Below are 48,698 nucleotides of genomic sequence, written 5' to 3'. Positions count from 1 at the left end.
TGATGGTGATCTCGGACGTGACCGAGGTTGTCGACGCCGACACGTTCAAACGTCCGGTCTATGCGGGCAACGCGGTGCAGACCGTGAAATCCGCGGATGCGACGAAAGTCATCTCCTTCCGCACCTCGACCTTTGACGCGGCTGGTACCTCCGGGTCGGCCTCCGTCGAAACCGTGTCGGGCGCAGGCGACAAAGGCTTGTCGGCCTTCGTCGAGGACAAGGTGGTCGAAAGCGACCGTCCGGAACTGACCTCCGCCAAAGTCATCGTGTCGGGTGGCCGTGGCGTCGGCTCCGAGGAAAGCTTTGCGATCATCGAAGCGCTCGCTGACAAACTCGGTGCCGCCGTCGGCGCGTCGCGTGCGGCTGTGGATTCGGGCTACGCGCCCAACGACATGCAGGTCGGCCAGACCGGCAAGGTCGTGGCGCCTGAGCTCTACATCGCCTGCGGCATCTCCGGCGCGATCCAGCACCTCGCCGGCATGAAGGACTCGAAAGTGATCGTCGCGATCAACAAGGACGAAGAAGCCCCGATCTTCCAGGTCGCCGACTTCGGCCTCGTCGCAGACCTCTTCGACGCAGTCCCAGAATTGACTGAAAAGCTTTGAGCTTTCAAAGTCACGAAACACGAAAGGCCCGCCAGTTTGGCGGGCCTTTTGATGTCCGGCTTGCTTTTATAGATAAGGCGCAAGGGCATCCTGAAGAGCTCTGGCGGCTTTCGCATGGGCAATCGGCCCCAGCATTTCCCGCGCCGCGGGGGCATCGAGATCGGAATAAATCATCTTCTCATAACCCGCCTCGATCTCATCCTGACTCACGACCACCTCGACAACGTCTTTGACCAGCGGGCGGATTGCTTCAATCATCTCACGGTTTACAAAAAGCGGGTCCCCCTCAATCGCATCACAAGCGGCCACGCCATCCGGGGAATGCCCGGAGAGCCACAGCAGCACCAAGTTTCCCTGCAACTTGCTTGCTATCGTCCGCATCCGGGCCACCCAGGCGTCACGCAGTTCTTGCCGGACCATGGCGAATTTTTCCCCCGACGTGACTTCCAACGTTTGCAAAAGATGCCGAGTAAAGTTGAAATCGGTAAAGTCTATCTCGCGGTAAATCGTTCGCAACAGGGTCGAGGCGCGCAGGAAACGGTCATTGCGGCGCGGGTGCACCGCGTAGAACCGGTTCGACATGTTTTGCGCGCCGGGCATCTGCAGCACCGTCACCTTGGCCTTTTTGCAGATGTCCGCCACGGTTTCATCATTCAGAAACACGTCCACGCCGCCATTCACACAGCCGAGATTGAGCGTCGTTGCGCCAAGCCCCGCCTCCGCGAGCGTCGGAAACGGTACGTCGACGAATTTCCCGTATGTCTCGGTTCCTCCGAGAAAGGCCACATAAGGCTCGTCTAATTTTTTCTTCGGCCCCCGGAACAGAAGTTTCGATTTGCCGTACCGGCACGGCGTATAGTTTAAAGAGCCTTCGCTCATATTTTGGTAAGCCATGTGTCCACCCACTGGTTTAATTTCACCCAGAGCAGAGAGTCGCAGACACAGGTTTCGAAATCTCTAAATGGCCAATTCGTTAAAAATTTTATAGGTCAGCGCCCCTGTCTTGCCCCTTGAACCCGGCGCGATGTGGGGCGTAAACTTACTGCAAATTTGCCCAAGGAGAGTGCGAGATGGAGATCAAGAAAGTCGGTATCGTCGGCGCCGGTCAGATGGGCAACGGCATCGCGCATGTCTTCGCTTTGGCGGGCTATAACGTGGTGGTGAACGACATCTCGCAAGAGGCGCTCGACAATGCGGTTGTTACGGTCACGCGCAATCTCGACCGTCAGGTGTCGCGCGAAAAAATCTCCGAAAATGAACGAGATGCAGCGCTTGCCCGGATCTCCACCACACTGAACCTTGAGGAACTCGGCCAGACCGATCTGGTGATTGAGGCGGCGACCGAGCGTGAAGACGTCAAGAACGCGATTTTCGAACGCCTTCTGCCACATCTGAAACCTGAGACGATCCTGACCTCGAACACCTCGTCCATCTCGATCACACGGCTTGCCTCGCGCACGGATCGCCCGGAGAAATTCATGGGCTTTCACTTCATGAATCCGGTGCCCGTGATGAAGCTCGTCGAACTCATTCGCGGCATCGCCACCGATGAAGAGACCTACAGAACGCTTTTAGGGGTGGTCGAATCACTGGATAAGACCGCCGCCAGCGCCGAGGATTTTCCCGCTTTCATCGTGAACCGTATCCTGATGCCGATGATCAACGAAGCTGTCTATACGCTTTATGAGGGCGTAGGCTCCGTAAAATCCATCGACGAGTCGATGAAGCTGGGTGCGAACCATCCGATGGGGCCGCTGGAACTGGCCGATTTCATCGGCCTCGACACCTGCCTCGCGATCATGAACGTGTTGCACGACGGTTTGGCCGACACGAAATACCGCCCCTGCCCGCTTTTGACAAAATATGTCGAGGCCGGCTGGCTCGGCCGCAAGACCCAGCGGGGCTTTTACGATTACCGTGGCGAAACGCCTGTGCCGACGCGCTAAACTGGGGCGCTTATCAGAGACAAAGAAGGGGCCGCGCTGGCCCCTTTTTCATGTCTGATCTCAGCGATTACTTTTTAGTCCGTGCGCCCGCCCAAAGCGAGCGTATGAGAGCGCATCCAGTCCATGAATTCGCGCGTCTTCGTCTGCCAATCCTTGAGATCGTCTGGCGTCAACGGATCGCCGATGATCGGCGCCTGCGGCTTGTCCAGCGCATGCGCGATCTCATGCAGCAACAGCCCCTGACGGAAGCTCGCCGCGATCTTGTCCGCGATCTGATAGAGCCGCGTGTTGCGCCCTGGGAAGTAAATCGGCAGCACAGTGGCGCCGGACTTCAGCACCATCTTGGCAGTGAACGGGTTCCACGGCTTTTCCTTCACCGGGCCCCACCAATCCTCAGACGAAGCCACGGCGCCTGCCGGGAAGAGAATGATCACCCCACCCGCTTTCAATGTCTCCATCGCCTCGTTGCGCATCTTGATCGAGGCACGGTGGCTGTCGGGCTCATGCGGGAAAGGCACCGGCAACATGAAGGGGTCGATCTCGCGAATGCCGGTCAACAGCGAGCGCGTCAGGATTTTGTAATCCGTGCGCACCTTGCCGATCAGTTCCGCCATCACCAGACCGTCAACGAGGCCGTGCGGGTGGTTCGCGACCACAACCAGCGGACCTGTGGCGGGAATCTTGGCGATCTGCTCTTCCGGGGTCTGCACCTTGATGCCCATGACCTCAAGCGCCTGGCTAAAGAACGGCTGCCCCATCGGCGTGCCCATCTTCTCGAACCGACGGATGCGGCGCAGAAGCGGCAGCTTGCCGGTTACCCATTCAATGGAGCGGATGATCAGAACTTTCGAGGGATCGGAAAACGTCCCGGCATAGGACAGGCGGCGTGCGTCGTATTTGACGAAATCCTCGTCGCCAGGTTTCGGAGCGTGGATGTCCGTCACGTCGTCTTGCCCATCTTTTGGGGGATGAGACACTTTACATATCCTCGCCAAATCTGTCCTTGATCAGGGCCTCGATGGCATCCGCCAGCGCGTTCGCCTCCGGCCCGTTCGTCGTGACGTCAATAGTCGTTCCTTTGGAGGCTGCCAACATCAAAAGCCCCATAATGCTGTCGCCAGATGTGCTCAGCCCATCCTTGGCGACTTCGGCATTCGCGTCGAATTCCTCGACCACTTCAACGAGTTTCGCCGAGGCGCGTGCATGCAGCCCTTTGACATTCACGATTTCATGTGTGCGCGTAACCGACGCCATCTCCCCACCTCGACTTTATTCTTGTCCGACCCGTTTAACGCCCGTGGACGTCGAAACTGTCGATATATTTTCGTCCGGCATCAAGCGCATTGCCCACCGCTTCCGCAACCGTTTTATGCCGCGATTTCGCCAGCTTGATCAGCATCGGCAGGTTCGCGCCGTAAATGATCCGGCGGTCGTTGTGGTGACAAGCCAAAAGCGACAGGTTCGACGGGCTGCCACCAAACATATCGGTCACCACGACCACGCCATCGCCACTGTCGACATCATCGGCGGCGGCGCAAATCTCGCGCTGTTTGGCCGAGCGGTCATGATCCGGCTCGATCGAAATCGCTTCGATACCCACCTGTTTGCCAACGACATGTTCAACCGCCGCGAGATACTCGCGGGCCAGTCCCCCATGTGCGACGATCACAATTCCGATCACGTAAGCATTCCCGGTCAGAGGCCGCTCTGGCGGCGTTCAAGTTCCCTGTGTCTTATTGACACTTGCCAATTATGTTCTGCAAGGGCTTTGGATAGAATTTCAGCAAGCGTCACCGATCTGTGTTGCCCTCCGGTACACCCAAAGGCGATTGAAAGGTGCTTTTTACCCTCATCGCGATAGGCAGGCAGCAACAACAGCGTCAACTCCAGGATTTTCTGAAAGAAGGAGTCAAAGCGCGGGTCGTTTTTCACATAGTCCTGAACCCGCGGATCCGTGCCATTAAGCCCCCTGAGGCTTTCGTCCCAATAAGGATTGGACAGAAAGCGCACATCGAAGACCATATCAACTCCCCGCGGCATACCGCGCTTGTAGGAAAAGCTATGGACCGAAAGCGCCATATCCGCCTCGCTCCCTTCGGCGAACCAGCGCTCGATCTCGTCGCGGAGTTGATGGGGCGTCATCTCGGTGGTGTCGATCAAAATGTCGGCCCGCGCTCGGATCGGCACCAAAAGATCGATCTCCCGCGCCACCCCGTCCTGCGCGGTTTCAGCGGGCGCCAGTGGATGGCGACGGCGGGTCTCGGAATAGCGCCGGATCAGCACCTCGGGTGCACAATCGAGGTAGAGCACTTCCGCCTCATGGTTCGGGTCGCGCGTCAGATCGTCGATCACTTCGATCAGACCGTTAACGGAGAAATCGCGGTTGCGCACATCGAGCCCCAGCGCCAAAGGTTTGGTCAGCCCGCCGCCTTCCAAAAGCCGTGGCAGGATCGAAATCGGCAGGTTGTCGATGACCTCATAGCCAAGATCTTCGAGCGTGTTGATCGCAGTGGAACGCCCCGCGCCCGACGGACCGGTCACAAGCACAACACGATGGGGGGATTTCGATTGCGGGATCGGCATCCCTGCGGGCGAGCTCACGCGCATCGGCCTCCTTTGAGCCATTGGATCAGGGCGGGGGCAAAATGCGGCCCATCGACCCGGTAAAACAGGGGAATCGAGACCCCGATGAGAGCCTTTTCACGCCGGGGTGGCAAGCGCTCTGTTTCGACCTGTGCCATGTCGACAACACCCCGCAAACGGACTTGGGAAAGGCACTCAGATTTGAGCAATCCGAAGCCGCGCGCCTCGATCATGCCCGCGATCGTCTCAGGCGCTTCGGCGGTGAGGTAATTCGCGTCAGGATCGCGCTTTAGAAGTGTGCGGTCGTCGGACACAAGCCGCGCCCCCAAGGCCATCAGCGTCAGACAAAGCGCAGATTTCCCGCTGCCCGACGGCCCCACGATCAAAAGCCCGTTCTCAGCACCAAGTGCGACACAGGAGGCATGAAGATTTACCTCCTCCCGCAAAGCATCTTCACTCACACCGGCAAGCCTACAACGAAACGCGCGCCCAGTGGGTCGGAGGTGATATCGGCATCGGTCGGGCGGATGTTTTCGGCCCAGATCACGCCGCCATGGGCCTCGACGATCTGTTTCGAGATTGCCAGACCAAGGCCGGAATTGTTGCCGAACTGACCCTCGGGACGTTCCGAATAGAAACGTTTGAAAATTTTCGTCAGCGCCTCTTCCGGAATGCCCGGACCGGTGTCTTCGACAACGATCAGCACTCGATGATCCCGCTTGCGGACCCAGACGCGAATGGCATCCCCGTTTTCACAAAAGGAAATCGCGTTGGTGATCAGATTGACGAAGACCTGCGCCAGACGCGCTTCGAGGCCCGAAATCATGATAGGCTTGTCAGGCATATCCGCGATGAATTCGACACCTTTCTCCTGCGATTCCTGCGACAGATAGTCGATCAGGTTCGTCAGCATGTGGATCAGGTTGAACTCTTCTTCCTCTTCCTTGACCAGTTCACTGTCTAGGCGCGAGGCGTTGGAGATGTCAGACACGAGACGATCAAGGCGGCGCACATCATGTTCGATCACATCGAGAAGCTTTATGCGATGCTCCTCTTTCTTGATCATCCGAAGCGAACCGACCGCCGAACGCAAAGACGCCAGCGGGTTCTTGATCTCATGAGCCACATCGGCGGCAAACTGTTCGTTGGCGTCGATCCGGTCGTAAAGTGCGGAGACCATGCCACGAAGCGCCGAGGACAGACGACCAATCTCATCCGGGCGACCGGAGAGATCGGGAATGCGCACACGACCCGGCGCAACTTTGCGGCTGTTCTTGTCACGCCCGATTTCGGCGGCAGCGGCCAGATCAGCCAGCGGGTTGGCTATGGTCGAGGCCAGCACAAGGCTCAGACCAATCGACACCAGAATGGCGATGACAAAGACTTGAAGGATTTGCTCGCGCTCGACGCGCACCAGATCGTCGATCTCGCCCTTGGCGGAGACAAGCCCGATCACGCCAATCGTTTCACCCGTTGCATCCAAAGTGATCGGCGCAGCGACGGTAAAGACCGTGGAGCCTTCGGCATTCACGCTGGTGTTGACGTGAATCTCATCGTTAAGCGCCAGTGAGGCAAGTCCTGCGACATGTTCCCCGTAATCTTGAAAACCCTCAGGGGCGCTGCCTTTGGCAAAGGTAATGGCCGACCAGATTTTGTTCAGGAAATCGGAGATGACGGTCGAACGGCCTTCTTCGCGCAGTCCGGCCACATTGGTCGGCGCGACCCGCGGCATGCCCTCGGTCGAGGCAATCAGCGACCCGGTTCGATCAAAGATGTAGACATTATCCCGGAGCGGAAGTTCCAGAACCTGAAGCACGTTCGCAACATCGTCGGACCCCTCACTGACACTGAGTTGCCCATCCACCCCGGCCGTGACCTCAAGCATATCGGCAAGAAGCGCCGCCTCCGTAACCATGGCCGTTTCGCGTTGCAGGACGAGGCTGTCGCGGAAAGGGTTGAGATAGAGGATGCCGGAGACCATGAGAATGATCGCGACGAGATTGAAGGTGATGATCTTCTGCGCCAAAGGCGAACGGTTCACCGCAATGAAATTGCGACGACGGCGCTTTTCCCGAAGCTCCGCATCAGAGGTGCGCGGCGCAACCCAATCGTCCCCGAGAACGACATCTGCGTTCTCGGACCTGTACTTGCCCGAACGATCCATGCTGGAAGCCAGGGTCATTACTCCTCGTTATACCTGTATCCGATGCCGTAAAGCGTTTCGATTGCCGAGAAATCTCCGTCCACGGAGCGCATTTTCTTGCGCAGACGTTTGATATGGCTGTCGATGGTGCGGTCGTCGACATAGACCTGATCGTCATAGGCGACATCCATCAACTGATCGCGCGACTTCACGAAGCCCGGACGCTGTGCCAGCGCCTGCAACAGCAAAAATTCGGTCACGGTCAGTGTGACGTCGAGGCCTTTCCACTTCACCGCGTGACGCAGCGGGTCCATTTCCAATTCGCCACGCACCAACACTTTGGTCTCTTCGGTCTCAACGACATCAACGCCGGCGATGGCCTCCTGACGGCGCAAAAGCGCGCGGATGCGTTCGACCAGAAGACGTTGGGAGAACGGTTTTTTCACATAGTCGTCTGCGCCCATACGCAAACCCAGCACCTCGTCAATCTCATCATCTTTCGAAGTGAGGAAGATCACCGGCATGTTGGTTTTCTGGCGCACGCGCTGCAACAAATCCATGCCATCCATCCGCGGCATCTTGATGTCGAAGACGGCCATATCCGGCAAGCGTTTGTTAAACGCATCCAAAGCCGACTGGCCGTCATTGTAAGTTTCAACCTCAAACCCTTCAGCCTCAAGCGTCATGGATACGGAGGTGAGGATATTCCGGTCGTCGTCTACCAAGGCGATACGGGACATGGTCGGCTTCCTTCAACTGCTCAACGGGTTCATTTTTTATGCTACTTTCCGTGTTTCGACGGCTCAAATCAAGCAAAACCACGAATCAGGGTCCGGGGTTAAAGCCATAGAAAGCCAAAAGTTTCAAGGAATGGCTAATTTGTCTCACCTTCGCGCTTATCCCTTACGCATATTGGCTCTGAAGTCCGCCACCCGCCGAGTGTTTGCGCTACCCCTTAAGTGGTTGCGCTAACTCTTGATCTGCCTCCTGTTTACGCGCGGCGCAAGCGTGATATAGCAACTCCGTTGGCACATGTGTTGCCCATCCGCGAATGGCCCTTTCGCGGTACAGAATTCTATATCCAAAGACGCCGGCAAGGACACGGCGAGGGAGTTTGCATATGACAACCGGACGCGTGAACCCGGCTTTCACCCTTGAAGACCAAGGCATTACCGGACTTGGCAATGTCTATTACAACCTTCTCGAGCCGGCCCTCATCGAAGAAGCCATCAAGCGCGGCGAAGGCTCGCTGGGCCAAGGCGGCTCTTTCCTCGTCAGCACTGGCGAACACACCGGCCGGTCCCCGAAAGACAAATTCGTCGTCCGCACCCCGGATGTGGAAGACACCATCTGGTGGGAAAACAACCAGCCCATGGATCCGGCAAAATTCGACGTGCTCTACGCCGACATGCTCGAGCACATGAAGGGCAAGGACTATTACGTTCAGGATTTGTACGGCGGCGCCGACCCGGCCAACCAGCTTGACGTGCGCGTCGTATCCGAATTGGCTTGGCACAACCTGTTCATCCGCACCATGCTGCGCCGCCCCGAGCTCAGCGATCTGGATGATTTCACTGCCGATTTCACCATCATCAACTGCCCGTCTTTCAAAGCGAACCCGGAAAAGCACGGTTGCCGCTCCGAGACGATCATCGCGCTGAACTTCGAGAAAAAGCTGATCCTGATCGGCAACACCGAATATGCGGGCGAGAACAAGAAGGGCGTGTTCACCCTGTTGAACTACATCCTTCCGGGCAAAGGCATCATGGCGATGCACTGTTCCGCCAACCACGCGCCGGGCAACCCGGTCGACACCGCGATCTTCTTTGGTCTCTCCGGCACCGGCAAAACGACGCTCTCCGCCGACCCGGCCCGTGTGCTGATCGGCGACGACGAACATGGCTGGTCCGACAAAGGCACCTTCAACTTCGAAGGCGGCTGCTACGCCAAGACCATCAACCTCTCCGCCGAGGCAGAGCCGGAAATCTATGCGACCTGCTCGATGTTCGGCACCGTGATCGAGAACATGGTCTATGACGAGCACACCAAAGAGCTCGACTTCCAAGACAGCTCGCTGACCGAAAACATGCGCTGCGCCTACCCGCTGCACTATATCTCCAACGCGTCTGAAACGGCGATGGGCGGTCACCCGAAGAACATCATCCTTCTGACCTGTGACGCGTATGGCGTTCTGCCTCCGATCGCGCGCCTGACACCTGCTCAGGCCATGTATCACTTCCTCTCCGGCTTCACCTCGAAGACCCCGGGCACCGAAGTGGGCGTGACCGAGCCGATCCCGACCTTCTCCACCTGCTTCGGCGCGCCGTTCATGCCGCGTCGTCCGGAAGCCTACGGCAACCTGCTGCGTGAGAAGATCGCGAAACATGGCGCGACCTGCTGGCTCGTCAACACCGGCTGGACCGGTGGCGCGTTCGGTGTTGGCTCGCGGATGCCGATCAAGGCAACCCGCAACCTGCTGCACGCCGCTCTTGAAGGCACGCTGGCCGAGGTCGAATTCCGCAAGGACGACAACTTCGGCTTCGACGTTCCGGTCTCCGTGCCGGGTGTGGCCGATGTTCTTCTCGACCCGCGCCGCACCTGGGCCGACAAAGAGGCCTTCGATGCGCAGGCTGAGAAACTGGTCCATATGTTCAAAGAGAACTTCGAACAGTACCTGCCCTATATCGATGAGGACGTGAAAGCCGCCGCCATCGGCTAAGGCCTTTCCTCACCTGATGAATTGACGCCCCGGCCCGCATGGTCCGGGGCGTTTTCTTTTGCGCGTCATTCAGATGTCACGCCGCTCTGGCAGTCTGTTGCCATGAAATATGCTCTGATTTTCACGCTGCTCACGACCCCGGCTCTCGCGCAGGAGGTCGATTTTTCCGACCCCGCGCTGATCGGTTTTGGCGAAGAGGTCTTCACCGATTTCTGCATGGCCTGTCACGGCGAAGAGGCCTTGGGCGGCAATGGTCCGGACATTCAGGGTTCGATCCTAAGTGACGTCACACAAGCGATCCGAGGCACCGATCAAATGGAGTCCGTCGACCTTTCCGAGGGCGAACCGGAATCCGTGACTGCCTATCTCATGTCGCTGGCGCCCAAAGTGGCCGAGACCAAATTGCGTCTTGAGGCCACGCGAAGACAACGATCAGAATAACCCACGCCGGACCAGATTGGCGCCCGCCACCAAAAGCACAAACAGCGTCGCACGTTTAAATTTCTTCTGATCCAAACGATCCTGCACCCGCTGCCCCAGAGCCATCCCCAGAAGCGCAGGAACCAGAAGTGCCGCAGACAGCGGAATGGTCTGGTTATTCAACACGCCAGAACGCAAATGCGCCAACAAAAGCGTCAGAGCGCCGGTGCCAAAGATCACGCCTGTGATCTTGATCTGCAATTTCTTCGGCGTATCCACGGCGGTCAGATAGGCCACGGTCAGAGGCCCCCAAATGCCTGCCACCCCACCGATCATGCCGGAAATCGCGCCGAGGCCCAGATCATAAAAGCCGCGATGATGCTCCGGAATATGCAGAGCAGGCCCGATCAGGAGATAGCTCGCCAGCACGATCACAATGAGACCGAGGCTCAGAAATACCACCGATTGCGGTAGGATCACCACAAGCTGAGCGGAGAGCACGATCAGCACCAAAAGCGCGCCAATGTAGAGCTTGTACTGTTTCGCCGCCGCAACGGCCTCCGCTGCGCCGCCACGCAGCGCCTGCCAGACATTGGAGACCACAGTCGAAAAAATCAGCCCCGCAAGCGCCACCTCCGGCGCCAGAAAAGAACCCAGCCCCGAGATCATGATCATCGGCATGGCAAACCCCGTCGCGCCTTTGACGAAACCCGCCAAAAGCGTGATTGCGAGCGCGGCAAAAATCTGCGGTAGGGTGAGAAGGGTCAGGAGGCTTTCAAACATCATAGCCCCTGATAGAACGCCGCCCTCTTGAGGTATAGGACAAAGGGCAAGTCGCATGGTGCCAGCGCTTTTCTTTCTCTGGGCCAAGCCAAACAAACTCATCCCTTGCGACACTTTACGTCATTTTTAAAGTTCATTGGAAAATATTATTGCGCTGCGACTGCGAAAGGATTAGATAAGTGCAAGTCCCCAAGGAGGAGAGAATCTCATGGCCCTTGACCAACAGGAGATGACCATGTCGAACCCTATTTTGCCTGATCTTATGGCTTTGACCGGCGCGGCTGTGGCCCCGGCGGAGGCCATTCTGGACCGGGCGCGTGCCGCCTTGCGTTCCGAGTTTCTCGACGGCGACCGCATATCCAGCAAAAAGATCGAGGCCAATCAAACCGCTGCCCATGGGCTTGCCTGGCTTGCCACCTATGTCGAAAGCCTGCGCCAGATGCAAAAATGGGCCGAGGCACTGTCGGGCGAGAGCAAGTTCGGCGAGATGGAGCAGCTGATTCACCAGATCGCGTTCGGCGAATACCTGAGTCAGATTTACGGCGGCATCCCGATGAATCAGGGCGAGATCTGCCGACTTTCAGATCTTGGTCTGGGCCTCGTGCAGCCGAGCCACTGCGAAGTGGTCAAGCTTATGCTCGAAGGCAATTCGACAGGCGCTCGCACGCGGCTTGTCGAACTGATGCGCACCAATTCCGGCCATGCGACGTTTGGGGCGTCGGGCCTCGACGACGAATTGGAAATGATCCGCGATCAATTCCGCCGCTTCGCCGACGAAAAAGTCGCGCCCTTCTGTCACGAATGGCACCTGAAAGACGATTTCATCCCGATGGAGATCATCGAGGAACTGGCAGAACTGGGCGTCTTCGGCCTCACGATCCCCGAGGAATACGGTGGCTTTGGCTTTCCGAAGGCGGCGATGGTCGTGGTCTCTGAAGAGCTTTCCCGCGGCTACATCGGTGTCGGTTCTCTGGGCACGCGGTCCGAAATCGCCGCCGAGTTGATCCTCGGCGGCGGCACCGAGGCGCAAAAGGAACAGTGGTTGCCAAAACTGTCCTCCGCCGAAATTCTGCCCACTGCGGTCTTCACCGAACCGAACACCGGCTCCGATCTCGGATCCTTGCGCACCAGAGCGGTGAAAGAGGGTGAGACCTACACGGTGACCGGCAACAAAACCTGGATCACCCACGCCGCGCGCACCCATGTGATGACGCTCTTGGCCCGCACCGATCCAGACACCACGGATTACAAAGGCCTGTCGATGTTCCTGGCCGAAAAGACGCCGGGCGATGACGAAAACCCCTTCCCCACTCCGGGCATGAGTGGCGGCGAGATCGAAGTGCTGGGCTATCGCGGCATGAAGGAATACGAGTTGGGCTTTGACGGGTTCAAGGTGAAGGCAGAAAACCTTCTGGGCGGCGAAGAAGGTAAGGGCTTTAAACAGCTCATGGAGACCTTCGAGAGCGCCCGCATCCAGACCGCCGCGCGCGCCATCGGCGTCGCGCAAAACGCGCTCGAGGTCGGGATGCAATATGCCGAGGACCGTAAGCAGTTCGGCAAATCTCTGATCGAATTCCCGCGCGTCTCCGGCAAGCTGGCTATGATGGCGGTCGAGATCATGGTGGCGCGTCAGCTCACCTATTTCTCCGCTTGGGAAAAAGATCACGGCCACCGCTGTGACCTTGAGGCCGGTATGGCGAAACTCTTGGGCGCGCGCGTCGCTTGGGCCGCCGCCGACAATGCGCTTCAAATCCATGGCGGCAACGGCTTTGCGCTCGAATATCAGATTTCCCGCATCCTCTGCGACGCGCGGATTCTGAACATCTTCGAAGGTGCTGGGGAAATTCAGGCGCAGGTGATTGCGCGGCGTCTGCTGGGCTGAGCGAAGTCTCAAAGAACCTCAAAAAGGCGGTGCCTCCTGCGCCGCCTTTTTTGCGAGCCGGTCCACGAACCGATCCCGCGCGGCGGGCAGGCCCCGATCCGACAACTCCGCCGTGATCTTCGCCAGAAAATGTCCCGTCGTCCTGAGCCCCTGCCCGATCTCGGCAAAATCCAGAGACGATTGCCCCAACAGACATTGCGGCAGGGGCAAAAGCCGATCCGCCCATTCCCCCGCGCCTTTTCGGGACACGGCACGGCCCGTCTTGGGCGAGACATAAATCAGATCGTCTGGCGATCCGGTCACCGCGCAAGAGGACAGATCGAGGCCAAAGCCCAGCTCCTCCAACAAAGATACCTCCCAATGCAGATAGGCCAGCGGCCACATCGGGTCTGTGCCGATCCGATCGAACAGCGTCAGACTGTCGACATAGAGATAGCCATGCGCCTCGCGCTCCGGCAGAAGATGTGAGAGCATCGCGGTCATCGCCGTCATTCCGGCCAACGCCATGGGATCATTCAGCACATGAGCGCGGCTTTTCACCGGCTCGAACGTAAAGCTCCCTAGATGATCCTCGATCCGCGCTTTCCAAGTGACGGCAACCTGCCCACCCGGCTGCAAATGCGGAGTCATCTTGCGAGAAATGCCGCCCCGCACGACGCCCGCATGCCGCCCGTGCTCGGGGGTAAACACCTCGACAATCACCGAGGTCTCGCCATGTTTTCGGACGGAGAGGACCACCCCTTCATCGCGCCACTCGATCATGCGCCTGCTTCTTTTTGGTCGAAATACTCACATGACCCTGACCCGCGACAGACGCGGGGTCAATCCGATAAGCCAGGCTCATCCAAAAGCGTGCGCCCCAGACGGTCCTCGACTTCGATGATCCAGAGATCGGGGTCAAAGCTGCGTTGTTTGGCTAGAGAGGCATCCACATCACGCTCCTCGCCTTCGGCCAAAACCATCCAGTCGCGGCGATCTTCCATCAGGTTAAACTCGCGTTGAAACGCCTTGGCCTGACCGTCCAGCGTGTTGAGTTTGACCATCACGGCGCCGGCTGTGGCATCGCCTTTCTTCACGACAAAGGCCGGAATATCGGCAAGCCGCAGCCGCGTCAGATAGGCCGAGACCCAGACATCCGCCGTCAGCCGCGCCATCAGTTGCCGTCTTTGAAATCGAGCCCCATTTCGCCGTAGCGCTCGGCCTCTTCCAACCAGTTCGGGCGCACTTTCACCTGCAGGAACAAGTGTACCTTGCGGCCCAGAAACTCTGACAATTCCTCACGCGCGGCGCGAGAAATGCGTTTGATCGTCTCGCCACGTTTGCCGAGGATGATGCCTTTATGCCCGTCACGCGAAACATAGATCACCTGATCGACCTTGGCAGAACCGTCTTTGCGCTCTTCCCAATTCTCGGTCTCGACGGTGAGCTGGTAGGGCAATTCCTGGTGCAGATTAAGCGTCAGTTTCTCGCGCGTGATTTCAGCGGCAATCATCCGCATCGGCAGATCGGCGATCTGGTCCTCCGGATAGAGCCACGGTCCTTCCGGCAGTTCGCGGGCGAGCCATTTGCGCAGATCGTCAACGCCTTTGCCCTTTTCAGCGGAGATCATGAAGGTCTCCACAAAGTCTCGGCGTTCGTTCATGTCCTTGGTGATCGCGAGAAGTTTCTCAACGTCCACCATGTCGATCTTGTTGATCGCCAGCGCGACTTTCTGTTTCGGGTTCGAATGCTCGTCCAAAGCCGCCAAAATGGCCTCGACGCCCTCGGTCACGCCCTTATGCGCCTCGATCAAAAGCACCACGACATCGGCATCCGCAGCGCCACCCCAAGCGGCTGACACCATGGCGCGATCCAACCGACGTTTGGGTTTGAAAATGCCGGGGGTGTCGACGAAAACGATCTGGCTGTCCCCCTCCATCGCAACACCGCGAATGCGGGCACGGGTGGTTTGCACCTTATGCGTCACGATCGACACTTTCGCGCCAACCATGCGGTTCAACAGCGTGGATTTGCCGGCGTTGGGTTCGCCGATCAAAGCCACAAAACCTGCGCGTGTCGTTTCAGCCATTTTTGGCCTCCAGTTTTTGCAAAAGCGCCTTGGCGGCGGCTTGTTCGGCCTGACGTTTGGAATTCGCCTCGGAGCGTTCCGCCTCGCCACTTTCCAGCGTCACTTCGATGGTGAAGATCGGCGCGTGATCGGGGCCTTTGCGGGCCACTTCGGAATATTTCGGCGGCTTCTGCCCGCGGGCCTGCGCCCATTCCTGAAGCGCGGTTTTCGCATCACGGGCGTCATCTTCGACCCGGTCGATACGTTTACCCCAGAGCTTGCGCACCAGCGCTTTGGCAACCTCGAAACCGGCATCGCGATAGACGGCGGCAATCACCGCTTCCATCGCATCGGCAAGCAACGCCTCTTTGCGGCGTCCGCCTGACATCATCTCCGAGCGGCCCAGCTTCAACACGGCGCCAAGGTCGATCTGACGCGCCACATCAGCACAGGTTTCTTTGCGCACCAAGGCGTTGAAGCGGGGCGCCAACTGACCCTCTGAGGCGGATTTATCTTTTTCGAACAGCGCCTCGGCCATGGTCAGGCCCAGAACCCGGTCGCCCAGAAATTCGAGGCGCTGGTTGTCGGGGCGGGTCGCGGACGAGATCGAACTGTGGGTAAGCGCGCGCAGGAGCAATTCGGGCTGAGAAAACTCATGCCCGAGCCGCGTCTGGAACGCCTGGATATCTGCGGAAATCTTCACTGCACCGCCTTAAAGAAACGGTCTTTGCGCCAGGTCCAGAAATAGACGAGACGTTTGCCGGCTGCGGAGAAAATCACGTTGCTGACCTTCCCGACGAGATATTCCTCGGGGACAAAACCCACGCCGCCCATGGTGGTCGGCACGCGGCTGTCGGCGGAGTTGTCGCGGTTGTCACCCATGAAGAAATAGTTGTTCGCAGGCACGGTGTAGACCTGTGTGTTGTCAACGCCGGTGGTGCGGATGTTCAGAACCGAATGCTGACGCCCGCCCGGCAGGGTCTCGATGAATTTCTCTTTGACGCACTCGCCGCCTTCGCCCGGCGTGTTGCTACAAGCCGGATAGCGTGCAGCCGCGCCTTGTTTTTCGAAGGTCTCGACAAAGGCACCATCGGGCGTCTGCGTCACCTCTTCGCCGTTGAGGAAAATCACACCATCGCGAATCTGCACCCGATCCCCCGGCATCCCGATCAGACGTTTGACGAAGGTGCGGTGCTCGGTGGGGTGTTCGAACACCACGATGTCACCACGCTCAGGTTCAGAGCCAAGGATACGGCCAGAGATCGGGCAAAGGAAATTCACCACCTTCGGGCAAGACCACTGCGAATAGCCGTAGCTCATCTTGTTGACGAAGAGGAAGTCGCCAATCAGCAGCGTATCTTTCATCGAGGACGACGGAATAAAGAACGGCTGGAAGAACAGCGTGCGGAAAATCCCGGCGATCAGCAGGGCATAGACCACTGTTTTGATGGTTTCGGTCAGGCTGTCCTTGGCACTGCTCATCTTCTCGTCCTTTGGGGAAACGGTTTTACGCTTTAGCGGGATATGAAAGGCGCGCGGCGGGGAGTCAAGGCAAACGCCCGTGAAGGCGGGGTTTTACACCGCCTAGACTGTGCAAACTCGCCTCATTTGCCCTTCGGGCGGGCTTCGATCACCACAAAGGCCTGCGCCCAGGGGTGATCGTCGGTCAGTGTCACATGGATGATCGCCTCATGCCCCGGCGGAGTCATCTCGTCGAGCCGTTCTTTGGCCCAGCCCGTGACCTCCATCACCGGCTGCCCGGTGTGGAGGTTCTTGACCGCCATATCCTTCCACGAAATCCCCATCGCGAGCCCCGTGCCCAAAGCCTTGGAACAGGCTTCTTTTGCGGCCCAGCGTTTCGCATAAGTGCCCGCGACATCACGGCGTCGCTCGGCCTTCACCTGTTCGACGTCCGTGAAAACACGGTTTTTGAAGCGCTCGCCAAAGCGCTCGAGCGTCCCGGTGATCCGGTCGATATTCGCGAGATCTGTGCCGATGCCGAGGATCATACCAAGCTCCTGAACGCGTTAACCTCGCGCCTCATCCATCAATCGGCGCATCTCCTGAATGGCCGGGATGATGCCGCGGAAAATCGCTTCGCCGATCAGGAAATGCCCGATGTTCAACTCGACGATTTCCGGCAAAGCCGCGATGGGTTGCACAGTTTCATAAGTCAGCCCGTGGCCGGCATGGACCTCAAGCCCCAGAGAGTGCGCGAAAGCCGCCATCTCGGTCAGGCGTTTCAACTCCTCGTCGCGCTCGGCAAATTTGCCTTCCGCATGCAGGTCGCAATAGGCCCCCGTGTGCAACTCGACAACAGCGGCCCCAATGCGATGCGCGGCCTCGATCTGAGGCTGGTCGGCTGCGATGAAGATCGACACGCGCGATCCCGCCTCGCGCAAGGGAGCGATGAAATGCGCCAGACGGTTTTCCTCCCGCGCGACCTCAAGCCCGCCTTCGGTGGTCCGCTCTTCGCGTTTCTCGGGAACGATGCAAACCGCGTGGGGTTTGTGCCGCAAAGCAATCGCCTGCATCTCGTCGGTGGCGGCCATCTCGAAATTCAAAGGCACGGAAAGGTTCGCGACCAAGGCCTCAATGTCCGCATCGGTGATGTGGCGGCGATCTTCGCGCAGGTGCGCCGTGATCCCGTCGGCCCCCGCCTCTTCGGCGAGTTTCGCGGCCCGCACCGGGTCCGGGTAGGCCGAGCCACGCGCATTGCGCACGGTGGCGACGTGATCAATGTTCATACCGAGGCGAAGTTTCTGGGTCATGATGTCGTTCCCAAGCAAGAGGTGTTTCCGCGGACAATACCGTGCGGATCACGAAAGAAAACCGACAAATCCTAATCAAGGCGATCAAGACCTGTGCGACCTGCTCCGGATTACGGTTTATGCCCGGCTTTCTGGGCCTGCTTCTTGCGGCGCAACTCTTCGAGCTTGGCCTTGAGCTTGCCGCGACGGCGGTTTTGATAGGCGGTCACCATCGGCAGGGTGATGTAATAGGCCACGGTCCCAGCCACGATCCCCGGAATGATCCCCCCCACCAGATAGGGCAGGAAAATCTCATGCCAGAACCGGATCAGCGCATCCCAATTCGTGACGTCATCCGTGAACAGCGCCAGGAAATTGCGCCAAAAATCATCCGCCGCATCGAAGAACTTGCCAACCAAACTGCGTTCGTGATGGTGGTCGAATTCCGTGCCGAGCAGGAAGTGACCCATTTTCATCGAGATCACACCGATCGGCACATAGGTCAGCGGGTTGCCGACGAAAGTCGACAGCAATGCCGCGATGGCATTGCCGCGCATCAGCTTGGCCAACAGAAAGGCGATGACGAAGTGCAGGCCGTAAAAGGGTGTAAAGACGGAGAACACCCCCGCGAAAACACCGCGCGCGATTTTATGTGGGGTGTCCGGCAAGCGATGGAGGCGATGTTTGAGATATCGAACCGCCCGCCCCCAGCCGCGCTTCGGCCAGAGGGATTGCGCAAGCCATTGAAGTGGCTTTAGCTTTTCCCGGCGTTTGAAGACCACATCATCCCCTTAGCCCCCTCAAGGGCGTCTGTCCAAATTCCTGTATCTGCGCACCCGCGCCACTTCGCTTTCGGCCTCAAGCGCCAGCATGACAGCGTGCAGATGTTCCACATCTCGCAGATCCACATCGACGATCAACCGATAGAAATCGGGTTTGCGATCCACGAAATTCAGGTCCGAGATATTGGCCTTTTGTTCCGCGATCAGTGTGCAGATACGGCCCAAAACCCCCGGATCGTTGGAGATCGTCAGATCCAAAGACACGGTATATTGGGGCGCATGCGGCCCGGCATGCCATTGCAGATCGACCCAGCGATTGGTTTCCGCCTCAAGCTCTTCGAGCGCGGGACAGTCGATGGCATGGATCACCACGCCCTTGCCGCGATATGTGATGCCGACGATACGTTCGCCCGGCACCGGCTGACAGCACTTGGCACGATTATAGGTCTCACCTTCGGAAAGACCAAGCACCGCACGCTTCGCGTCGATCGCGCCACTTTCGCGCACCAGCTCCGGATAGACCGCTTTGACCACCTCGGAAGCCGTGAGTTCCGCGGACCCAAGACGCGCCAAAAGTGCCTCGCTATCGGCCAGGGACATCTGTTTCGCCGCCGTCGCCAACGCCTTTTCAGAGGCCTTCTTGCCCACGTGCTCAAAGGCCACACGGGCCAATTCCCGACCCAATTTGACAAAGCGTTCGCGGTTCTCTTCGCGCAAGGACTTGCGGATCGCCGCCTTGGCGCGGCCAGTGACCACGATATCGAGCCAGGTTGCCTGCGGCCGCTGGCCCTCAGCCGTCAAAATTTCGACGCTCTGACCGTTTTTCAACCGGGTCCAAAGCGGCACGCGGATGCCGTCGACCTTGGCGCCGACACAACTATCACCGATGCGCGTATGGATCGCATAGGCGTAATCCAACGGCGTGCCACCTTTTGGAAGCGACACCACCTCGCCTTTGGGCGTGAAGGTGAAAACCTTGTCGGAGTACATCTCCAACTTGACGTGTTCGAGAAACTCAGAGTGATCCTCGGCATTCTCGAACCGCTCGGTGAGACTCGCCAGCCATTTCGTCGGGTCGACGGCAAAGGGGTTCTGCGCGCGCACGCCGTCACGATAGGACCAATGTGCCGCAACGCCGGATTCCGCGACTTCATGCATTTGACGGGTGCGGATTTGCACTTCGACGCGCTTGCCATCCCGCCCGGAGACTGTGGTGTGAATCGAGCGATAGCCGTTAGATTTCGGCTGGCTGATGTAGTCCTTGAACCGTGTCGGCACCGCACGCCATCGCTGGTGGATCACACCGAGGACACGGTAGCAATCCATCTCAGAACGGGTGATGACGCGGAATCCGTAAATATCTGACAGACGGGAGAAACTTTGCTGTTTCTCCTCCATCTTACGCCAAATTGAATAGGGCTTCTTGGCCCGCCCAAGCACGTCTGCCTCAATCCCCTCGCGCTCCAACTCGGCGCTGATGTCATTGCTGATCTTATGGATCACATCGCCCGTTTCGCGTTGCAGCAAAATAAAACGGCGGATGATCGAGTTGCGGGCCTCGGGGTTGATGACGCGGAAGGACAAATCCTCCAACTCCTCGCGCATCCATTGCATCCCCATGCGGCCCGCCAGAGGCGCATAGATGTCCATGGTCTCGCGCGCTTTCTGGAGTTGCTTCTCCGGGCGCATCGACTTGATGGTCCGCATGTTGTGCAGACGGTCGGCGAGTTTCACGAGGATCACCCGCAGGTCTTTCGACATTGCCATGAACAGCTTGCGGAAGTTCTCCGCCTGTTTGGTCTCTGTCGACGACAGTTGCAGGTTGGTGAGTTTCGTCACCCCATCCACAAGCTCCGCGATCTCTTCGCCGAACTTGCGCGCGACCTCTTGATAGGAGGCTCGCGTGTCCTCGATCGTATCGTGGAGCAAAGCTGTGATGATCGTCGCATCGTCCAGAGACTGTTCGGTCAGGATGGCGGCGACGGCAACGGGATGGGTGAAATAGGGTTCGCCGGAGCGGCGGAACTGCCCCTCATGCATTTCACGTCCGTAGGCATAAGCCTCACGGATCAGATCGGCATTTGTCTTGGGGTTGTAGTTGCGGACCAGTGCGATCAGGTCTTCGACGTCGATCATTTTGGTCCGCGAACTCCGTGGATTGGGGCCATCTGGCCCCGCATCTTAGTTTTGCCCCTGCGCTTCCATCAGCGCGCGCAGCAGTTTCTCTTCGGACATGTCGTCCTCGGCCGGTTTGTCGGCCTCTTGACCCATCAGCAGAGCCATTTGATCGTCTTCCGGCTCATCGACCTCGATCTGGGTCTGATGGCTTTCGATCATCCGCTCGCGCAGCGCGTCGGCGGATTGGGTCTCTTCGGCGATCTCACGCAGAGCAACAACCGGGTTCTTGTCGTTGTCCCGATCCACGGTCAGCGGAGAGCCAGACGCAACTTCGCGCGCACGGTGGGCGGCGAGCATCACGAGCTCGAAGCGGTTCGGAACCTTGTCGACGCAATCTTCAACGGTCACGCGGGCCATGGGATCTCCAATCTTTAGGATTGACGGGGCATTTGTTCAAAGGCTCTATTTAGGGGCTCGGCCCTGCCTTGACAAGCGCCCTTTCCCCTTAATCGGTGCCGATTGCAACCCCGGACATGGGTTTTACCTCGGTTTTCTCATCCTCAGGCCGCGCCGCAAGCATCTCCGCAATGGTTTTATCCAAAAGCGGGTGCCTCCACTCCGGCGCCAAGTCGGCAAAGGGAATCAGCATAAAGGCGCGATCCTGAATGCGTGGATGTGGCAGAATAAGCCGATCCGGCGCACGCACTGTTTGCTCCGTCAGCGGCAGTTCGATCCACTGTCGAAGCGTCGCCTCATCCGGCCGCACCACATCTTCATAGGCCATCAAATCAAGGTCAATCGGACGTCCGGCCCAACGGGTTTTCCGCACCCGACCCAGCCTGGCCTCTACCTCGTGCAGAACCAACAACAACGCCTCGGGAGGACCATCATAGGAAACCTCAGCCGCGAAATTGATATAATCCGGGCCAGCCCCCGCCGGGAAACAAGGCGTCTCATAAATCTGACTGAGCGCCGCAACTTCGACGCCTTTCACCCTCAACGCCCGCAAGGCCTCTTTCAGCGTCTCCAAAGGAGTGCCGGTTTCAGACGGTAAATTGGCCCCGAATGCGATCCATGCGCGCATTTTTGCCGTGCTCAAACTTGCCTCTCGTCCCACGTTTTTTAAGCCCTATCCTTTTCGGCAAGTTCAGCTTTGACGCATTTCATACTATTCCAAAGGACAGAAAGCCAAGAACAACTGACTGTCCCGGAAGATATTGCTTTTGGGGCTGTCCAAAAAACAAAATATAAAGGACCTTTATATGTTTTATAAAGATGAGCGGCTTGCCTTGTTCATCGATGGGTCGAATCTTTACGCAGCGGCCAAATCGCTTGGGTTCGATATCGATTACAAACTGCTCCGACAGGAATTCATGCGCCGTGGTAAATTGCTGCGCGCGTTCTACTACACCGCCCTGCTTGAAAACGATGACTATTCGCCGATCCGTCCGCTGGTCGACTGGCTGAATTACAACGGTTTCACCATGGTCACCAAGCCCGCCAAGGAGTTCACCGACTCCATGGGCCGACGCAAAATCAAGGGCAACATGGACATCGAGCTTGCCGTCGATGCGATGGAACTGGCACCCCATGTGGATCATATCGTGCTCTTCTCCGGCGACGGCGATTTCCGTCCGCTGGTCGAAAGCCTGCAGCGTCAGGGCGTGCGCGTCTCTGTCGTCTCCTCGATCCGCACTCAGCCGCCGATGATCGCCGACGAACTGCGTCGCCAAGCCGATAATTTCATCGAGTTGAACGACCTCAAAGACGTGCTCGGGCGCCCTCCGCGCGAGCCGCGTGACGACGACAGCGACAACAACTGAATTTCAAAGCCCTCGCCCTCGGCGGGGGCTTTTCACTTTCGGGTCTTTTCAGGTGCCGGTCGTTGCACTCCGACCCTTTCGCCGCTACCTCTGAAAAAGATCAGGAGTGCCGCATGACCGAAACGACCCCCAAGCCCCCACTTATGCTCTATCTTGCCGCCCCGCGCGGGTTCTGCGCCGGTGTCGACCGCGCGATCAAGATCGTCGAAATGGCGATCGAGAAATGGGGGCCGCCCGTCTATGTCCGCCATGAGATCGTGCACAACAAATTCGTGGTCGATGGGCTGAAAGAGAAAGGTGCTGTGTTTGTCGAGGAGTTGGAAGACTGCCCCGATGACCGCCCGGTGATTTTTTCCGCCCATGGCGTCCCGAAAGCCGTGCCCGCCGAGGCCGCCAAGCGCGAGATGGTCTATGTCGACGCCACCTGTCCGCTGGTGTCCAAGGTCCACATCGAGGCGGAGCGGCATCACGCCGACGGGCTTCAGATGATCATGATCGGCCACGCCGGTCACCCGGAAACCATCGGCACGATGGGGCAACTGCCCGAGGGCGAAGTCCTGTTGGTCGAAACGCCCGAAGATGTGCCGGGGCTTGAAGTGCGCGACCCGGAGCGTCTCGCCTTTATCACCCAGACCACCCTGTCGGTCGATGACACGGTTGATGTGATCGCCGCTCTGCGCGCGCGGTTCCCGAACATCGTCGGTCCGCATAAGGAAGACATCTGTTACGCCACCACCAACCGGCAAGCGGCCGTGAAAGCCATTTCATCAAATATTAACGCTCTTTTGGTAATTGGCGCCCCAAATAGTTCAAATAGCAAACGTTTGGTCGAAGTCGGCAAAGCCAATGGCTGCGCCTATTCCCAGCTTGTGCAACGCGCTCCCGACATCGACTGGCGCGCACTCGAAGGCATCAAGTCTGTCGGCATCACGGCGGGCGCCTCCGCCCCCGAAGTGTTGGTCAATGAGGTGATCGACGCCTTCCGCGATCGCTATGACGTGACCGTCGAGCTGGTGGAAACCGCGCAGGAGAACGTCGAGTTCAAAGTGCCAAGAGTTTTGAGAGAGACCGCATGATCTCAATCCCCCTTGACGGCGTGACAAAGCACGATATCACCCGCTCCCATCATGGCTGAATTCTACGCATATACCGACGGAGCCTGCTCTGGAAATCCCGGCCCGGGCGGCTGGGGCGCCTTGTTGCAGGCGAAGGACGGCGACACGGTCGTCAAGGAACGCGAGCTTAAAGGCGGCGAGGCGGAGACCACAAACAACCGTATGGAGTTGCTTGCGGCGATCTCGGCACTTGAGACCCTCGGACGCCCCACGGCGATCACCATCGTCACCGACAGCGCCTATGTGAAAAACGGTGTAACCGGCTGGATTCACGGCTGGAAACGCAACGGCTGGAAGACCGCCGCGAAGAAACCCGTGAAGAATGTCGATCTGTGGCAACGCATCGACGAGGCGCAAAAGCGCCACGATGTAACATGGGAATGGGTTAAGGGCCACGCCGGTCACCCGGAAAACGAACGCGCCGACGAATTGGCCCGTGCAGGCATGGCGCCGTTCAAGAAAGGTGCCGCATGACACCTTTGGCGGCCCTCGATTATGCCTCGGTCATCGTCTTCGCGATCTCCGGCGCTTTGGCCGCCTCCCGTGCTCAGCTTGATCTTGTCGGCTTCGCCTTTGTCGCCTGCCTGACCGCCGTGGGTGGTGGGACGCTCCGAGACCTGTTGCTCAACCGCGAAGCCGTATTCTGGGTCGCCGACCCGACCTATATCGTCATCGCCTGTCTGGTCGCAGCGGTGGTGTTTTTCACCGCGCATCTGTTCGAAAGCCGTCAGAAAGCCCTCTTATGGGCCGATGCGATCGCACTGTCCGTCGCCGTCGCAGCGGGCGCAGGTGTGGCGCTCAACCTCGGGCAACCACCGGTAATTGTGGCCCTCATGGGGGTCGCGACCGGGTGCTTTGGCGGCATGATGCGCGATGTGGTCTGCAACGAAGTGCCGCTGATCCTGAAGCATGGCGAGCTTTATGCCTCCGCTGCCCTGGCCGGACCTCTGGCACTCCTTTTAGCATCTCAATTTGAGATTCCGGGGATTTTAGAGTTTATTATATGCGCAATCGTGACATTCATTTTGCGCGCTGGCAGTCTCGCTTGGGGCTGGTCTCTGCCGGTGTACAAGTCGCGGCCACCTAAGAACTAAGCCGTCACGCCTTGATGTACCAAGTCGCCGCCACCGCAAGGCAGCAGGCAACGAACCACCCTCCAGGGCGGAACATTAGCCAGAGACCGAGGCCGAAGAGGATTCGCGCGAGCATCCCCGGGATGGACAGAAGCCAAATCATTTCCGCCCCCTGATCGCTTTCCACGCCCAGATCAACAGCATCGCTCCTAGGACAGCCCCGACAAAGCCTGCCGCCACGCCGGCAAGCATCAAGAGAAAGCGCAGCACTAATCCACCGATCAAGGCACCCAACATTCCGATCACAACGGTGGTGATCAGGTCGGTTTTCAAATCCATCACACGGGTCGCGATGAACCCCGCGGCGGCTCCGACGATAATGAGGAACAAGACCGGCATAAATCAGCGCCTCCGCCAATGGGTCGGCACGATGATCAGTGCCCCCAGAGAAGAGACGATGGCGTTAAGCCCCGGAGAGCCGAAGCCGACGCCGAACATCAGCTTGACGAAATAGGCCAGAAACGCGCCACCGACACAGATGATGATCGACGGCAGGATACCATTGCGGGTGAACCCTGTCTTTTCACAGAGGTAACCGACGATGCCCGCGATAACGACCGTGCCGATCAGGATTGGAAACATGACGCGCCCCTAGTCGAACCGGCTGCCCTTTGGCAGATCCAGCCCTTTCAAAATCTCTGAGACAGGCATAGCACGTTTGCCCTCGCGCTGCGCTGTGAGAATTTCGACCGCGCCCTCCCCGCAAGCGATTGTAAAGTCGCCAATCACCTCACCGGGGGTGCCGGTGGTTTCGACCACTTTGGACATGTGAAACTTGATCCGCTCGCCGTTCAAGGTGGCCCAAGCACCGGGAAAAGGCGAAAGGCCGCGGATTTGACGGTCAATCTCTCGCGCGGGGCGGGTCCAGTCGATCCTCGCCTCGGCTTTGTCGATCTTCTTGGCGTAGGTCACGCCGTCTTCCGGCTGCAGCTCCGGGACGAGTTGATCCAGCGTGTCGAGCGCCACGGTGATGGCGTCGGCGCCCATGTCGGACAGACGATCATGCAGGAGGGCCGTGGTGTCTTCTGCCGTGATCTCAGTTTCTTGGCGCAAGAGCACCGGGCCGGTGTCGAGGCCTGCCTCCATCTGCATGATGCAGACGCCGGTTTCATTGTCGCCTTCGAGGATCGCGCGATGGATCGGCGCAGCCCCCCGCCAGCGCGGCAAAAGCGAGGCGTGGATGTTGAGGCACCCGCGCTTGGGCGCGTCGAGAATGCTCTGTGGCAGCAAAAGCCCGTAAGCCACAACCACGGCGATCTCGGCATTCAGGTCCTGAAACGCCGCCACATCCGCCGGGTCTTTGAAATTCACCGGATGGCGCACCGGCAGACCAAGCTCTTCGGCGCGGGCCTGCACCGGCGTCGGGCGGTCTTTCTTTCCCCGCCCCGCCGGACGTGGCGGCTGGCAATAGACGCAGGCGATCTCATGCCCGGCCTCGACCAGCGCGTCGAGCACAGGCACGGAAAAGTCGGGGCTGCCCATGAAAACGATCTTCATTTCATGGCTCCCGTTTTCTTGGCCTTTTTCAAGAACATCTGACGCTTCACCGGCTTCAGATTGTCGAAATACATCTTGCCGTTCAGGTGGTCGATCTGATGCTGGACCGAGGTCGCCCAGAGCCCGACGAAATCACGCTCTTCGATCTCGCCCGCCTCATTGAGAAACCGCACAGTCACAGCTCGCGGACGGGAGATCACGGCAGACATGCCCGGCAGGTTGGGCGAGGCCTCTTCGTGTTCGCGCAACTGCACGGAGTCGTGGAGTACTTCGGGATTGGCCAGCTTGATCGCTTTGCCGCGCTCGTCGGAGCAATCGACCACCGCGAGCTGCTGCATCACACCGATCTGCGGCCCGGCCAAGCCATAGCCCGGCATGGCATCCATGGTCTCGACCATATCGGCCCAGATGTTGCGAATCTCCTCGGTGATCTCGGTGACCGGCGGCACAGCGGTTTTCAGGCGCTTGTCCGGGTAGGCCACAAAAGGGCGTTCTGTCGGCGTATGTGTCATGCGTAAATCTCCTCGAGACGGGCGCGGGTTTTCGCGTCGAGCCGGTCGAAATGCACCAACCCGTCGAGATGGTCATATTCATGCTGAGCGATGCGGGCCTCGGCGCCCGTCATCTCGCGTGCGTGGCGATACCCCTCGAGATCGGTCCACGCGAGCGTGATACGCTCGGGCCGCGTCACAGTGGCTGTGATGCCGGGGATAGAGAGACAGCCCTCGTCCATCTCGCAGGTCTCATCTGAGAAGGCCACAATCTCGGGATTGATCGCGACAAGCGGCGATTTTTCACCCTCTTTCCACGTCGCATCCATCACGAAGAGCCTTAGCATCGCGCCCACTTGCGGTCCGGCAAGCCCTCTACCGGGTGCGTCATACATTGTGTCGAACATATCGGTGACCAACGCGCGGATGTCGTCGGTGATCTCATCCACGGGCGCGCAAGAGATGCTCAGCCGCACGTCCGGCCAGAGCAGGATCTCGCGCCGCGCCATTAGGGACGAGCCCTCTCGCGCTTGAGCTTTTGCATCTTGCGGGTGATCATCTGACGCTTGAGCGGCTTGAGGTAGTCGATGAACAGCACGCCGTCCAAATGGTCGATCTCATGCTGAACACAGGTCGCCCAGAGCTCGTCGAACTCCTGCTCATGCGCCTTGCCGTCGACATCCTGCCAGCTCACGCGCACCATCTTCGGACGCTCGACCTCGGCATATTGGCCGGGGATCGACAGACAGCCCTCTTCATAGACGTTGCGCTCGTCGCTTTTCCACGTCACCTCGGGGTTGATCAGAACCATCGGCTCCGGACTACCGTCCGCCTCCTTGGCACAATCCATCACCAGCATACGCTGGATCACACCGATCTGTGGCGCGGCAAGCCCGATGCCCGGCGCGTCATACATGGTTTCCAACATGTCGTCGGCCAGCTTGGCGAGCTCCTTGTCAAACTCGGTGACAGGATCGCAATGCTTTTTGAGGCGCGGATCGGGGTGAATGAGGATCGGTTTGAGTGTCATGCCCTGCATTTAGTCAATGCGCATGCATCATGCAACTGGAGCACGCGTGCTTGCAAGGCGGTTGCGCAAGAAAATCAACTTTACCCTCCGTTTCCAACCGATAGGGTGACCTTTGAAAAGAGGACCTCCATGACCCAATATGATTTCGACGCGATCTACGACCGCATCCGCACCCAATCCAGCAAATGGACCATCACAGAAAAAGCCCTTGGCATTCCTGCCTCGAACGATCTTTTGCCGATGTGGGTGGCGGATATGGATTTCGTGGCGCCCAGCTTTATCACCTCTGCCGTGCATGACGTGGCCGACAAGGGTGATTTCGGCTATTTCGCCCATGTCGACAGCATGTTCGATGCGGTCCAGTGGTGGATGAAAACCCGCCACGGCTGGGAGATCGAAACCGACTGGATCACGCCGACGGCCAGCCTCGGCAATGCCATTGCCTTTTCGATTCAGACCTGGACCGAACCGGGCGATGCCGTTGCGATCTTTACCCCGGTGTATCATGAATTCGCCTCGAAGGTCGCGCGCAACGGCCGCACGGTGACTGAACTGCCGCTGACGCTCACAGAAACCGGCTTCCTCCCAGACTTCGAGACCTTCGACGGGTTGATGACCGGGCGCGAAAAGATGCTCTTGCTATCCTCGCCGCACAATCCCGGCGGGCATGTCTGGACTCCGGAAGAACTGCGCCAGATCGTCGCCTTCTGTGAACGCCACGACCTTTTGCTGGTTTCCGACGAAGTGCATCACGACCTGATCCTTTCGGGCCACAACCATGTGCCAACTGCCGTCATCGCGCCAGAGTATCTGTCGCGGATGGTGATCATGACCTCGGCGTCCAAGACCTTTTCCATCGCTGGCACCCGTCTCGGCTGCGTCACGATCCCGGACCAGAAACTGCGCAAGGAATTCAGACGCACCGTGTATTGTGCAGACCTTGCCCCGAACCTGTTCGGCACGGTGTTGACGCGCGCCTGCTACACACCAGAAGGAGCGCAATGGGTCGACGCGCTCAACCGCTACTTGTCCAACAATGCCGATATCTTCGCGAAGGGTATAACGGAGGTGCCCGGCCTGTCGCATGTGCCGCTTCAAGGCACTTACTTGGCTTGGGTCGATTTTTCCGGAACCGGGATGAACGCACCAGAGATCTGGAAACGTGTCACCGAAGATGCACGTCTGGTGCCAAGCCCCGGCGCCCCCTTCGGCACCGGCGGTGAACTCGGTCTCCGGTTCAACCTTGGGACTCAGGTCTCACATGTTGAAGACGCCGTGGCACGGCTGCAAGACGCCTTTGGCGATCTGCAATAGAGCCATTCAGCGCGGCAACAAAGCGATCGGCGCGTCATCGGGCCGGTCGTAATCCAGTGGCGGCTTGTCACTGGCCACGGTCGAGCGCTTGAACTCAAAGCTCATCTCATGACCATCGTCTTTCGTCGCCACGATCAGCGCCTGATAGAGGTGCCGCGTGCCGTCGAAGACATCGACCAGCCCGCGCAGGTGTTCCGTATTTTCACGATCGAGCGCAAAGCCAGTGTCCCATGTCCGGAGGATCGGATAGGTCTCCTCCCCCACTTTCACCCGCAAACGCGAACGGCGCTTGAGATCGCGTTTGCGGGCCATCTCAAGACCTTCAAGCACCTCTTTGGGCAAAAAATCAGTCATCGGGCGTCTCCCTAGCGCTCTTGAGTCACCGCGCATGTCACATCTTGGCATCGCACATGCGCTCCCTTCAAAGGTTGGAGCAAACTTGGTTTCGGTCAAGTTAACCGTTTCGTCCTGCGCCAAGATCGGCCGCAAGAGTCACCGGATTGCCGCAATGCGCATTGGCATCTCGGGTCTCACATCTGGCCGCCTTTCCCCTTTGTGCACTAGCGCACCATATATGCGCCCTGACGCCTGTTTGCGCGCGCATGCAAAGCGGTTACCTCCATGTTACCACAAGCGGAGGATGAGAGGATACTATGGGCTACTTGCAAGACGGGACATGGCACGACGGCTGGTATGACACCACCAAGTCCGGCGGAAAATTCGAACGCACCACTGCGGGATTCCGCAACTGGGTGACCCCCGACGGGCAACCCGGCCCAAGCGGCACAGGTGGCTTTGCGGCCGAAAGCGGACGCTATCACCTCTTTGTCTCCTACGCCTGTCCTTGGGCGCATCGGACGTTGATTTTCCGGGCTTTGAAAGGGCTTGAGGATCACATCACCATTTCTGTCGTGCATCCCGACATGCTCAAAGACGGCTGGACCTTCGACACCAATTTCGACGGCGCGACGGGGGACACGCTTTTGGGAAAACGCTACCTGCGCGAGGTCTATCTGGAGGCCGACCCCCATGTCTCTGGCCGCGTCACCGTGCCGATCCTCTGGGACAAAAAAACCGCGACCATTGTCTCCAACGAATCGTCCGAAATCATCCGTATGTTCAACTCGGCCTTTGACGCGATCACTGGCAACACGCTCGATTTCTGGCCCGAAGAGATGCGTGACGAGATCGAAGAGATGAACAAGCGTGTCTACGAGCCAATCAACAATGGCGTGTACAAGGCGGGCTTCGCCACCACCCAATCCGCCTACGATGAGGCCATCCATCCGCTGTTCGACGGTCTCAATGCTCTCGAAGAACTGTTGTCAGAGCGCCGTTACCTCTTGGGTGACCGTCTGACCGAGGCCGACTGGCGCCTGTTCACCACGCTCGTGCGGTTCGACAAGGTCTATCACACGCATTTCAAGTGCAACAAACACATGCTCAAGGACTACCCCAACCTCTGGGCCTACACGCGCGAACTGTACCAAGTGCCCGGCGTGCGCGAGACCACGCATTTCGATCACATCGTGCGCCACTATTTCTACAGCCACGAAACGATCAACCCGCATCGCATCGTGCCGGTCACCCCGTCGATTGATTTCGACGCGCCGCACGAGCGAGGCTAACACATCAGAAAATGCCGATGCCCGTCAGGGCGTCGGCTTCCCATAATGCGCAACCATGGCGCTGAGATCATCGGGATCGACCTGCTTCTGGACAAAGGCGCAGGCATTTGCCGCATGCTGAAAAATCGACCCGTCAGAGAAAAAGCTTGTGTTCGTTGTGAAAATCACGCGGGTCTCAGGGTGGCGATAATTGGCATAATCGGCGACCGCGAAAGCAGAGCCCTCTTGAAGCACGAGATCCAGAACGATCAACTCCGGAGCACTCTGTTGCAAGGCGGCAATCGCCTCCTCCTGATCTTGCACGAGAGACACGTCCATCCCCTGGCGTTCCAGGTGACGCTTCCAGATCCGCCCAAGGTCCGGGCTGCTCTCTACGATCAATACCTGCATGCACTCTCCGATCATGGTTTTAACCATGATACGTTAAAATTTCTCTGCCAAGGAAAATGGATTCGATAGGTCAAAGTAACGGACCCTTAACTTCGCGGTCAATCGCGTCGGCGCCATGCCTCTCTCAAGAAAAGCTAAGATTTTAGCTTGCACTCCCATCAAAGCCCGCCGAAACACATGCGACGGGGGCCATTAAAATCGCCCCGAGCGGAGGGCCTATGAGCAAACATCGCGATCATGGTGGCGGTCTGGATGCCGCTGTCGCCCGATACGGCGGCGAGAAATCGGAGTGGATCGACATCTCGACCGGCATCAATCCGACGCCCTATCCCATAGGCGACATCGCCCCAGACGCTTGGTCCCAGCTTCCGGATGCCGCCGCACAGGACGCGTTGATCCAATCTGCGCGCAGCTTTTGGAACGTGCCGCGCGGCGCCGCCATCCTTGCCGCGCCCGGCGCCTCAAGTCTGATTGCACGCTTGCCTGCGCTCTGGCCCGTCGGAAAGGTCGAGATCCAAACCCCGACCTACAATGAACACGCCGGCGCCTTTGATGCACACGGCTGGCTGGTTTTGAACAAACCGGACCAAGCCGCAGATGTGCAGGTCGTCGTGCACCCGAACAATCCCGATGGACGGCTTTGGCAACACGGAGAGTTGACCGCCCCCTATGTGATCATCGATGAGAGCTTTTGCGATGTGACGCCGGAAGAGAGCCTGATTGAACGCGTAACGGACGGACGCACAATCGTGCTCAAGAGCTTTGGCAAATTTTGGGGGCTTGCGGGATTGCGTCTTGGATTCGCGATCGGCGCCCCCGAGTTGATTGATCGCTTGTCCGCGCTGATTGGCCCTTGGGCGGTGTCCGGCCCAGCGTTGTCGATTGGCTCTGCGGCACTTAATGATGCGACATGGGGTGCAGCGACAAATATCAAATTAAACAAATTATCTGAAAAATTGGATCTTCTTTTAAAAAATAAAGATGCAAAATGTCTCGGCGGAACCTCTCTCTTTCGCCTTTACGAGGTACCAAATGCCCGCGCCTTTCAGGACAAGCTGGCCAAGGGTCGCGTCTGGTCGCGCATTTTCCCCTATTCGGACACGTGGGTGCGTCTCGGCCTTCCGCCCGAGGACAAATGGGATCAATTGGAGGCTGCGCTGTGAGCACTGCTTTGGCGCTCACAGTGGCTCTTGTTCTCGATGCGGTTTTCGGCGAACCGAAGTGGCTTTGGGACCGCGTGCCGCATCCGGCCGTCATGATGGGCCGCCTGATTGGGTGGGCCGACCGACGTTTCAATCGCGACATGGAAAAAGGCACTGCACGCAAGGCCAAGGGCATTCTCTTGATGCTCACTTTGGTCATAGGTGCCGCAGCGCTCGGGCTTGTGCTGCGGCACATCCCTCTGCTCGAAATCCTTCTAGGCGCGGTACTTCTGGCGCAAAAATCACTGGTCGATCATGTCAAAGCGGTCGCGCGCGGGCTTGAGACCTCACTTGAAGCGGGGCGCCATGCGGTATCAATGATCGTCGGGCGAGACACCTCCGCGATGGATGCACCCGCCGTAGCACGCGGCGCCATCGAATCCGCCGCTGAGAATTTCTCCGATGGGGTGATTGCCCCCGCCTTCTGGTTTCTGCTGTTCGGCCTACCCGGCATTCTGGTCTATAAAATCACCAACACGGCCGACAGCATGATTGGCTATCGCACCGAGCGGCATCGCGACTTTGGCTGGGCTGCCGCGCGGCTTGATGATGTGCTGAACCTGATCCCAGCACGGCTCACGGCACTCCTTCTCTTTCCTTGGGGCAAGAAGCTGTCGCTTTGGCGGGAGATCTTCGCCGAAGCCCGCCGCCATCGCTCCCCCAATGCAGGATGGCCCGAAGCGGCACTTTCACGCAGCCTTGGTGTCGCTCTTTCGGGTCCCCGCGCCTATCACGGCGAAATGCGCGACTATCCTTGGGTCAACCCCCACGGACAAGAGGCCAATCCTTGCGACATTGACGCCGCCTGCCATCGGCTTTGGAGCGCCTGGGCGCTCGTCTTTGTCTGCGTCGCTATTCTGTCATTTGCGTGACATCGCACAGCCCGTTATCCTGTCTCAAATTATGACTTTAAAAGGTAAATCCATGCGTTCCCTCGTCGGCTCTCTCGGCCTCACACTCGCGGTCACCCTCGCCTCTCCTGCCGCTGCCAATGTCTCCTGTGGCGGGAACTTCTCAAGCTTTGTCAGCAAGATGAAGCAATCCGCCGTGCAACAAGGTCACGCGCAGGCCAACGTCGATCGGTTCTTTTCCTCAGTGCGTCACGACCCCTCAGTGATCCGCGCCGACCGCGCGCAGGGCGTGTTTCAAAAAACATTCATCGACTTTTCACGCGCGTTGATCAGCCAGAACCGGATCCAGAACGGCGCAGCGAATGCGTCGCGTTATAAAAGCGTCTTCGACCGGATCGAGCGCGACTATGGCGTCTCGCGCGGCGTGCTTTTGGCCTTCTGGGCGCTGGAGACCGACTACGGTCAGGTGCAGGGCAATTTCAACACGCTGAACGCGCTGATGACCCTGAGCCACGATTGCCGCCGCCCGGAATTGTTCCAGCCGCAGGTCTTCGCCGCACTCACCCTGTTCGAGCATGGCGATTTCGACCCGGCGACCACGCAGGGCGCCTGGGCCGGTGAGATTGGTATGGTTCAGATGCTGCCGAAAGACATCCTTGAAAACGGTGTCGATGGGGATGGCGACGGCCATGTCCGGCTCAAGTCCTCCGCCCCCGATGCGCTCATGTCCGGTGCGAAAATGCTGCGGCATCTCGGCTGGCGCGCGAACGAACCATGGTTGCAGGAAATCACCCTGCCCTCGACCCTCGACTGGTCGACAACGGGCCTGAACCACAAAATGTCCGTGCGCGACTGGGAACGCCTCGGCGTCAAGCCTCGCAGCGGGTCGTTCCAGAACGGCAACCTTCAGGCCTCGGTGCTTTTGCCGATGGGGCGCAACGGACCGGCCTTCCTAGCCTATCCGAATTTCGAGGTCCTGTTCGAGTGGAACAAGAGCTTTGTCTATGTGACCACTGCCGCCTACTTCGCCACCCGTCTCGAAGGTGCTCCGGTTTACAATGCGGGCAACCCGGACGCCGGGCTTTCGGGTGCGCAGATGAAACAGCTGCAACAGAAACTCGTGAACATGGGCTATGACGTAGGCGGCGTGGACGGCATTCTGGGCGAGAAAACCCGTGAGGCGGTGCAAAGCGTTCAGGAGAAGCTGGGCCTGCCCGCGGATGCATGGCCCACGCCTGCGCTGTTGTCGCGCCTGTAAAACAAGGGATTTCGGGGGCAGTGGTCCGGGATGCACAGGCCCTGTGTTATGGCGGGGCTTGCATTTTCTGAGTAAAATAGTTTGTTTTGCGCAAACATCAGAATAACCAGTGAAAGTGACTCGCCATGACTGCCCCCACCATCCGCCGCATGCGGCATGAGCTGAAATTCCGCGACCTCACCGTGGCCAGCACCGAACGCCTGACCCCGCATATGATCCGTATCACATTGAGCGGGGCCGATTTGGCAGATTTCGCCAGCGGTTCGTTTGACGATCACCTCAAAATGATTATCCCCACGGACGGAGACTCGGCGAAACGCGATTACACTCCGCGCCGGTTCGACACCGAGGCGCAAGAGTTGGTCATCGACTTCGCCGATCACGGCGAGGGTCCTGCGGCAAGCTGGGCGCGTGATGTGAAATCCGGCGACACGGTTCAGGTCGCAGGCCCCCGTGGCTCCCGCGTGATCGAAGGCGAGATTGCCCATTGGGTGCTGATCGGCGACGAAACCGCCCTCCCTGCCATGGGCCGCAAACTCGAAGAACTGCCCGCAGGTGTGAAGGTCACGATGATCGCCGCCGTGCCAGGCAGCGAAGATGAACAAGTGATCGAAAGTGCAGCCGATGTGACCTCCCATTGGGTGCATCGTCCGATGGATCAGGCGACCGAGGCTCAGCCCTTCTTGGATGCTCTGCCGCAGATCGCGTTGACGCCCGGCACCTTCGTCTGGATCGCCACCGAGGCCGGGATCGCCAAGCAATTGCGCGAGGCTGTTCTCGACATGGGTCATCCTCTGCAATGGCTGAAGGCGGCGGGTTATTGGATCAACGGCGAGGCCGAAGCCTCGATCAAGGATTTGGACGCCTAAGGCCGGTTAGGCCACCAGCGCCTCGGCCTTTTTCAGGTCCACGGACACCAGCTGCGACACACCTTGTTCCTGCATGGTCACGCCAAACAGGCGGTCCATGCGGGCCATCGTCACAGCGTGGTGGGTGATCACCAAAAACCGCGTATCGGTGCGCTGGGTCATCTCGTCGAGCATGTCGCAGAACCGCGTCACGTTGGCGTCGTCCAGCGGCGCGTCGACCTCGTCCAGCACACAGATCGGCGCCGGGTTCGCCATGAACACGGCAAAGATCAGCGCCAGTGCGGTGAGCGTCTGTTCGCCCCCCGACAAGAGCGACAGCGTCGACAATTTCTTGCCCGGCGGCTGACACATGATCTCAAGACCGGCCTCCAGCGGATCGTCGCTTTCGACCATCATGAGCCGCGCTTCACCACCGCCAAACAGGTGGGTGAAGAGCATGGAGAAATTGCTGTTCACCTGCTCGAAGGCGGTCAGCAAACGCTCGCGCCCTTCACGGTTCAACGACGCAATCCCGGAGCGCAGCGTCTTGATCGCCTCTTCCAAATCCTGCTTTTCTTTCAAAAGGGTGTCGTGTTCCTCACGCACCTCTTTCGCATCTTCCTCGGCCCGAAGGTTCACCGCCCCAAGGCTATCGCGCAGGCGTTTCAACCGGTTCACATCTACCTCGATCACCTCATGCGAGGGGATTTTCTCCGGTTCGATGTCGAGCTCTTCCAAAAGTTTCGCGGGCGTGGTTTCCAACTCTTCGCGGATACGCTCAAGCGCCGCCTCGACGGTCTCTTTCGCTGCGTCGCGACGGGCCTCTGACGCAGCACGGGTCTCACGCGCCTCCGACGCCAAACGCTCCGCCTCACGCTCCGCATGAACCGCCTCGCGCAGCCCCTCTTCGGCCACGGCCAGACCATCGGACGCGCGTTTGCGACGATGCTCCGCCTCCTCAATTTGCGCCATCAGGGCCTCGCGCTTTTCGGCGATTTCCTCGGGTTGGGCGGCGGCTTCGTAAAGTTCTTCTTCGGTCGCTTCCTTGCGATCCTGAAGCTCGGCAATCCGTTTGCCAGCCGTCTCAAGACGATGCCGCCAGCCGGACAATTCCTTGGTAACTTCCTGCGAACGACGCGTGCGTGCTTCACCTTCGCGGCGGATTTCATCATGCGAAGACCGCTTCGTCATCATAGTGATTCGCGCGGCCTCGACCGCAAGTTTCACCTCTTCGATGTCCGACCGCGCGGCTTGCAAATCCGGCAGGTCCTTCACCGTTTTTTCCGCCTCGCGCAGACGTTGCTCCGCCCCCCGTGCCTCTTCCTCGTGGCGCGCCACGGCGAGGCCAAGGTTTTCGACCTTCCCCTCTGCCAAGGTCTTTTCATTCTCGACCTTCGACAGGGTCCGCGCGGCTTCGGACATGGCGCGGTCCGCATCGCGGCGGGCTTCGCGGGCCATACGATCCGCCTCGGTCAGGCGGGTCAGTTCCGCTTTGAGATGCTCATGCGCCTGCGCCGCACCAGCAGCCTTGGCCTCTGCCGCGACGAGTTCCTGTTTCAGGTCTTCGAGCCGGTTGAGCTGTTGCAACCGCAGTGCCGCAGCTGACGGCGCATCTTCGGCGCCTGCGCGATACCCGTCCCAACGCCACATATCACCTTCGATAGAAACAAGCCGTTGCCCCGGCTCAAGATCGGCTTGCAACCGCGCGCCGTCCTCGGCCCGTACCAACCCGATCTGCGCCAGACGACGGCCCAGAACCGGCGGTGCGGTAACGTATTCCTCAAGCGCCTCTACCCCGTTGGGCAGGTCCTGATCATCTGGGTAGTCCGGCAAAGTGACCCAACCGGAGGCCTGATAGCTCTCAATCGAAGGCTGTCTTAAATCGTCAGAAAGCGCCGCACCGAGCGCTTTTTCATATCCTGATTTGACTTTCACCAAATCCAAAAGCTGCGCGCCGCCGATCTGGTCGCGGTCGAGCATCTTCGCCAAGGCTGCAACTTCCGCCTTCAGCGCGCCCACTTCGCCCTCGGCCTCGGAGCGGGCCGCACGGGCCAGCGCCTCGCGCGATTGCGCCTCGGTCCGGGCCTCGTCGGCCTCAATCAACATCGCCTCGGCCTCTTCGGTGCGGGCAACGGCCTCCTCCTGCTGTGCTTCAGCTTCATCCAGCGCCTCTGCGGATTGCGCCAGCGTTTCGCGCGCCGTCTCAACCGCGCCCCGCGCCCGATCCGCCTCGCCGCGCGCGCGATCCAATGTCTTGCGATTGTCCTCAACCAGACGCGTCGCCGACTGATGGCGTGCCGCCAGACGAGCGACGTCCTCAGTCATTTCGGTCAGCGTGGTTTCACGATCCGCCAAAATCTGGCTGGCTTCCGAGGCCTCGGCGGAGGCTTCCAACAACTTCGGCTCATGGCCTTCGGCGGCTTTGATCAGCTCGCGCTGTTCCCATTCGAGACGCGAAATCGTCTCGCCTGCGTCCTTGTTGAGCTGCTCTTCCCGCGCCATGTCGGCGACCAGTTGGTCAATGCGGCGCGACAGGGTTTCGATCATTTCGCGAGCGCGGCGCTCCTCATCAGAGAGCTGATCGCGTGACACGGTGAGACGTTGCAAGACGGCCGCCGCAATCGCCTCTTCCTCGCGCAGGGGCGGCAAGGCCTCTTCGAGTTTCTCACGCTGTTTCGCGGCGTCACGCGCAAGGCGTTCTGCCTCAGAGGCCTGTTTCAACCGAGTGCGCAAGACGTCTTCGGCCTCGGCCCGAGCCAGATCGGCATCGCGCCAGCGGCGATAGTGCAAAAGCCCCTCGGCGTGACGCAGCTCCGTGCCGATCTCGCGGTAGCGCGCGGCCTGGCGGGCCTGACGCGCAAGCGAGGCCAATTGGCTCGCAAGCTGCTCGATCACGTCATCGACGCGGGCGAGGTTGGTCTCCGCGCCTTTGAGTTTCAGTTCCGCCTCGTGGCGGCGCTGATAAAGCCCAGAAATCCCTGCGGCTTCTTCGAGAATGCGTCGGCGAGCCTTCGGTTTGGCGTTGATCAACTCTGAGATTTGACCCTGACGCACAAGCGCCGGCGAATGGGCACCGGTGGAGGCATCGGCAAAGAGCATCGAGACGTCGCGCGCCCGCACGTCTTTCGTGTTCACCTTATAGGCGGAGCCCGCGTCGCGGGTGATGCGGCGGATGATCTCGACCGAGTCGCTGTCGTTGAACCCCGCGGGCGCGAGGCGCTCCGAGTTGTCGATCATCAGGCAGACTTCGGCGAAATTGCGCGCGGGCCGGGTTGAAGCACCCGCGAAGATCACGTCTTCCATGCCCGCGCCCCGCATCGCCTTGGGGCGGTTCTCGCCCATCACCCAGCGCAGCGCCTCCAAAAGATTCGATTTCCCGCAGCCGTTCGGGCCGACAACGCCCGTCAGCCCATCCGCGATCACAAGATCGGTGGGGTCCACAAAGCTTTTGAAGCCATTGAGACGCAGACGGGTGAAACGCAAACGAAAACTCTTTTCTGATTCCTACAGATGAAAATTCTTTGGGAGGGGCGGACGTGAGTCAACGGTGAAGCCGCGAGATATGGGGAAAACCGGAGAGTTATCCACAAAATATCGCATTCACGCGCCGCAAATCAGCCAGCCGGAGCGACTTACTTCTCAGTCTTCTTTTGGGCTGCGGCTTTCATCCGGGCCAAAAGCTCGGCTTTGGGCGCGGCTTTACCAGCCGGAGCCTGACGTTTGTGTTCGCCATGTTTGGGAGCTGCGGAGGCCTTTTTCGGGCCACCCATTTTCGAATAATCCATCGGGATACCTCATGAGAGTTGGCAGATGTGATGCCTTGAAATCGTGGCGCGGGCAAGCCCCGACGCACGGCACACACCTCTCATGAGTGCTGTGCTCAGCGCCAGGGCATCGTGTTGCAGGTGCCCGGCACCCAATCCTTCGCCCCCGGCCCTTCGGAACAGTCCAGCTGACCTTTCGACATCGCCTGATCCCCGATGAAGGTGCCTTTCTTCACATTGCACTGGGTGACCTGCTTCGCGGCGGCTTCCATTTGCATCAGGATCTCCAGACGCGACGGCGGCGGAAAGACGAAATTAACGCGATGGACCTCGACGCAATTGCGGGTCTCTTCGGTATAAACGCGGTAGCTGTTGCCGCCGAGTTCGACTGTGGAAAAGGCCGCGCGCGAATAGCCCAGCGCAGGGCTATCCACCATGCAGGCTGGGAGCATAAGCGCGAGCGCAGAAAGAGGCATAAGACGGAGTTTCATGACGAGAGAGTGCGTCAGCTTGGTTAACTGATCGTTAACGCCACTCCATGCCCGGTCATTTCACGCCCGCAACTGCGTCAGCTAAAACGACTGCATCCCGCCGCGCTTCGGATCAAGCAGGTTGGACGGCCCGGTTTCCAGCACCTCGACCTCATCACCGAGCACCATGCTGCCCTCTTCCTCAACGACCATATTCTGACCGAAGATGATTTGGCCGGACACGGACCGGTGAATGCGGCGCAGCGTCGCCAAGGGTTCGTGCGGATGGGTTTGCTCGCCGGTTTGCGGGTCTTGGGTCGTCATCACACAGCGATCACAGGGTTTTACGATCCGCAAAATGGTCGAGCCGATACGCAGCACACGCCATGTGTCCTCGCTCCAGGGTTCGATATCGCCCGCGATCACGACATTGGGCCGAAAACGGCGCATTTCGACCGGAGAGGCCAGTTCCGCGTTCAACTCCGCCAAGGAGGCCTGAGTGGTCAAAAGCAGCGGAAAACCGTCGGAGAGCGCCGTAAAATGACCATCCGGAGCATAGATGCGATCCACAGGACGGCGCGCATGGTCAGGAAAATAAACCAGCCGCACCTCGCGTTCGAGCGCAGAAGACAGGAAATGCGAGGCATAGTTGCCGGCATCTTCCACCCCTTCGACCTCGGTCGAGAACACGCGGACCGAAACGGCCGCACCGCTGGGGAAAGGCACATCAAGACGGCTGCCCTCAAATGAAATCGAGACACCGATCTCCGTATCGACCGCATTCAAATGCGCCATATGGGGCAATTCCCGCCGCGTGGCTACCTTCCCATTCGGGTAGACAACGGCCCAGCGTCGGTCGCCTGCAATACCCATGGACTGAACCTTGACGGCGGCATGATCCGTCCCGGTCAAGCTCTTCACCGGGTAGGTGGTGATGCGCGCCAGCTTCATTGTCCCCTCGAGCAGATTTCAAGATTTGCCTCCTCCTAAACGATTCGGTCTGAAAAGAGCAGTTGGCTCAAAAGACAGGCTCGTCATCTGGGCCGTCACTTTGCGACAAAATGCCGACGCCGGGCTCCGGGAGAGCCTAACGACAGTTTGACATGTATCAAAGATATAGGTTTTGCCTCCATTATATTCGACAAAACGAATATGAATGGGAGACCGTTGATGAAACCATCTCACGCGACGCACCACTACGTGCCAACGTATTTTCTCGCCTCATTGGGCGCGGGTGGCCTTTCTGTCACCTTCTTCATGTATCTGATGTTCTGGGTGCCGCATCCCGGTCGCCCTGTTCCGGTGTTTGAGGACATCTTGGCCGCATGGGCCGCAGGAAGCCTGCCCATGCGCTTCGGGATCGCGGCCGCCATCGCGGGTATTGCCGTGTTCGTCTTTCTCAACCTCAAACTTTTGATCTGGAACCTGAACCAATATGCGGCGCTGAAGAAAACCGAGCGCTACACGCAGCTGCGCAACTCGAATGCCGAGTCCACACTTTTGGCGATGCCTTTGGCGCTGGCCATGTCGGTAAACGGGCTGTTCATCGCGGGGCTGGTTTTTGTACCGAACCTCTGGTCCATCGTGGAATATCTCTTTCCCTTCGCGATGATCGCCTTTGGGCTGATCGGCTGGATTGCCCTGTCGACCATCGGTGACTTCCTTGGGCGTGTTCTGTCAAAAGGCGGTGTGTTCGATGTGACCGCGCACAACTCTTTTGCCCAGATGCTTCCGGCTTTTGCACTTTCGATGATCGGCGTCGGATTTGCCGCGCCTGCCGCCATGTCACATGTGCCCTGGGTGGTTGCGACCGCTCTGGTGCTGTCGACCTTCTTTGCCGTGGCCGCACTGATCTACGCGCTCGTGGCACTGACCACTGCGTTCAACTCGATGCTGCATTACGGCACACACGAAGAATCCGGCCCCACGCTTTTGATCGTGATCCCCATCGTGACAATCCTCTCGATCCTCTTCCTGCGTCAAAACCACGGGCTGCATACCTTTGACGGCCATTCCGACCCGGCCAGCACGATGATGTTCCTCGCCCGGATGCTGTCGCTACAGGTCGTCTTCCTTGGCCTCGGTCTCGTCGTGTTGAAACGTCAGGGCTATCTCACGGATTTCGTCTTTGGTTCGAAAACCTCGGCGGGGTCTTATGCGCTCGTCTGTCCGGGAGTTGCGCTCTCCGTCCTGATCCAGTTCTTCGTGAATTCGGGTCTGGTGCAGGCCGGCGTCCTCACAAAGTTCGGCGTTACCTATTGGATCCTAACCGCCATCGCCATCGCGTTCCAAGTCGCCATGATCGCCTTGGTGGTCCGCCTCAACAGACAGCATTTCGCACGTTCGACCGCCGACCCCGTGCCTGCGGAATAAGCGAAACCGTTCACTCTGTTCCGCGCGCGTCACGCTCTCTGCGCGGCGCGCGTTCTCTTGCCGCTTCTGCGCTTGCGACCACGTCCCTGCATTGTAAACTCGCGGCTTATGGCCTGACATGGGCCCAACAGCGATCACAAACGAGGTGCGGCGGCGGCATGATCTTTCATTTTGGACTTTTTCTGGGGTTCCAGCTGGTCGGCGAAATCCTCGCCCGTACACTGTCCCTGAACCTCCCCGGCCCAGTGGTCGGCATGATCCTCTTGGCCGCCCTCCTTTTGCTACAACCTCGCATCGGCCACGCCATTGAGAAAACCGCCACCGGATTTCTCTCGCATTTGTCTCTGCTGTTCGTGCCTGCGGGCGTCGGTGTGGTGCAATATCTCGACCAAGTCTCCGACATCGGCCTGCCACTTGCAGCCGCTCTTGTGGGGTCCACCGTCCTGTCCATCGCGGCGGGGGCTTTGACCTTCAAATATGTGAACCGCGTAAGAGGCGTCCCCGACGAGACCCCCGAATGAACGAAATTCTTAACATCTGGAGTTACCTCTCCGAAGGGCCGCTGTTGTGGCTGACAGTGACGCTTTTCGCCTATCTGATCGGTCTCGGCTGCTTCAACCTGTCGGGCAACAAGCCCGTGGTGAATCCCGTTCTGATCTCGATGATCCTGCTCTCCGCGCTTTTGAAACTCACCGACACCAGCTACGCGACCTATTTCGAAGGCGCGCAATTCGTGCATTTCATGTTGGGCCCGGCCACTGTCGCCCTCGCGGTTCCGCTTTGGCAGAACTGGCAGCGCGTCAAAGCCGCTGCCGTTCCCATGCTGGCCGCGCTGGTTGTGGGCGGCACCGTCTCCATGATCTCCGCCGTCGCCATTGGCTATGCCTGCGGGCTGCGCGGCGAATTGTTGCTCTCCTTGGTGCCCAAAGCCGCGACCTCACCCGTCGCCATCGGTGTCTCTGAGGCCATCGGCGGCTTGCCGACGCTCACCGTGGCGCTGGTGCTGATCACCGGGGTGATCGGTGCGGTGGTGACCACGCCTTTGCTAAATGCCTTGCGCATCCGCGACTACCGCGGCCGCGGCTTTGCCACCGGCGTGGCCGCCCATGGCATCGGCACCGCGCGGGCCTTTCAGGTCCACGGCACGGCGGGGGCTTTTGCGGGCATCGGCATGGTGTTGAACGCCATCCTGACCGCCCTTGTCGCGCCGCTCTTCGTTCACCTGTTTTTCTAGGAGCCAATATGACTCTGAACCTCCTCGGCATTTCCGGCGCTCTGCGGGCACAGTCGACCAACACCAAGTTGATGCATGAGGCCGTGCGCCTGTTTGGCCCCTGCGACTTCACCCGCGCTGATCTGCGCCTACCGCTTTATGACGCAGATCTGGAGGCCGAGGGAATGCCCGAGGCGGTCACAACATTGGCCGAGCAGATCCGTGACGCCGATGCCGTGGTGATCTCAACGCCAGAGTATAACAAGATGATCCCCGGCCTCTTGAAAAACGCGCTCGACTGGATCAGCCGCACAGGTCTAAAACCTTGGGAGCACAAACCCGTCGCGATCATGTCCGCGGCGGCAGGGCGCGCGGGTGGTGAACGATCGCAATATAGCCTGCGGTGGGCCATGACGCCCTTCAACGCGCATCTTCTACAAGCGCCAGAGGTCTTGGTCGCGAACAGTTCCAACGCCTTCGACGATCAGGGGCGCCTCACGAATGATCGCACGATTGCGGGGCTTGAAAAGCTGATGAGCACGTTGCGCGAGGCGGCTTCAAAGCCGGTTTGAGGCCAAGGTCGCTCTTTCATGCGGATTGAGGATCGTCACAGACTCGCCTCCACGCGGAAATCCTCAGGAATAGCGTCGCGCCCCTCCAGTACGAGGTCAATCAAAACCTGTGCGGCCAGCGGCGCCATGCCGTAGCCGATCTTGAACCCGCCATTGGCAATGAAATGCCCGTCACGACCCGGCCAAGCGCCCAGCATCGGCGCACGGGATTTGGCGCGCGGACGCACCCCGGCCCAGCGCCGGATCTCTTTCGCGCCCGCAAGCATCGGCACCGCCACAATCGCCCGCTCCAAAAGCGCGGCGGCCTGTTCGTCGGTCGTCTCGGGACTTTCGAAGTCCCGCTCGGATGTCGAGCCAATCGCCGTGGTCCCATCTGCATGGGGAATGACATGCAGGCTCTCGCCATAAAGCTGCGGCGCTTCTGGCAGCGACAGATCAAGCAGGATAGCCTGTCCTTTCACGCCATTGCCGACCTCTTTGCCAAAGGCCTCATTGAGCGCCTTAAGGCCCCACCAACCGGAGGCATGGATCACCGCGCCCTCCTCAGGCCCTTCGGTCACGACCTCACCGCCCAGCGCAGTGATCGCTGCGGCCAGTGCTTGGCACGCCCGCCACGGGTTCAACCGGGCCGAGAGCGTATCATGGATGAGGTATCCGGTCGGACTGAGCGGCGCCCAATATCCGGTCTCGCCCTGTGTCACCACGCGCCAGTCGGCTTGGCCTCGCCAAAGTTCTTTCGCCTGTTCTTCACGCTCGCGGGCCAGTTGCAACTGACGCTCATCTTTAATGGCCTGCACCCGCCCCAGATTGCCGTACCCGGACGACACGCCCCCGGTCGCCTCAACCTCCGGCCAGTGCGTGCGCGCCATGATCAGGCTTTGAAACTGAAACTCTTTCTTGGCATTCCAACGCTCCGGCGTGTGCGGCGCCAAAGCGCCGACAATGCCGCCAGACGAGCCATGCCCCACGCCATAAGGATCGATCACCCGCACCTTTGCACCGCGCTTCGCCGCCTCATATCCGCAGGACAGCCCAAAAGCGCCTGCGCCATAGATCGTGATTTCTGCTCTGCCCATATGCGCATTTACCCATTGCAAGTGGCGACCGCCCCCCGCATGGTCTGCCGCATTCGCCCCTCTCATAAGCCATCCGATGACCAACGACCAGACCGCCCCACAGACGGCCCCTCAAACCGCGCAAATCGATTGGCGAGACGGGAAAATTCCCGTTTCGACCCAATTCGACGACCCCTATTTCTCGCTCGGCAACGGGTTGGAGGAAACGCGGCATGTGTTCCTGTCAGGCAATGACCTGCCTGCGCGGTTGCGGGATGGGTTTCACATTGCAGAACTGGGGTTTGGCACTGGGCTCAACATGTTGGCTTTGGCGCTGATGTGGGACGGTCCCGGCGTGGCGCGCTTTACATCGTTTGAGGCCTTCCCGATGGAAACCGCCGACATCCGCACAGCGCTCGACGCCTTTCCTGAAGCGGCCGCCATCGCCGAACCGTTTCTCGACGCCTGGGCGCAAGGCTTGCGACAGTTCCGGCTGGGTCAGATCGACGTCGAGGTCAAAATAGGTGACGCCCGCGAGACGCTTGCCGCTTGGGACGGTCAAGCTGACGCTTGGTTCCTCGACGGGTTTTCGCCCGCAAAAAACCCAGAGCTATGGGGCGAAGACCTGATGCTCGAGGTCGGGCGGCACACTGCGACGGGCGGCACATTCGCGACCTATACGGCGGCAGGGCATGTGCGACAAAAACTCACCGACGCCGGTTTCACAGTCGAACGCGTGCCGGGGTTTGGCCGCAAACGCCACATGAGCCGAGGGATCAAAGGCGGAGTAAAATCATGAGCCGTGACAACGCCACGCTTGGTACCCTTCTGATGATCGGTGCCACCTTCATCTTTGCGATGCAGGATGGCATCTCGCGACATCTGGCCGACAGCTACAATGTCTTCATGATCGTGATGATCCGCTATTGGGCCTTTGCCGCTTTCGTCGTGGCTCTGTCGATGCGCCAAGGCGGGATTGCCAAGGCGCTACGCTCCCAAAGACCCAAACTGCAATTCTTTCGTGGCGCACTTTTGGCCATTGAAGTCTTAATCATGATCACCGCCTTCGTGCGCATGGGGTTGGTTGACGCCCCCGCGATCTTTGCGGCCTACCCTCTTTTGATCACCGCCCTGTCCGGTCCGATCCTTGGCGAGCGCATCGGTTGGCGGCGTTGGGCCATGGTCGCGGTCGGCTTTATCGGCGTGATCATCATCATCCGCCCAGGAAGCGGCGTCTTCTCCCCAGATGCCTTGATCGCCTTCACGGCGGCGTTTGGCTTCGCTCTTTACGGCCTACTCAATCGCTATGTCTCACGCTTCGACGGGGCGAATGTCACCTTCTTCTACACAGGGGTCGCGGGGATGGTGGTGACATCTTTGGTCGGCGCGTGGCATTGGGAACCGATGCTGCCCTCAGATTGGCTTTGGATGGGGCTTTTGTGCATGACGGGCATTGCCGGGCATTACATGTTGATCAAAGCCTATGAGCTGTCCGAGGCTTCAGCAATTCAGCCTTTTGCCTATCTGCAACTGCCGTTCGCCGCCGTGCTGGGCGTCTTCGTATTCGGCGATGTGATCCGGGCCAATGTGGTGATCGGGGCCATTATCGTCGTCGGCGCCGGGGTGTTTACCTTCCTGCGGGCACAACAACTGGCCCGGCGCTCACGGGTCATCGCGCGTTAACGACACAAGCCGTTACCCCCAATGACCTGAGACATCAGCGCCCTGACAGCATGTCCATCATATGGACCGGCCCGGTTTCTCCATGCAGTCGCGCTCGATAGACAGGAATACTCTCCGCGACGCGCATGACGTAGTTCTGGGTCTCGCGAAACGGCAGATGCTCGATCCAATCGACGGGATCCACTTCGCCTGTGCGCGGGTCGCCATAGCGTTTGATCCAGTCCCGCGCGCGCGTCGGACCAGCGTTATAGCCCACTGACACCAGCAGGATATTGTTGCCAAATTCTTCGATAAGCTGCGCCAGATAGGCCGAGCCCAATCGAGTGTTGATGATCGGGTCGAACAGCAGGCTGTCGGAATAGTTTTCAATCCCGACCTTCTCCGCCATCGCCTCCCCCGTACGCGGCATAAGCTGCATCAACCCACGCGCGCCCACGTGGGACTGCGCTCTCGGATAGAATTCGCTTTCGCGGCGTGCGATCGACATGGCGAGTTCCGGCTCAACCGGCAGATCGGCCTCCGCCAAAGCATGCAGCGGGTAGTAAGCCCGGTTCAACACGATGCCCTGATCAGCGGCGAACTTCGCCACGAGCACTGCGAGATAAGGATCGTGATCCAAGGCGAGATCGCCCAACTGCCCAAGCTCTTGCGGACTCAGGCTTTCACCCAAGTGTCGCAGAAAACGCGCGGCGAGTGGCGTCTCGCCCGCCTCTTCCAACAAGAGCGCGGCTTTCAAAACCGACGACCCCATAAAGCTCGCTTGGTTGTAATCCGCGAACCGCATCTCCCCGGTCAGCGCCGGATCCAACGGCAGGCCGATTTTTTCCGCCGACAAAAGGCCATAGAACGCCGTCTGGAATTGCGCGCCAAAGGCATAGGCCGCCGCCGCATCGTCGCGGGCGCCCATCGCTTCAAGCGCGCGACCTTCCCAGTACCCCGCACGCCCCAAAGAGATCGGTGTGCCGACAGCCATGCGGAAGCGATTGAAATGGTCCAAAGCCAGCCCAGCATCTTCGAGATAGCGCAGCGCGATATAGCCCGACAGCCATTCGAGATCGGCGTAATGGTCTTCTTCGGGCGCCAAGCCATGACGCGATGCGACGGAATAGGCGATCTTCGCCTTGCCGTCGCGCATCATCTGCCGCGCCAGCATCCGGCGGCGATTGCCCCATTCAACCGGTTCGCCCAGCCCCTCCGCGGTAGAGTGTTGCAGCAAAAGCGTCGTGGCATCTTCATTGCGTCCACGCCGCACACGCCACTCAAACCGCGCATGCGCCAAGATCGGATGATCCGCCAAATCAGACGGCACGGCGGTGATCGCCTCATCAACGCCGGCCTCGTCCTTGACCAGTTTGCGCGCCGCCACGATGAGCGCGTCCCAACCCGCCGGCAGGTTCGGCACCATCCGCGACGCTTCAGTGAACCGCTCTCGCCACAAAAGCATCTCGGCGCGCGCGACATGATGGCTGGCCAAAATCGAACCATAGCGCGAGAGCAAAACAGCTTCGTCCTCCGCGCCCATCGGCAGGGTGTTCCAAGTGAGCACCGCCTGCGCCTGAGCGTCCGCCGACATGTTCAGCGCCTCATAGGCCGAGATCAATCGCAGCGCGCCGGTCCCGGTTTGCGGCGGATAGGCAGTCAGATAGTCCAACACCACTTTGGGGTCGGCATCGGTCGGGATCACCGCCTCGCCTTTTTCCGCCAAAAGCGGCAAGCCCGGCCAATCGGCATTGCGTTTCAGGAAATCGCGGTAAGCCTCAAAGCTACCGCGCCCAGCGCGCAGATAATCCCATTCGATGATGTCCCGTCCAACACCTTGGGCCTCCTGCCGGGCCAAATTCCAGTCGCCCTGAGCGCGCGCCTGATAGGCCCGCGTCAGCGCATCCGATTCGGGAGACGCCGCCATGGAAAATGGAGAAAGCAAAGCGAAAACAAAAGCATATATTGCTTTTGCCGTAGGCGTTTTGGGCATGATCTGGTCTTGTTCTTGTGAGAGCTGCTCTTGTCTTAAAGACCAAAGTAACGGCTTCGAAATATGCGGCAACACAGATTCTTGTGAACGGGCGCGAAGGCGGCTAGTTTCCGCCGGAACTTTCAGGGGCGACTCACGCCTCACTCATCACGACGAACGAGCAAAACGAAAAGGAGCGTACGATGTTCAAAGGATCCATTCCTGCACTGGTGACGCCGTTTAAGAACGGCGAACTGGA

At 59.2% G+C, this 48,698-nt stretch carries 56 protein-coding genes (1 of these 56 only partly in view); 22 read left to right on the top strand and 34 right to left on the bottom strand.

All coding sequences use genetic code 11. The annotated features are described in order from the left end of the window. The coding region (locus J5Y17_RS02520) for an electron transfer flavoprotein subunit alpha/FixB family protein (RefSeq protein ID WP_219783614.1) at window positions 1-605 on the top strand (605 nt) is incomplete at its 5' end. A 66-nt stretch (window positions 606-671) separates the two neighbouring features. Here J5Y17_RS02520 and J5Y17_RS02515 read toward each other — a convergent pair. Then, on the bottom strand, window positions 672-1,499 hold the full coding sequence (locus J5Y17_RS02515; RefSeq protein ID WP_219783613.1) for a DUF6473 family protein: 828 nt from the start codon (window positions 1,497-1,499) through the stop codon (window positions 672-674). Window positions 1,500-1,675: 176 nt separating this feature from the next. Here J5Y17_RS02515 and J5Y17_RS02510 point away from each other — a divergent pair, with 176 nt between their 5' ends. Beyond that, complete coding sequence (locus J5Y17_RS02510) at window positions 1,676-2,551, top strand: 3-hydroxybutyryl-CoA dehydrogenase (RefSeq protein WP_219783612.1); 876 nt, start codon at window positions 1,676-1,678, stop codon at window positions 2,549-2,551. Window positions 2,552-2,625: 74 nt separating this feature from the next. Here J5Y17_RS02510 and J5Y17_RS02505 read toward each other — a convergent pair whose 3' ends face one another. From J5Y17_RS02505 to J5Y17_RS02475, 7 genes are read right to left on the bottom strand one after another with little or no spacing between them, the layout of a single operon-like run. Continuing rightward, window positions 2,626-3,528, bottom strand: a complete 903-nt coding sequence (locus J5Y17_RS02505; RefSeq protein WP_370628827.1) for a lysophospholipid acyltransferase family protein — start codon at window positions 3,526-3,528, stop codon at window positions 2,626-2,628. A gap of 1 nt (window position 3,529) precedes the next feature. Next, window positions 3,530-3,805 (bottom strand): HPr family phosphocarrier protein, encoded by a 276-nt coding sequence (locus tag J5Y17_RS02500; RefSeq protein ID WP_219783611.1) that lies wholly within the window; start codon window positions 3,803-3,805, stop codon window positions 3,530-3,532. A 34-nt stretch (window positions 3,806-3,839) separates the two neighbouring features. After that, a complete protein-coding gene (locus J5Y17_RS02495; protein ID WP_167600864.1) occupies window positions 3,840-4,232 on the bottom strand; it encodes a PTS fructose transporter subunit IIA in 393 nt (130 codons plus the stop codon). 14 nt (window positions 4,233-4,246) lie between these two features. Beyond that, window positions 4,247-5,128, bottom strand: coding sequence for an RNase adapter RapZ (gene rapZ, locus J5Y17_RS02490; RefSeq protein ID WP_370628829.1), 882 nt, complete (start codon window positions 5,126-5,128; stop codon window positions 4,247-4,249). A 20-nt stretch (window positions 5,129-5,148) separates the two neighbouring features. After that, entirely contained in the window at window positions 5,149-5,595 is a 447-nt protein-coding gene (locus J5Y17_RS02485) for an HPr kinase/phosphorylase (RefSeq protein WP_370628826.1), read from the bottom strand. Next, on the bottom strand, window positions 5,592-7,316 hold the full coding sequence (locus J5Y17_RS02480; protein WP_255571803.1) for a sensor histidine kinase: 1,725 nt from the start codon (window positions 7,314-7,316) through the stop codon (window positions 5,592-5,594). The genes J5Y17_RS02485 and J5Y17_RS02480 overlap by 4 nt, the downstream gene beginning before the upstream one ends. After that, window positions 7,316-8,017 (bottom strand): response regulator transcription factor, encoded by a 702-nt coding sequence (locus tag J5Y17_RS02475; protein ID WP_219783609.1) that lies wholly within the window; start codon window positions 8,015-8,017, stop codon window positions 7,316-7,318. Before J5Y17_RS02475 ends, J5Y17_RS02480 begins: the two co-directional genes overlap by 1 nt. A gap of 380 nt (window positions 8,018-8,397) precedes the next feature. On the opposite strand from J5Y17_RS02475, the gene J5Y17_RS02470 reads away from it, so the two are divergent. Then, window positions 8,398-9,996: a phosphoenolpyruvate carboxykinase gene (locus tag J5Y17_RS02470; RefSeq protein WP_219783608.1), complete on the top strand. Its 1,599-nt coding sequence runs from the start codon at window positions 8,398-8,400 to the stop codon at window positions 9,994-9,996. Window positions 9,997-10,098: 102 nt separating this feature from the next. After that, the gene (locus J5Y17_RS02465; protein WP_219783607.1) at window positions 10,099-10,437 is read left to right on the top strand and encodes a cytochrome c; all 339 of its coding nucleotides are present in this window, start codon (window positions 10,099-10,101) and stop codon (window positions 10,435-10,437) included. Here the strand turns inward: J5Y17_RS02465 and J5Y17_RS02460 are convergent. Continuing rightward, a complete protein-coding gene (locus tag J5Y17_RS02460) occupies window positions 10,429-11,199 on the bottom strand; it encodes a sulfite exporter TauE/SafE family protein (RefSeq protein ID WP_370628824.1) in 771 nt (256 codons plus the stop codon). The two genes, J5Y17_RS02465 and J5Y17_RS02460, sit on opposite strands and share 9 nt — an antisense overlap. 208 nt (window positions 11,200-11,407) lie before the next feature. Between J5Y17_RS02460 and J5Y17_RS02455 the strand changes: the two genes are divergently transcribed. Next, window positions 11,408-13,081, top strand: a complete 1,674-nt coding sequence (locus tag J5Y17_RS02455; protein WP_219783605.1) for an acyl-CoA dehydrogenase family protein — start codon at window positions 11,408-11,410, stop codon at window positions 13,079-13,081. A gap of 18 nt (window positions 13,082-13,099) precedes the next feature. Here the strand turns inward: J5Y17_RS02455 and recO are convergent, their stop codons facing one another. The 11 genes from recO to folK all read right to left on the bottom strand — a co-directional run bounded on the left by recO (window position 13,100) and on the right by folK (window position 21,877). Next, the gene (gene recO / locus J5Y17_RS02450) at window positions 13,100-13,843 is read right to left on the bottom strand and encodes a DNA repair protein RecO (protein ID WP_219783604.1); all 744 of its coding nucleotides are present in this window, start codon (window positions 13,841-13,843) and stop codon (window positions 13,100-13,102) included. A gap of 59 nt (window positions 13,844-13,902) precedes the next feature. Further along, complete coding sequence (locus J5Y17_RS02445; protein WP_219783647.1) at window positions 13,903-14,238, bottom strand: DUF1491 family protein; 336 nt, start codon at window positions 14,236-14,238, stop codon at window positions 13,903-13,905. Beyond that, the gene (gene era, locus J5Y17_RS02440; RefSeq protein ID WP_219783603.1) at window positions 14,235-15,149 is read right to left on the bottom strand and encodes a GTPase Era; all 915 of its coding nucleotides are present in this window, start codon (window positions 15,147-15,149) and stop codon (window positions 14,235-14,237) included. The genes J5Y17_RS02445 and era overlap by 4 nt, the downstream gene beginning before the upstream one ends. Continuing rightward, on the bottom strand, window positions 15,142-15,831 hold the full coding sequence (gene rnc, locus J5Y17_RS02435) for a ribonuclease III (protein ID WP_219783602.1): 690 nt from the start codon (window positions 15,829-15,831) through the stop codon (window positions 15,142-15,144). The genes era and rnc overlap by 8 nt, the downstream gene beginning before the upstream one ends. Continuing rightward, window positions 15,828-16,610, bottom strand: coding sequence for a signal peptidase I (gene lepB, locus J5Y17_RS02430; protein WP_219783601.1), 783 nt, complete (start codon window positions 16,608-16,610; stop codon window positions 15,828-15,830). The genes rnc and lepB overlap by 4 nt, the downstream gene beginning before the upstream one ends. 122 nt (window positions 16,611-16,732) lie before the next feature. Then, a complete protein-coding gene (acpS, locus tag J5Y17_RS02425) occupies window positions 16,733-17,137 on the bottom strand; it encodes a holo-ACP synthase (RefSeq protein WP_219783600.1) in 405 nt (134 codons plus the stop codon). 18 nt (window positions 17,138-17,155) lie between these two features. After that, window positions 17,156-17,899, bottom strand: a complete 744-nt coding sequence (locus J5Y17_RS02420; protein WP_219783599.1) for a pyridoxine 5'-phosphate synthase — start codon at window positions 17,897-17,899, stop codon at window positions 17,156-17,158. 110 nt (window positions 17,900-18,009) lie between these two features. Then, window positions 18,010-18,660 (bottom strand): DUF2062 domain-containing protein, encoded by a 651-nt coding sequence (locus J5Y17_RS02415; RefSeq protein ID WP_219783598.1) that lies wholly within the window; start codon window positions 18,658-18,660, stop codon window positions 18,010-18,012. A gap of 18 nt (window positions 18,661-18,678) precedes the next feature. Beyond that, the gene (locus J5Y17_RS02410) at window positions 18,679-20,796 is read right to left on the bottom strand and encodes a bifunctional (p)ppGpp synthetase/guanosine-3',5'-bis(diphosphate) 3'-pyrophosphohydrolase (RefSeq protein WP_219783597.1); all 2,118 of its coding nucleotides are present in this window, start codon (window positions 20,794-20,796) and stop codon (window positions 18,679-18,681) included. Window positions 20,797-20,841: 45 nt separating this feature from the next. Beyond that, complete coding sequence (gene rpoZ / locus J5Y17_RS02405; protein WP_219783596.1) at window positions 20,842-21,195, bottom strand: DNA-directed RNA polymerase subunit omega; 354 nt, start codon at window positions 21,193-21,195, stop codon at window positions 20,842-20,844. Window positions 21,196-21,283: 88 nt separating this feature from the next. Further along, window positions 21,284-21,877 carry a 2-amino-4-hydroxy-6-hydroxymethyldihydropteridine diphosphokinase gene (folK, locus tag J5Y17_RS02400; RefSeq protein WP_255571801.1) on the bottom strand — a complete coding sequence of 198 codons (594 nt, stop codon included), beginning with the start codon at window positions 21,875-21,877 and terminating at the stop codon, window positions 21,284-21,286. A gap of 163 nt (window positions 21,878-22,040) precedes the next feature. Here folK and J5Y17_RS02395 point away from each other — a divergent pair, with 163 nt between their 5' ends. The 4 genes from J5Y17_RS02395 (at window position 22,041) to J5Y17_RS02380 (ending at window position 24,810) form a co-directional block, all read left to right on the top strand. Then, window positions 22,041-22,601: an NYN domain-containing protein gene (locus J5Y17_RS02395; RefSeq protein ID WP_219783595.1), complete on the top strand. Its 561-nt coding sequence runs from the start codon at window positions 22,041-22,043 to the stop codon at window positions 22,599-22,601. Window positions 22,602-22,714: 113 nt separating this feature from the next. Next, on the top strand, window positions 22,715-23,677 hold the full coding sequence (gene ispH / locus J5Y17_RS02390; RefSeq protein ID WP_219783594.1) for a 4-hydroxy-3-methylbut-2-enyl diphosphate reductase: 963 nt from the start codon (window positions 22,715-22,717) through the stop codon (window positions 23,675-23,677). 51 nt (window positions 23,678-23,728) lie between these two features. After that, window positions 23,729-24,190, top strand: a complete 462-nt coding sequence (gene rnhA / locus J5Y17_RS02385) for a ribonuclease HI (RefSeq protein ID WP_219783593.1) — start codon at window positions 23,729-23,731, stop codon at window positions 24,188-24,190. Continuing rightward, on the top strand, window positions 24,187-24,810 hold the full coding sequence (locus J5Y17_RS02380) for a trimeric intracellular cation channel family protein (RefSeq protein ID WP_219783592.1): 624 nt from the start codon (window positions 24,187-24,189) through the stop codon (window positions 24,808-24,810). The genes rnhA and J5Y17_RS02380 overlap by 4 nt, the downstream gene beginning before the upstream one ends. Before the next feature lie 138 nt (window positions 24,811-24,948). Here J5Y17_RS02380 and J5Y17_RS02375 read toward each other — a convergent pair whose 3' ends face one another. Genes J5Y17_RS02375 through def (J5Y17_RS02350) form a run of 6 tightly spaced genes read right to left on the bottom strand, consistent with a single transcriptional unit; the run spans window position 24,949 to window position 27,867 of the window. Then, the gene (locus J5Y17_RS02375) at window positions 24,949-25,188 is read right to left on the bottom strand and encodes a GlsB/YeaQ/YmgE family stress response membrane protein (RefSeq protein ID WP_219783591.1); all 240 of its coding nucleotides are present in this window, start codon (window positions 25,186-25,188) and stop codon (window positions 24,949-24,951) included. A gap of 3 nt (window positions 25,189-25,191) precedes the next feature. Then, window positions 25,192-25,431 (bottom strand): hypothetical protein, encoded by a 240-nt coding sequence (locus J5Y17_RS02370; RefSeq protein WP_167600889.1) that lies wholly within the window; start codon window positions 25,429-25,431, stop codon window positions 25,192-25,194. 9 nt (window positions 25,432-25,440) lie between these two features. Next, complete coding sequence (fmt, locus tag J5Y17_RS02365) at window positions 25,441-26,346, bottom strand: methionyl-tRNA formyltransferase (RefSeq protein ID WP_219783590.1); 906 nt, start codon at window positions 26,344-26,346, stop codon at window positions 25,441-25,443. After that, on the bottom strand, window positions 26,343-26,858 hold the full coding sequence (gene def / locus J5Y17_RS02360) for a peptide deformylase (protein WP_219783589.1): 516 nt from the start codon (window positions 26,856-26,858) through the stop codon (window positions 26,343-26,345). The genes fmt and def (J5Y17_RS02360) overlap by 4 nt, the downstream gene beginning before the upstream one ends. After that, window positions 26,855-27,346 carry a peptide deformylase gene (gene def / locus J5Y17_RS02355; protein WP_219783588.1) on the bottom strand — a complete coding sequence of 164 codons (492 nt, stop codon included), beginning with the start codon at window positions 27,344-27,346 and terminating at the stop codon, window positions 26,855-26,857. Before def (J5Y17_RS02355) ends, def (J5Y17_RS02360) begins: the two co-directional genes overlap by 4 nt. After that, a complete protein-coding gene (gene def, locus J5Y17_RS02350) occupies window positions 27,346-27,867 on the bottom strand; it encodes a peptide deformylase (RefSeq protein ID WP_219783587.1) in 522 nt (173 codons plus the stop codon). The genes def (J5Y17_RS02355) and def (J5Y17_RS02350) overlap by 1 nt, the downstream gene beginning before the upstream one ends. A gap of 129 nt (window positions 27,868-27,996) precedes the next feature. Between def (J5Y17_RS02350) and J5Y17_RS02345 the strand changes: the two genes are divergently transcribed. Then, on the top strand, window positions 27,997-29,181 hold the full coding sequence (locus tag J5Y17_RS02345) for a MalY/PatB family protein (RefSeq protein WP_219783586.1): 1,185 nt from the start codon (window positions 27,997-27,999) through the stop codon (window positions 29,179-29,181). A gap of 6 nt (window positions 29,182-29,187) precedes the next feature. On the opposite strand, the gene J5Y17_RS02340 is transcribed toward J5Y17_RS02345, so the two are convergent. Next, complete coding sequence (locus J5Y17_RS02340; protein ID WP_219783585.1) at window positions 29,188-29,535, bottom strand: hypothetical protein; 348 nt, start codon at window positions 29,533-29,535, stop codon at window positions 29,188-29,190. A 299-nt stretch (window positions 29,536-29,834) separates the two neighbouring features. Here J5Y17_RS02340 and J5Y17_RS02335 point away from each other — a divergent pair, with 299 nt between their 5' ends. Then, window positions 29,835-30,809 (top strand): glutathione S-transferase family protein, encoded by a 975-nt coding sequence (locus J5Y17_RS02335; RefSeq protein WP_219783584.1) that lies wholly within the window; start codon window positions 29,835-29,837, stop codon window positions 30,807-30,809. Between the two features lie 24 nt (window positions 30,810-30,833). Here J5Y17_RS02335 and J5Y17_RS02330 read toward each other — a convergent pair whose 3' ends face one another. Next, on the bottom strand, window positions 30,834-31,199 hold the full coding sequence (locus J5Y17_RS02330; protein ID WP_219783583.1) for a response regulator transcription factor: 366 nt from the start codon (window positions 31,197-31,199) through the stop codon (window positions 30,834-30,836). 218 nt (window positions 31,200-31,417) lie between these two features. On the opposite strand from J5Y17_RS02330, the gene J5Y17_RS02325 reads away from it, so the two are divergent. From J5Y17_RS02325 to J5Y17_RS02310, 4 genes are all read left to right on the top strand, one after another. Next, window positions 31,418-32,362, top strand: a complete 945-nt coding sequence (locus J5Y17_RS02325; RefSeq protein ID WP_219783582.1) for a threonine-phosphate decarboxylase — start codon at window positions 31,418-31,420, stop codon at window positions 32,360-32,362. Next, entirely contained in the window at window positions 32,359-33,273 is a 915-nt protein-coding gene (cbiB, locus tag J5Y17_RS02320) for an adenosylcobinamide-phosphate synthase CbiB (protein WP_219783581.1), read from the top strand. Before J5Y17_RS02325 ends, cbiB begins: the two co-directional genes overlap by 4 nt. A gap of 52 nt (window positions 33,274-33,325) precedes the next feature. Further along, the gene (locus J5Y17_RS02315; RefSeq protein WP_219783580.1) at window positions 33,326-34,510 is read left to right on the top strand and encodes a lytic murein transglycosylase; all 1,185 of its coding nucleotides are present in this window, start codon (window positions 33,326-33,328) and stop codon (window positions 34,508-34,510) included. Between the two features lie 125 nt (window positions 34,511-34,635). After that, the gene (locus J5Y17_RS02310) at window positions 34,636-35,379 is read left to right on the top strand and encodes a siderophore-interacting protein (RefSeq protein ID WP_219783579.1); all 744 of its coding nucleotides are present in this window, start codon (window positions 34,636-34,638) and stop codon (window positions 35,377-35,379) included. Between the two features lie 6 nt (window positions 35,380-35,385). Here the strand turns inward: J5Y17_RS02310 and smc are convergent, their stop codons facing one another. The 4 genes from smc to J5Y17_RS02290 form a co-directional block, all read right to left on the bottom strand. Then, entirely contained in the window at window positions 35,386-38,841 is a 3,456-nt protein-coding gene (gene smc, locus J5Y17_RS02305; RefSeq protein ID WP_219783578.1) for a chromosome segregation protein SMC, read from the bottom strand. A gap of 149 nt (window positions 38,842-38,990) precedes the next feature. Beyond that, window positions 38,991-39,143 carry a hypothetical protein gene (locus tag J5Y17_RS02300; protein WP_219783577.1) on the bottom strand — a complete coding sequence of 51 codons (153 nt, stop codon included), beginning with the start codon at window positions 39,141-39,143 and terminating at the stop codon, window positions 38,991-38,993. 95 nt (window positions 39,144-39,238) lie between these two features. Beyond that, window positions 39,239-39,613 (bottom strand): hypothetical protein, encoded by a 375-nt coding sequence (locus tag J5Y17_RS02295; RefSeq protein WP_219783576.1) that lies wholly within the window; start codon window positions 39,611-39,613, stop codon window positions 39,239-39,241. 81 nt (window positions 39,614-39,694) lie between these two features. Continuing rightward, window positions 39,695-40,543, bottom strand: a complete 849-nt coding sequence (locus J5Y17_RS02290; protein ID WP_219783575.1) for an MOSC domain-containing protein — start codon at window positions 40,541-40,543, stop codon at window positions 39,695-39,697. Between the two features lie 219 nt (window positions 40,544-40,762). On the opposite strand from J5Y17_RS02290, the gene J5Y17_RS02285 reads away from it, so the two are divergent. From J5Y17_RS02285 to J5Y17_RS02270, 4 genes are all read left to right on the top strand, one after another. Next, window positions 40,763-41,965 (top strand): hypothetical protein, encoded by a 1,203-nt coding sequence (locus J5Y17_RS02285; RefSeq protein ID WP_219783574.1) that lies wholly within the window; start codon window positions 40,763-40,765, stop codon window positions 41,963-41,965. Window positions 41,966-42,123: 158 nt separating this feature from the next. Continuing rightward, the gene (locus J5Y17_RS02280) at window positions 42,124-42,486 is read left to right on the top strand and encodes a CidA/LrgA family protein (RefSeq protein WP_219783573.1); all 363 of its coding nucleotides are present in this window, start codon (window positions 42,124-42,126) and stop codon (window positions 42,484-42,486) included. Then, entirely contained in the window at window positions 42,483-43,199 is a 717-nt protein-coding gene (locus J5Y17_RS02275; RefSeq protein ID WP_219783572.1) for an LrgB family protein, read from the top strand. Before J5Y17_RS02280 ends, J5Y17_RS02275 begins: the two co-directional genes overlap by 4 nt. Window positions 43,200-43,207: 8 nt before the next feature. Then, window positions 43,208-43,750, top strand: coding sequence for an NADPH-dependent FMN reductase (locus J5Y17_RS02270; protein ID WP_219783571.1), 543 nt, complete (start codon window positions 43,208-43,210; stop codon window positions 43,748-43,750). 35 nt (window positions 43,751-43,785) lie between these two features. On the opposite strand, the gene J5Y17_RS02265 is transcribed toward J5Y17_RS02270, so the two are convergent. Continuing rightward, the gene (locus tag J5Y17_RS02265) at window positions 43,786-44,826 is read right to left on the bottom strand and encodes an FAD-binding oxidoreductase (RefSeq protein WP_219783570.1); all 1,041 of its coding nucleotides are present in this window, start codon (window positions 44,824-44,826) and stop codon (window positions 43,786-43,788) included. A gap of 76 nt (window positions 44,827-44,902) precedes the next feature. On the opposite strand from J5Y17_RS02265, the gene mnmD reads away from it, so the two are divergent. Continuing rightward, on the top strand, window positions 44,903-45,604 hold the full coding sequence (gene mnmD, locus J5Y17_RS02260) for a tRNA (5-methylaminomethyl-2-thiouridine)(34)-methyltransferase MnmD (protein ID WP_219783569.1): 702 nt from the start codon (window positions 44,903-44,905) through the stop codon (window positions 45,602-45,604). Continuing rightward, window positions 45,601-46,488: a DMT family transporter gene (locus J5Y17_RS02255; protein ID WP_219783568.1), complete on the top strand. Its 888-nt coding sequence runs from the start codon at window positions 45,601-45,603 to the stop codon at window positions 46,486-46,488. The genes mnmD and J5Y17_RS02255 overlap by 4 nt, the downstream gene beginning before the upstream one ends. A 34-nt stretch (window positions 46,489-46,522) precedes the next feature. Here the strand turns inward: J5Y17_RS02255 and J5Y17_RS02250 are convergent, their stop codons facing one another. After that, complete coding sequence (locus J5Y17_RS02250; RefSeq protein WP_219783567.1) at window positions 46,523-48,460, bottom strand: lytic transglycosylase domain-containing protein; 1,938 nt, start codon at window positions 48,458-48,460, stop codon at window positions 46,523-46,525. 182 nt (window positions 48,461-48,642) lie between these two features. On the opposite strand from J5Y17_RS02250, the gene dapA reads away from it, so the two are divergent. After that, window positions 48,643-48,698 carry the beginning of a 4-hydroxy-tetrahydrodipicolinate synthase gene (dapA, locus tag J5Y17_RS02245; protein ID WP_219783566.1) on the top strand. Its footprint extends 817 nt past the window's final position, so only the first 56 of its 873 coding nucleotides appear in the window; its start codon is at window positions 48,643-48,645; the stop codon falls past the right edge of the window.

The organism is Celeribacter sp. PS-C1 (assembly GCF_019429625.1).
Taxonomy (GTDB): Bacteria; Pseudomonadota; Alphaproteobacteria; order Rhodobacterales; family Rhodobacteraceae; genus Celeribacter.
Note: the sequence above shows the minus strand (reverse complement) of the source record. Positions and strands in the feature narration are given on the sequence as shown.

Coding starts and splice junctions, on each gene's coding strand:
- J5Y17_RS02330 (WP_219783583.1), bottom strand. CDS start 31,199: ATGCAGGTATTGATCGTAGAGAGCAGCCCGGACCTTGGGCGGATCTGG.
- J5Y17_RS02255 (WP_219783568.1), top strand. CDS start 45,601: ATGAGCCGTGACAACGCCACGCTTGGTACCCTTCTGATGATCGGTGCC.
- J5Y17_RS02510 (WP_219783612.1), top strand. CDS start 1,676: ATGGAGATCAAGAAAGTCGGTATCGTCGGCGCCGGTCAGATGGGCAAC.
- rnhA (WP_219783593.1), top strand. CDS start 23,729: ATGGCTGAATTCTACGCATATACCGACGGAGCCTGCTCTGGAAATCCC.
- J5Y17_RS02380 (WP_219783592.1), top strand. CDS start 24,187: ATGACACCTTTGGCGGCCCTCGATTATGCCTCGGTCATCGTCTTCGCG.
- def (WP_219783587.1), bottom strand. CDS start 27,867: ATGACACTCAAACCGATCCTCATTCACCCCGATCCGCGCCTCAAAAAG.
- J5Y17_RS02340 (WP_219783585.1), bottom strand. CDS start 29,535: ATGACTGATTTTTTGCCCAAAGAGGTGCTTGAAGGTCTTGAGATGGCC.
- J5Y17_RS02370 (WP_167600889.1), bottom strand. CDS start 25,431: ATGTTTCCAATCCTGATCGGCACGGTCGTTATCGCGGGCATCGTCGGT.
- J5Y17_RS02290 (WP_219783575.1), bottom strand. CDS start 40,543: ATGAAGCTGGCGCGCATCACCACCTACCCGGTGAAGAGCTTGACCGGG.
- mnmD (WP_219783569.1), top strand. CDS start 44,903: ATGACCAACGACCAGACCGCCCCACAGACGGCCCCTCAAACCGCGCAA.
- J5Y17_RS02500 (WP_219783611.1), bottom strand. CDS start 3,805: ATGGCGTCGGTTACGCGCACACATGAAATCGTGAATGTCAAAGGGCTG.
- J5Y17_RS02515 (WP_219783613.1), bottom strand. CDS start 1,499: ATGGCTTACCAAAATATGAGCGAAGGCTCTTTAAACTATACGCCGTGC.
- J5Y17_RS02375 (WP_219783591.1), bottom strand. CDS start 25,188: ATGCCGGTCTTGTTCCTCATTATCGTCGGAGCCGCCGCGGGGTTCATC.
- J5Y17_RS02455 (WP_219783605.1), top strand. CDS start 11,408: ATGGCCCTTGACCAACAGGAGATGACCATGTCGAACCCTATTTTGCCT.
- J5Y17_RS02395 (WP_219783595.1), top strand. CDS start 22,041: ATGTTTTATAAAGATGAGCGGCTTGCCTTGTTCATCGATGGGTCGAAT.
- lepB (WP_219783601.1), bottom strand. CDS start 16,610: ATGAGCAGTGCCAAGGACAGCCTGACCGAAACCATCAAAACAGTGGTC.
- J5Y17_RS02480 (WP_255571803.1), bottom strand. CDS start 7,316: ATGACCCTGGCTTCCAGCATGGATCGTTCGGGCAAGTACAGGTCCGAG.
- J5Y17_RS02310 (WP_219783579.1), top strand. CDS start 34,636: ATGACTGCCCCCACCATCCGCCGCATGCGGCATGAGCTGAAATTCCGC.
- J5Y17_RS02410 (WP_219783597.1), bottom strand. CDS start 20,796: ATGATCGACGTCGAAGACCTGATCGCACTGGTCCGCAACTACAACCCC.
- ispH (WP_219783594.1), top strand. CDS start 22,715: ATGACCGAAACGACCCCCAAGCCCCCACTTATGCTCTATCTTGCCGCC.
- J5Y17_RS02250 (WP_219783567.1), bottom strand. CDS start 48,460: ATGCCCAAAACGCCTACGGCAAAAGCAATATATGCTTTTGTTTTCGCT.
- J5Y17_RS02460 (WP_370628824.1), bottom strand. CDS start 11,199: ATGTTTGAAAGCCTCCTGACCCTTCTCACCCTACCGCAGATTTTTGCC.
- J5Y17_RS02475 (WP_219783609.1), bottom strand. CDS start 8,017: ATGTCCCGTATCGCCTTGGTAGACGACGACCGGAATATCCTCACCTCC.
- J5Y17_RS02300 (WP_219783577.1), bottom strand. CDS start 39,143: ATGGATTATTCGAAAATGGGTGGCCCGAAAAAGGCCTCCGCAGCTCCC.
- J5Y17_RS02295 (WP_219783576.1), bottom strand. CDS start 39,613: ATGAAACTCCGTCTTATGCCTCTTTCTGCGCTCGCGCTTATGCTCCCA.
- J5Y17_RS02270 (WP_219783571.1), top strand. CDS start 43,208: ATGACTCTGAACCTCCTCGGCATTTCCGGCGCTCTGCGGGCACAGTCG.
- J5Y17_RS02265 (WP_219783570.1), bottom strand. CDS start 44,826: ATGGGCAGAGCAGAAATCACGATCTATGGCGCAGGCGCTTTTGGGCTG.
- J5Y17_RS02275 (WP_219783572.1), top strand. CDS start 42,483: ATGAACGAAATTCTTAACATCTGGAGTTACCTCTCCGAAGGGCCGCTG.
- acpS (WP_219783600.1), bottom strand. CDS start 17,137: ATGATCCTCGGCATCGGCACAGATCTCGCGAATATCGACCGGATCACC.
- J5Y17_RS02280 (WP_219783573.1), top strand. CDS start 42,124: ATGATCTTTCATTTTGGACTTTTTCTGGGGTTCCAGCTGGTCGGCGAA.
- J5Y17_RS02345 (WP_219783586.1), top strand. CDS start 27,997: ATGACCCAATATGATTTCGACGCGATCTACGACCGCATCCGCACCCAA.
- J5Y17_RS02470 (WP_219783608.1), top strand. CDS start 8,398: ATGACAACCGGACGCGTGAACCCGGCTTTCACCCTTGAAGACCAAGGC.
- fmt (WP_219783590.1), bottom strand. CDS start 26,346: ATGAAGATCGTTTTCATGGGCAGCCCCGACTTTTCCGTGCCTGTGCTC.
- era (WP_219783603.1), bottom strand. CDS start 15,149: ATGGCTGAAACGACACGCGCAGGTTTTGTGGCTTTGATCGGCGAACCC.
- J5Y17_RS02315 (WP_219783580.1), top strand. CDS start 33,326: ATGCGTTCCCTCGTCGGCTCTCTCGGCCTCACACTCGCGGTCACCCTC.
- def (WP_219783588.1), bottom strand. CDS start 27,346: ATGGCGCGGCGCGAGATCCTGCTCTGGCCGGACGTGCGGCTGAGCATC.
- rpoZ (WP_219783596.1), bottom strand. CDS start 21,195: ATGGCCCGCGTGACCGTTGAAGATTGCGTCGACAAGGTTCCGAACCGC.
- J5Y17_RS02325 (WP_219783582.1), top strand. CDS start 31,418: ATGAGCAAACATCGCGATCATGGTGGCGGTCTGGATGCCGCTGTCGCC.
- J5Y17_RS02465 (WP_219783607.1), top strand. CDS start 10,099: ATGAAATATGCTCTGATTTTCACGCTGCTCACGACCCCGGCTCTCGCG.
- recO (WP_219783604.1), bottom strand. CDS start 13,843: ATGATCGAGTGGCGCGATGAAGGGGTGGTCCTCTCCGTCCGAAAACAT.
- J5Y17_RS02335 (WP_219783584.1), top strand. CDS start 29,835: ATGGGCTACTTGCAAGACGGGACATGGCACGACGGCTGGTATGACACC.
- J5Y17_RS02420 (WP_219783599.1), bottom strand. CDS start 17,899: ATGACCCAGAAACTTCGCCTCGGTATGAACATTGATCACGTCGCCACC.
- J5Y17_RS02285 (WP_219783574.1), top strand. CDS start 40,763: ATGAAACCATCTCACGCGACGCACCACTACGTGCCAACGTATTTTCTC.
- def (WP_219783589.1), bottom strand. CDS start 26,858: ATGACACATACGCCGACAGAACGCCCTTTTGTGGCCTACCCGGACAAG.